The following is a 54,555-nucleotide window of genomic DNA, read 5'->3' as shown; positions in this document are numbered from 1 at the left end:
GGAGGCGGGCCGCACCGCCGCCGACCGCGTCGAGGCGCTGATGGCCGGCGCCCGCGCGCTCTCGGTCGAGCAGGCCACCGACCAGGACGAGGTCGACCGGCTCTTCCTGGCCCGCCGCCTCGCCTACCCGGCGCTCGAGCGCCTCGGTCCGGTGCTCACCGAGGACGTCTGCGTGCCGCGCCGCGCCGTCCCCGAGATGCTCGCCCGCATCCGCTCCGCAGCCGCCGACTACGACGTCGTCATCGCGACCATCGCGCACGCCGGCGACGGCAACCTGCACCCGCTGATCATCGCGCCCGAGGGCGACGAGGCCGCGAAGGCCCGCGCGAAGAGCGCCTTCGACGGCATCGTCGAGGACTGCCTCGACCTCGGCGGCACCGTCACCGGCGAGCACGGCGTGGGGCTGCTGAAGCTGCCGGGAGCGGCCGACGAGCTCGGCCCGCGTGTGCTCGGCATGCACCGCTCGATCAAGGACGCGCTCGATCCGCTCGGCGTGCTCAACCCGGGCAAGGCGTTCCCGGGCTGAGCACTCGGGGCCGCCGACGGTCGCGGATCAGCGCGCCAGGAACTCCAGCAGCGCCTGGGTGAAGGCCTTCGGCTGCTCGATGTTCGCCGCGTGCCCGTCCTTCTCGATCACGAGGGAGTCACCGCGCGGGGCGAGCGAGGCCGCGGCGGCCGCGTGCTCGGCCGGCCAGAACTCGCTCTCGCGCCCGGCGACGAAGAGCACCGGCACGCTCGTCCGCGCGATCACCGGACGCCAGTCCGCCTTCGCGTGGTCGTTCAGCAGCCGCCGCTCGGTCTCCGTCAGCTCCCGGCGCTCGCCGCCGCCGAGCGCCTTCAGCAGCCGCGCAATCCGCACCGGCCCCTTCGAGGCGATGCTCCAGCGCCCGGGATCGGGGATCGTCGTCGCGAAGAGGGTGTCGCGGTTCGCCTCGGTGTAGTCGTAGAAGCCGTAGGGCCAGTCGTCGCCGTTGAGCATGCGCGGCGTCTGGTCGACGATCACCATGCGGTCGACGCGGCTCGCGTCGGTGCTCTCGTCGGCGCTGCCGTCGGTGCTCTCGTCGGCGCTTCCCGCCGTGCCTCCTGCGGAGCCGGCCAGGAACGCCCAGATCGAGTTCCCGCCCATCGACCCGCCGACCAGCGCCGCGCCGCGCAGATCCAGGTGCCGCAGCAGCTGCGCGAGATCCGCGCCGTGCCGGAGCATCGTCGCGCCGGCCTCCGTCCGCTCGGACAGCCCGTGCCCGCGCCGGTCGAACGAGATCACCCGGTAGCCGGCCTCCGCGAGCGGCCCCTGCTGCGGCTTCCAGCTCGTCGCCGGCGCCTTGAACCCGGCGATCAGCACGACCGGCCGACCGGCCGGGTCGCCCTGCTCGGTCCAGCTCAGCCGGACCCCGTCGTCCGTGGTGAAGTCCGGCATCGTGGCCCCTCGTCGCTCTCGTTGCGGCCTGCTCAGGCCGCTCCCCGCCACGCTAGTGCGGCGCGAGTGGCGCGTCGCCCGCCCGCGGGGAGGCACTCGCGATCAGGCCTCCTCGAGCACGCTCCGCACCGCGTCGTTGGCCTCCCGCCACTCCTCCGGGTCGGCCTCCTCCCAGAGCTCGGTGAGCTCGCTGCCGGGGGAGTCGGCGGCGGCCAGCGCGGCGAGGGCGAGCGCGACGAGCTCGTCGTCGGGTCGCCCGGCCCGCTGCACGAAGTGCGCGATCGTCTCGGCGTGCGGACCGCCCTCCCGGCCGAGCCCGCGCGCGACCACCTCGGCGGCGGCGATCGCGAGAGTCGCCGCATCCGCGTCCACCTGCGTCGGCGCGACGGCGGCGTCCAGCGCCTCGCGGACGTACTGCCAGTCGCCGGCCTCGTCGAGCTCGTAGACCCAGTCGCTCGCCGTGTCGTTGCCGAACGGCTCTCCACTCCATGCACCCATGGCCCGACGCTACGCCGACCCGCGCGCGGCCGCACCGCCGAGGCACCGATCGATCAGGCGGAGAAGCACGCGCCCGAGTGCGCGGGAGAGCCGTCCGCGACGGATCGAGGCGGGCGGGACAGCCCTTCGCGACGGATCGATCCGAGCGGAGGAGGGTCGCGCGTCAGGCCAGCCGCTCGCTGAGTGCGACGATGACGCCCTCCGGTCCGCGGACGTACGCCATCCGCCAGACCCCCTCGTACTCGCCGACACCGCCGACCAGCCCGTACCCGTCGGCCGCGAGCCGCTCGAGGACGGCGGCGAGGTCGTCGACGACGAAGGCGAGACTCCGCAGCCCCGGCTCGTCCGCCTCGACGGGGGCGGGAACGGAACGCGGTGCGGGCCGGACGAACCGCGAGAGCTCGACGGCGGTCCCGCCGCCGGGCGGCCGCAGCATCACGATGTCGGTCCGGGCGTCCTGCATGCCGACCACCGTGTCGAGGAACTCGCCCTCCACGGGCGCCCGGCCCTCGAGCACGAGGCCCAGCCCGACGAAGAACGCGGTCGCCGTCTCGAGATCGTGCACCGTCACGCCGACGTGGTCGAATGCGGTGATCCCTGCCATGAGCGCCTCCTCGTGTCGAGCCCAGTCAGGCAGGACGGGGGCCCGCTGTCAATGCGCGGCTGATCCCTGCTCCGGCGCTGCGAGCGGGCTGGTCGGCCCGCCGCATCGAGTTCCCGAGGCGTTCATCACTGGAGTCCCCTCGAGCGTGACCCGGCTCGCCCGCACTGGGTAGGCTGTACTGCTCCGTCGTCGAGGGGGAGCGGTCGCGGAGGAACGATGGGCAAGAAGCGCAATCAGGGACGATCCGGGAACGGGCGCTCCGGCGGCTCCGGCGGCCAGGGCGGCGGCCGCACGGCCGAGACCGCGCTGATGGTGCGGTTCCGCAGCTGGTACCGGTCGCACCTCGCCGACGTCGCCGTCCTGCACGAGCACCTCGACGTCGACGAGGCCGTGGAGGTCCTCACCGACCTCTTCGCCATGACCCGCGACCTCCGCCCGCGCGGCTCGTTCGCCCAGCCGGACGCCGAGCTCCTCGAGGCCGTCTTCGACCAGATCGAGGCCGACCTCTCCGGCGAGGAGAGCGAGGCCGACCTGGACGACACCCTCTTCACCGTCGCCGAGGTCGTCGAGCACTTCCTCGACTTCCTCACCGACGAGGACCTCTGGACCGGCACCGACGAGGAGCTCGACGAGTGCCAGGCCGTGCTCGACGAGGTCCTCGACCTCGCCGGCTCCTTCGTCGAGGCCGTCCTCGACGACCTGCTCGAGGTCGAGGAGATCCCGGACGCCGAGATGCTCTCCGCCGCCCGCGCCACCGCCCTCGTGCACGCCGCCGACGTCGTCGTCGAGCACCTCGCCGCCACCGACGGAGCGACGATCTCCGAGCGCGCCGCCCGCGAGATCGTGGTCGAGGCCGGTGTCGCCTCCGCCGGCTCGTCGCCGAGCGACGACGCCGTCCGCATCCCGGTCTCCGCCTGGTGGGACGCGCTGGTCGCCTCCGACGTGCTCGACGCCGACGGCTCCACCGCGGGCCTCGGTGACGCCGCGCCGGCCTGGCGCAGCTCCGAGGCGCGCGAGGCCACGGTCGAGCGCATCGCCTACATCGCCCGCTTCATCGAGCTCTGGCTCGTCAGCGCGCAGGAGGCGCTCGCCGCCGCCGACACCGAGAACGGCGCCTTCTCGCCGCGCGAGCGCGCGGTCACCACCACCGACGCCGTCCTCGCCCGGATCGCGGTCGCCTGCCAGGCGCAGATCCACGAGGGTCTCGTCGTCGGCGAGCTGGTCGACGAGCTCGCCGCCGAGCTCGACGTCTCGCTCGAGGACGCCCTGGACGAGCGCGAGCGGATGGTCGGCGCGGCCGAGCGGATGCTCGACGACGCCGCCGAGCTCGGCCTGCTGCTGCACTCGCCCGAGTTCGGCTACGTGCTGCCCGAGGGTCTGCAGCCGGTCCTCGCCTCGGTCGTCCGCGCGAGCATCGTGCTGCTCGGCGCCCGCGACGCCACCCGCCTCGAGATCCTCGACGAGGCGACGGAGGACACCGACTCCGCCTACGCCCTGCGCGTCGCGCTGCTGGGCACCAAGCCGGCCGTCTGGCGCCGGCTCGAGCTGTCCTCGGAGTCGTCGCTGCGCGATCTGCACCTCGCGCTGCAGCTCTCGCTCGGCTGGACCGACGCGCAGCCGCACTACTTCAGCGTCGGGGTGCCCGACGAGGAGCAGGCGCCGATCGGCTCGCCGGCCGACGCGGAGGAGCTCGGCTCCGGCCTCGTCGACGAGGGCGGCGTCGCGCTCGCCGAGGTGCTCGAGAGCGTCGGCGACGAGCTGTTCTACGTCTACGACCTCGAGGACGAGTGGCGCCATGTCATCCGCCTCGAGTCGGTGTCGCCGCTGGGCGCCGCCCTGCCGCGCTGCACCGGCGCGCGCGGAGCCGCTCCGCTCGACGCGCCCGGCGGCCCGGCCGCCTGGGCCGACACGGTCCGCGCCGCCACCGATCCGTCGTCCGCCGACCACGCGGAGGCGCTCGATGCCCTCGGACTCGCCCCGGAGGCGGCGTTCGACCCCGCGAGCGTCGACGTCGACGGCATCAACCGCTCGCTCGGCCTGCTCCGCGCGGCGGTCTGACCGGTCCGCACCGCAGAACGTCAGCCGGGAGGCCCCGTCATCGCCGATCACGGCTGACGGGGCCTCTCGGCTGCTGCTGTGTCGTCAGCTCTCCGTCACGGCGTGAGCAGCAGCTTGCCGATGTGCCCGGAGGCGGTCATCCGCTCGTGAGCCCGCTCGGCCTCGGCCAGCGGGATCACCTCGTCGACCACCGGCCGCACCGTCCCGTCCGCGACGAGCGGCCAGACGCTCTCGCGCACCGCGGCGACGATCGCGCGCCGCTCCTCCAGCGGCCGGGCGCGGAGGGTCGTGGCGTGCACCGCCGCGCGCTTGCGCATCAGCGTCCCGATGTCGAGGGAGCCCTGCGCGCCGGACTGGTTGCCGATGAAGACGACGCGGCCGCCGAGCGCGAGCGCCCCGACGTCGCGGGCGAGGTAGTCGCCGCCGACCGGATCGAGGATCACGTCGACCCCACCGTCCGTCTCGGCAGCGATCCGCTCGACGAAGTCCTGCTCGCGGTAGTCGATCAGGATGTCCGCGCCGAGCGCCCGGCAGGCGTCGAGCTTCCGCGGGCTGCCGGCCGTCACGGCGACCCGGGCGCCGATCGCCGCGGCGATCTGGATCGCGGTGGTGCCGATCCCGCTGCCGCCGCCGTGGATCAGCACGGTCTCGCCGGCGCGGAGCCCGGCGACCAGGACGAGGTTCGACCAGACGGTCGCGGTCGTCTCGGGCAGCGCGGCGGCCGAGATCAGGTCGACCCCCTCGGGCACCGGCAGCAGCAGCCCCGCGTCGACGACGACGTGCTCGGCGTAGCCGCCGCCGGAGAGCAGCGCGCAGACCTCGGCGCCGTGGGCGACCGTCGTGACGCCCTCGCCGAGGCCGACGACCGTCCCGGACACCTCCATGCCGAGGATCTGCGACGCTCCGGCCGGCGGCGGGTACACGCCGGCGCGCTGGCCGAGGTCGGCGCGGTTCACGCCCGCGGCGGCCACGCGGAGCAGCACCTCGCCGGGTCCGGGGGAGGGGGTGGCGGTCTCCTCGAGCACGAGGCGGGAGTCGGGGCCGGGGTTCTCGACGCGGATCGCAAGCATCCCGCGATGCTACGCCGCGCGCCTCCACGGGCGGTCCCGTCCGATCTGCAGGTGATCCGGCGCTCCGCCGGCGCCTCCGCGCGGACGAGAGCGCGCTCCCGCCGGGATCACCTGCGGATCGCACGCCGGCGTCAGGCGTGCGCCGCGAGGAACGCCAGCACCGCGTCCTTGAACGCCCGCGCCGGCACCGTGCTCGTGTGATCGCGGCCCGGGACGCTGACGAAGCGCGCGCCCGCCTCCTCCGCCAGCCGCGCCCCGCCCGGCGCGATCGGGTCGGCCCCGCCCGTCACCATCAGCGTCGGCAGCTCGGGATGCGCGCCGAGCTCCGGATGCGCCCCGCCGCGCACCCCGTCGGCCACGGCCACCAGGGCGGCGAGGTCGTTCCCGGCGACGCCCTCCGCCATGCCGATGAACGCGCGGGTGAAGCGGTCGTCGATCTCGCCGCCGTCCGCCACCCGCGCACGCGCCGCCGCCGCATCGAAGTGCCGCAGCGGCTCGCCCACCGTGAGCCCGCCGAGGCTGAGCGTCGCGAGCAGCTCCGGATGCTCCATCCCGAGCACCCAGCCCATCCGCGCGCCGAGCGAGTAGCCGAGGTAGTGCGGAGCGATCAGGTCGTAGGTCTCGATGACCCGCACGATGTCGGCGACCATCAGGTCGACACCGTACGCGCCGGCGCGGTGCGGCTTCTCGCTGGCGCCGTGCCCACGCTGGTCGAGCGCGACCACCCGGTACCCGGCGCGGCTCAGCGTCCGCAGCCAGCCCGCCGTCTCCCAGTTCAGCACCGCGTTCGACGCGAACCCGTGCACGGCCAGCACGGTCGGCGCCCCCTCGTCGCCGAGCGCGTACGTCGCGATCCGCGTCCCGTCGTCGGCGACCACGGACACGGGCGGGGGGAAGGCGATGGGCGTCACCCGACCACCCTGCCATCCCGCGGACGCCTGCTCCTTCGCGCTCCGCGGTGTCCGGACCGGCGAGCCGGTGTCGGACCCTCGGACCGCGACGAGCCCGCGTCCTGCGCCATCCTCCCGCGATCGCTGCCGACAGGTCTCGCCTCGATGACCATGTGCGTATGGTGTGCAGATGACGGAGCCAGAGCACTCGAGTACCCGGCAGAACCGGAGGTCGCTGTACGGGGAGCACACCCCGTGGGGCTTCCTCGCGATCCTGTTCGTCGGAATGACCATCGGCGGCGCCGTCGCCCGGGCCGCCGGTGTGGCCGATCCGATGAACATCGCATCGATCTCCGTCTCCGTCGTGACCACCCTCCTGATCAGCCGGCTGGTGCTCTTCCTCCGGCACCGCCGGCGCTGAGCGCAACGACCGACGGTGACCGCTGCCGAGGTCGCGGATCCGGACGTCGAGTCGCGCTCAGCGCACCGGCCGGGAGGAGCGGACGAACGGCACCGCGATGACGAGGCGCACGCTCCGGCCGCGGCCCGAGCGGATGCCGAGCACGACGCAGAGCACGAGGTGGCTCAGCTGCCGGCCCCGGCGACGACGCCGTTGCGATCGCTCCACCGGTTCGGGCGAGCGGACTCCGAGAGAGGCGTGATCGCGCGCCAACCTCGCGAAATCGGTCCTGAGGCCGGAGTCGTTGTCACCATTTCAGTATGGTTCTCAGATGGGTGAGGCAGAGCAGCCGAAAGACGAGCAGAAGCGAGCCCCGATATGGGGAACACGCACACCGTGGGGATTCTGCGTGATCGCCTTCGTCGGATCGTGGTGCGGCGGCGCCATCTCCCAAGCAACCGGAGCGATCGACCCGTGGACAGTGGTGATCAATACCGCTTCCATCGCGATCTCGTATTTCATCTGCCGTGCAGTGCTCACCCTCTGGCGCAGTCAGCGCCGATGACGAAATCTAGGAAGGCACTCAATGAAGAGCATTCGAATGACACTGACCGTGGCGGCTGTCTGCGTGGCGACCCTCGGCGGAGCCCCCTTCGCCGCGGCAACCGCCGCGGTGGAAGCACCGGCGCAGGTGCAGTCCAGGGGACATGTCGAGCTGACGGTGAAGCGCACGACCGCCTCGACCATCACCTTCGACGTCGGCGGCGGAGCCAGACCGGTGACGTCGAAGGACGGCCGGGTCCGCATCACCGATGGAAGCGTCACCTCGGAGGCCCTGCCCACCAGGATCGGCGCCGGCAACGGGCGGACCGTGAGCGGCAGCTGGACCGTCGACGACGCTGACACGATGACCTTCCACTTCAAGCCGTCAGAGGTTCAGCGAGCCCTTGCTGGAGGCGCGGTGGCTGGGACTCTCTCGAGCGACTGGACCTCGAAGGAGTGGGGTCACTGTGTGGCGAAATCGGGCGTCAATGCCGCCGTGCTCGGGGGCTTGGGCGGTGCGATCACCGGGGCGGGAGCGGTCGTCACGGCGACTGGAGGCTTGATCTTCGGAATCCTGGGCGGCGCGCTCAATTGCTGAAGCCCCGGCGGAGGGCCATGCGCGTCGCGCTCAGCGCACCGGCCGGGAGGAGCGGACGAACGGCACCGCGATGACGAGGCGCACGCTCCGGCCGCGGCCCGAGCGGATGCCGAGCACGACGCAGAGCACGAGATTCAGCACGAAGAGGCCGAGGATCGCCGCGATCGTGAGGGTGGGCCAGCCGCCGCCCCAGGTGTCGCGGACCGAGACGAGCGCAAGGTGCAGGGGCACGAGCATCAGCTGGAGCGCGAGGTAGGTCAGCTGCCAGTTCACGGCGACGACGCCGTTGCGATCGCTCAGAGTGCCGCCGCGACGCCGGGCGCCCCAGGCCAGCACCGTCGCCGTCACCGAGATCAGCGGGGAGAGGATCACGAAGCCCGCGAGCGCCGACAGTCCGGCGAGCCAGACCGCGCGGGCCCCGCGGCCGTCGCGGCGACGGCGCAGCGTCTCGTCGTCGTCCATCCGCGGCCGCTCCCTCGCGATCGTCCCGGCGCACCGCCGGTCGTCCCAGTCTCGCACCGGCCCCCGGGAGTGAGCGGGGGGTTCCCCCTCCCGCCCGGGGGTTAGCCGGATGGGGGAGGATCCGCGCCGTCCGTAGCGTGGAGGCATCGCCGGGCGCACCCGGCACCGCACCCCGCAGAAGGAGCACCGACCTTGTCGAACGCCGAGACCACCCCGTCCGCCACCACCCCGACCGCCGCCACCACGTCCATCCGCACCACCTCCGCCGACGAGCAGCCCACCGAGGTCTACGGCTCGACCGCAGTCCTCACCGACCCGGCCCCGGAGTCGCGGCAGCAGCAGTCCGAGCAGCAGGACCCGCCGTCCGAGCGGCCCTCCGTGCAGCACCCGGCCCCCTACGGCGTCCCGCCCGTCGCCGTCGCCCCGGCGCCGTCCACTCCGTTCTCGCTGACCAGCCTCATCCTCGGCGTCACCTCCGTCTTCTTCGGCCTCACCGTCATCGCCCCCGTCGCCGGCCTCGTCTTCGGCATCCTGGGCCTCCGTCGCGAGCCGACCGGCCGCACGCTCGCGATCTGGGGCATCGTCCTCAACGCGGTGATGATCAGCCTCGTCGTGCTCTTCGTCGTCGCCCTGCTCTTCCTCGGCCTGCTGGTGCCGTTCGTCGCGATCGCCACCGGCACCGACGTCAACTGACCGGGCAGGCGCTCCCGACTCAGGTCAGGAACGCCCGCAGCAGCGCCGCGGAGGCGTGCACGTGCTCGGTCATCAACCGGGCCGCCTCCGCCGCCCGACCGGTGAGGATCGCCGTCACGAGTGCCCGGTGCTGCTCGTCCGCGTGGGCGATGTTCCGCGGCAGCAGCGGGATGTCGTCCAGCAGGGCGTTCACCCGCGTCCGGCTCTCGGCCACGAGCGGCAGCAGCGACGGGACGCCGGCCAGCTCGGCGATGGTCAGGTGCAGCCGCGAGTCGAGCCGCCGGTAGTCCTCGGGGCTCGCGTCCTCGACGTCGGCGAGAGCCCGGAACAGCTGCTCCCGATCGGCGGCCGTCAGGTCCGCTCCGGCCGCGAGCCGCGCGGCCCCCACCTCGAGGATCTCGCGCAGCGCCACCACGTCGTCGATCTCGGCCCGGTCGAAGCCGCGCCGGCCGATCGGCGCCGCCGGCAGCTCCTCCGCCACGAAGGTCCCGCCGTACCGGCCGCGCCGCACCTCCAGGTAGCCCGCGTCCGCGAGCGAGGCGATCGCCTCGCGCAGGGTGTCGCGCCCCACGCCGAGCTGCGCGGCGAGCTCGCGCTCGGAGGGCAGCCGCTCGCCGGGTCCCACGAGCCCGAGACTCACCGTCTGCATCAGCCGCTGCACCGTCTCCTCGAAGGCGTTGCTCCGGAGCAGCCGCCGCAGGATCGCCTCCCTGGCGCTCGCCGCGGGAGCCGCCGGGCGGCCCTCCGCGTCGTCGTCCGTCTCCGTGCCCGCGCTCACGTCGCGCTCACTCGGGGGTCACGTAGGCGGAGGAGATGCCGCCGTCCACGAGGAACGTCGATCCGGTGATGAAGGACGCGTCGTCGCTGGCGAGGAACGCCACCGCGGCGGCGAGCTCCTCCGGCTCGGCGAAGCGCCCGACCGGGATGTGCACGAGCCGGCGCTGAGCCCGCACCGGGTCGGCCGCGAACAGCTCCTGCAGAAGCGGGGTGTTCACCGGACCCGGGCAGAGCGCGTTCACCCGGATGCCCTGGCGCGCGAACTGCACGCCGAGCTCGCGGCTCATCGCGAGCACGCCGCCCTTCGACGCGGTGTAGCTGATCTGCGACGTCGCCGAGCCGAGCACCGCGACGAACGAGGCCGTGTTGATGATCGATCCGCGGCCCTGCTTCGTCATGTGCCGGAGCGCCGCCCGGCAGCAGAGGTAGACCGACTTCAGGTTGACGTCCTGCACGCGCTCCCAGGCAGGCAGCTCGGTGGTCTCGATGGAGTCGTCGTCGGGCGGCGAGATGCCCGCGTTGTTGAAGGCGATGTCCACCGAGCCGTAGGCGTCGACCGCGGCCTGGAAGAGCGCGTCGACCTCCGCCTCGCTGGTGACGTCGACCCGCACGAACATCCCGCCCAATGCCTCGGCGACCTCGGTGCCGCGCGCGACGTCGACGTCGGCGATCACCACGCGCGCCCCCTCGCGGGCGAACCGTGTGGCGGTGGCGAGGCCGATCCCGCTGGCGCCGCCGGTGACGACGGCGACCTTGCCGGCGAGGCGCTGCGTGAGGTCGATCGGGGTGGTGTCGAGGGGAGGGAGAGCCATGGTGCGGCCTTTCACGGGAGGGTGCGGGGGTGGAGCGGGCAGGTCAGTCGGCCGCGAAGAAGATGTTCTTGGTCTCGGTGAAGCCGAGCGCCGCGTCGGGTCCGAGCTCGCGGCCGAGCCCGGACTGCTTGAAGCCGCCGAACGGCGTCGAGTAGCGGACCGAGGAGTGCGAGTTGACGGACAGGTTGCCGCTCTCGACCGCCCGCGACATCCGCAGCGCGCGGCCGAGGTCGCGGGTCCAGATCGAGCCGGAGAGGCCGTAGTCGGTGTCGTTGGCGAGGCGGATCGCGTCGGCCTCGTCCTCGAAGGGGAGAACGGAGACGACCGGGCCGAAGACCTCCTCGCGCCAGACCGGGTCGCCGCTCGAGGGCAGCAGCACGGTCGGCGGGAACCAGAAGCCGGGGCCGGCGGGCGCCGAGCCGCGGAACGCGACGGGTGCCCCCTCCGGGACGAAGGCGGCGACGCGCTCGTGGTGCGCGGCCGAGACCAGCGGGCCCATCTCGGTCGCCTCGTCACGCGGGTCGCCGACGACGACGCCCTGCACGGCCGGCTCGAGCAGCTCGAGGAAGCGGTCGAGGACGCGCCGCTCGACCAAGATCCGGCTGCGGGCGCAGCAGTCCTGACCGGCGTTCTCGAACACTCCGTAGGGGGCGGTGCTCGCGGCGCGCTCCAGATCGGAGTCGGCGAAGACGATGTTCGCGCTCTTGCCGCCGAGCTCGAGCGTGACCCGCTTCACCTGATCGGCGCAGCCCGCCATCACCCGCTTGCCGACGCGCGTCGAGCCGGTGAAGACGACCTTGCGGACCAGCGGATGGCTGACGAAGCGCTCGCCGACGACGTCGCCCCGGCCGGGCAGCACCTGGAAGAGGCCCTCCGGCAGCCCCGACGCGAGGGCCAGCTCGGCGAGGCGAATGCTCGTCAGCGGCGTCCATTCGGCCGGCTTCAGCACGACGGCGTTGCCCGCGGCGAGCGCCGGCGCGAAGCCCCAGGAGGCGATCGTCATCGGGAAGTTCCACGGCGTGATGATGCCGACGACGCCGAGCGGCTCGTGCACCGTCACGTCCAGCCCGCCGGCCACCGGGATCTGCGCGCCGAGCAGGCGCTCCGGGACGGCGGAGGAGTACTCCAGGACGTCGCGGACGTGCCCCGCCTCCCAGCGCGACTGCGTGATCGGGTGGCCGGAGTTCCGGGTCTCGAGCTGCGCCAGCTCCTCGATCGCGCCGTCCACGGCGGCGGCGAACCGGCGGAGGGCGCGGGCCCGGTCGAGCGGGGCCAGCGCCGCCCAACCGCGTTGCGCCAAGGCCGCGCGCTCGATCGCGGCGTCGACGCTCGCGAGGTCGGCGAGGGCGACCTCGTCGAAGGCGGCGCCCGTCGAGGGGTCGACGAGGGTCTGCATCTGCGGGGTCATCGGAGTGCGTCCTTCGGGGTTCTGAGGGAGGAGCCTTCTGCCGTGCCGGTGCCCGCGCGGTGCGCGAGCGCGGCGGCCACCAGGCCGGTGAAGAGGCGGGTGTCGGCGGTGTCCTCCTCCGGGTGCCACTGCACGCCGAGCGCGAAGCGGCGCCCCGGCAGCTCGAGCGCCTCGATGGTGCCGTCGGCGGTCCGCGCGGCGACCTCGAGGCCGTCGGCGACCCGGTCGACCGCCTGGTGGTGGTAGACCTGCGCGACGACGGCGTCCTCGCCGAGCAGTCCGCGCAGTCGTGACTCCGGCTCGACCGCGACGTCCACGTGCGAGAACACGCCGCCGCCCGCCTGGTAGCGGCGGTCGCCGACCACGTCGGGCAGGTGCTGGTGCAGGGTGCCGCCGAGCGAGACGTTGAGCAGCTGCGCGCCGCGGCAGATGCCGAGGAACGGCAGGTCGGCCTCGAGCGCGGCGGTCATCAGGTGGTCCTCCCAGGCGTCGCGCTCGGGGCGGGGCGCGTCGGTCTCCGGGTGCGCCTCCTGGCCGTAGCGTGCGGGGTCGATGTCCTTGCCGCCGCAGACGATCAGCCCGTCGAGGCGCTCGACGACGGCGCGTGCGGTCTCCGCCGAGGCGGGCTGCGGCGGCAGGAGCAGCGCGACGCCGCCTGCCCGCGTCACCGAGTCGATGTAGTTCGCGGGCAGGAAGGACGCCTCGACGTCCCAGACGCCGGAGACGGCGCGCTCGCGGTAGGTGGTGAGCCCGATGATCGGACGCGAGGCGACGGGACCCTGCTCGGAGTCCGTCCGCGGGTCAGAGCCGCTCAAAGCCGCGCACCCTCTCCCAGTCGGTGACCGCGGCGTCGTAGGCGGCGAGCTCCACTCGGGCGTTGTTCACGTAGTGGTCGACGACCTCGTCGCCGAAGGCGGCCCTCGCCAGGGCGGAGGACTCGAACAGGTCGGCGGCCTCGCGCAGGGTCGTCGGGACGCGCGGCGCTCCGGACCCGTAGGCGTTCCCGGTGCAGACGTCCTCGAGCTCCAGCTCGTTCTCGATGCCGTGCAGCCCCGCGGCGACGAGTGCGGCGACGGCCAGGTACTGGTTGACGTCGCCTCCCGGAACCCGGTTCTCGACGCGCATCCCGGCGCCGTGGCCGACGACGCGCAGGGCGCAGGTGCGGTTGTCGAGACCCCAGGCGACGGCGGTCGGCGCGAACGACCCGTCGACGTAGCGCTTGTAGGAGTTGATGTTCGGCGCGAAGAAGAGGGTGAACTCGCGCATCGCGGCGAGCTGACCGGCCAGGTAGTGCCGGAACAGCGGCGACATCCCGTGCTCGCTCTCCGCGTCGGCGAAGACGGGCGTGCCGTCGGTGCCGCGGAGGGAGAGGTGGATGTGGCACGAGTTGCCCTCGCGCTCGTTGAACTTGGCCATGAAGGTCAGGCTCTTGCCGTGCTTGTCGGCGATCTCCTTCGCCCCCGACTTGTAGATCGAGTGGTTGTCGCAGGTGACGAGGGCGGCGTCGTAGCGGAAGCCGATCTCCTGCTGGCCCAGGTTGCACTCGCCCTTGATGCCCTCGCAGTACAGGCCGGCGCCCTCCATCGACACCCGGATGTCCCGCATCAGCGGCTCCATCCGGGTCGAGGCGAGCAGCGCGTAGTCGATGTTGTAGTCGCTGGCGGGCGTGAGGCCGCGGTAGCCCTTCGCGAAGGCCTCGCGGTAGGAGTCGTCGAACACGATGAACTCGAGCTCGGTGGCGACGAACGCCTCGAGGCCGCGCTCGGCCAGGCGGTCCAGCTGCGCGCGGAGGATCTGCCGCGGCGCCTCGCCGACCGGGGCGTCGTCGAGCCAGGTCAGATCGGCCGTGACCAGCGCGGTCCCCGGCAGCCACGGCGCGAGACGCAGCGTCGAGAGGTCCGGGATCATCTTCATGTCGCCGTAGCCGCGCTCCCAGCTCGAGATCGCGTAGCCCTCGACGGTGTTCATCTCGACGTCCACGGCGAGCAGGTAGTTGCAGCACTCGGCCCCGTGCGCGGCGACGTCGTCCTGGAACAGCCGCGCCGAGATCCGCTTGCCGACGAGCCGGCCCTGCATGTCGGTGAAGGCGACGATCACCGTGTCGATCTCACCGGCGTCGATCAGCGCGTCGAGTCGCTCGAGGGTGAGCATGCCCCGCGCGAGGACCGGATCGGCCGCACTGCGTCGATCGGCGGCACTGCTCTCGGCGCTGACAGGTGCCATGGGATGCCTCCGGGGGTCACTCCGCCGGGTGGCCGGACGAGGCCGCATGGTCGGATCGGGGTCCATTGAAGCACAGCCGCTGATCCCGACGGAGTGATGCCGGCACCGACGGCGCGAGATGCGCGTCGATCCACCGGACCTTCGGATCGGGTCGTTCACACCGTCGTAACGCCATCGGTCTTCCCAGCGTCCATTGAGGTCCCTATGCTCGGACCACCCGAGCCGAGGAGACCCGATGGCAGAGCAGACGAAGCAGACTCCGACGAGCAAGGGTGCGAGGCGCCCGGCGGCGTCCGGACCCGACTCCGCGAACGTCACCAGCACCGCGGGGGTGACCTACCGCGAGGCCGAGGCCGGCTACTTCGAGAAGCGCACCCTGCGCCGCTCCGCCGGCGTCTGGGGGCTGTGGGGCCTCGCGGTCGCCGCCGTCATCTCCGGCGACTTCTCCGGCTGGAACTTCGGCATCGACTTCGCCGGCTTCGGCGGGATGCTGATCGCCTTCGCCGTCCTCGTGGTGATGTACTACGGCCTGATCTTCTCGATCGGCGAGATGTCCGCCGCGATGCCGCACACCGGCGGCGCCTACTCCTTCGCCCGCTCGGCCATGGGGCCCTGGGGCGGCCTGGTCACGGGGCTCGCCGAGACCATCGAGTACGTGGCCACCACCGCCGTGGTCGTGTTCTTCTCCGCGCAGTACGCGAACGGGGTGACGAGCGAGCTGCTCGGCTTCGATCTCTCCGGCGCGATGTGGATCTGGTGGCTGGTCCTCTACATCGTCTTCGTCGCGCTGAACTCGGCGGGCGCGGCGATCTCGTTCCGCTTCGCGATCGTCGTCTCGATCGTGTCCATCGCGATCCTCCTGGCCTTCTCCGTGATGGCCCTGCTCTCGCCCGCGCTGGACTGGTCGAGCCTGTGGAACATCGCGCCGGACGCCGGTCAGACCGAGTTCCTCCCGCACGGCGTCCTCCCGATCCTCTTCGCGCTGCCGTTCGCCATGTGGTTCTTCCTCGGCATCGAGGAGCTGCCGCTCGCGGCCGAGGAGGCGCACGACCCGGTCCGCGACATCCCCCGCGCCGGCTTCTGGGCCCGCGGCACCCTGATCGTGACCGGCCTGCTCGTGCTCTTCCTCAACACGGCGCTGATCGGCTCCGAGGACATGGGCGTCTCGACCGAGCCGCTGCTCGACGGCTTCCGCGCGATGGTCGGCGACGGCGCGGCCGCTGTGCTCGCGCTCTTCGCCCTGATCGGGCTGCTCGCGTCGCTGCAGGGCATCATGTTCGCCTACGGGCGCAACATGTACTCGCTCTCCCGGGCCGGCTACTACCCGCGGGTGTTCTCGCTCACCGGGAAGCGCCAGACGCCGTGGATCGCGCTGACCGTGGGGGCCGTGATCGGCTTCGTCGCCCTCGTCGTCGTCGACGTGCTCAGCCGGCTCGACCCGGACAACGCCGGCGCCGTCGCGGGCGCGATCGTGCTGAACATCGCGGTCTGGGGCGCGGTCGTCGCGTACTTCATGCAGATGGTGTCGTTCGTGCTGCTGCGCCGCCGGTTCCCGAACGCGAGCCGGCCGTACCGCAGCCCCTGGGGCGTCCCGGGCGCGGTGATCGCGGCGCTGATCAACGTGCTGATCTTCCTCGGCTTCCTCTTCAACGACGCGTTCCAGCCGGCGATCATCGCCATCGCCGTGGTCTACGTGATCATCCTGATCGGCTTCGCGGTCTGGGGCAGGAAGCGCCTCGTCCTCTCGCCCGAGGAGCGCTACGCGCTGAGCGGCGGACTGCAGGCGGCGCCGAGCATCCCGGAGCCGGACCGCGTCGACTGAGTGCGGGGCGGGCGGGGCGCCGCTGTCTCAGCCCCTGCCGCCCCGGCTGTCGTGGGCGCGGTCGAACGCGACGGGGGAGTAGCCGTCGCGCCGGACCGCGAGTGCGAGCGGAACCGCGACGGCGGCGAGCAGGACGAGGACGAGGAGCAGGGCGAGCATGGGGCATCCGATCTCGAGGTGATGCTCCGAGAGTGGCCCGGTCCACTCGGCTCTGGGGGTGAGAAGAAGGGCCACCTTGCGCGCCACGGTCCTTCGGTGGCCGCTTCGTGCGAGGTGGCCTGACCGACGGTGGATCCGCCCACCCGACCGGCGTCCGGCCGTCCGGCGAGCAGGAGGCGAGCCGGAGCCTGCGCCGGACGCCTCGGACCCGCCCGGAGCGGAGCCCCGGCGTAGGCTGGCGGCGCAGTTCGCGGACCCCCTGCACCCTTCGGGGCCGCACGACGACAGCGACGGAGCTGACGTGACATCCGCCTCGACCACCCTCCCCGAGAGCATCGACCCTGCGAGCAACGACCCCGTGAGCAACGGCCCGCGGGGCACCGCCCCGCAGGCCCCGCCGGAAGGACCCCCCGTGGACGCCGCCACCCGCACCGAGACCGACTCGCTCGGCCCGCTCGACATCCCGGCCGACGCCTACTGGGGCATCCACACCGCCCGGGCGCTCGACAACTTCCCGATCTCCAAGCGCCCGATCTCGATCTATCCCGATCTGGTCCGCGCACTCGCGACCGTCAAGCTCGCCGCCGCGCGTGCGAACACCGAGATCGGCAGCCTCGCCCCGGCGAAGGCCGAGCTGATCGAGCAGGCCTGCCGCCGGATCATCGACGGCGAGTTCCACGACCAGTTCGTGGTCGGCGTGATCCAGGGCGGCGCGGGCACCTCGACCAACATGAACGCGAACGAGGTCGTCGCCAACGTCGCCCTCGAGATCGCCGGGCGGCCCAAGGGCGACTACGCCTTCCTGCACCCGCTCGACGACGTGAACCGCAGCCAGTCGACCAACGACGTCTACCCCACCTCGATCAAGATCGCGATGACCTGGTCGCTGCGCCGCCTGCTCGACGAGCTCGCCCTGCTCCAGGCCGCGTTCTCGCGGAAGGCCGTCGAGTTCGGCAGCGTCCTCAAGGTCGGCCGCACCCAGCTGCAGGACGCCGTCCCGATGACTCTCGGCCAGGAGTTCCACGGCTTCGCGACCACGCTCGGCGAGGACCACGCGCGCCTCTCGGAGACGATCTGGCTGCTCGCCGAGGTCAACATCGGCGCCACGGCGATCGGCACCGGCATCACCGCCGACCCGCGCTACGGCGCCGCCGCCGTCCGGCACCTCAACGAGCTCACCGACCTCGACCTCGAGATGGCGCAGGACCTCGTCGAGGCCACCAGCGACACCGGCGTCTTCATGTCGTTCTCGAGCGCGCTGAAGCGCTCGGCCATCAAGCTGTCGAAGATCTGCAACGACCTGCGTCTGCTCTCCTCCGGCCCGCAGGCCGGGTTCGGCGAGATCAACCTGCCTTCGCGCCAGGCGGGCTCGAGCATCATGCCCGGCAAGGTGAACCCGGTGATCCCCGAGGTGGTCAACCAGGTCGCCTACTCGGTGGCGGGCGCCGACGTCACCGTGACGATGGCCGCCGAGGCGGGTCAGCTGCAGCTGAACGCGTTCGAGCCCGTCATCGCGCACTCGCTCCTGCAGAGCATCACCTGGATGACCCAGGCCTGCCTCACCCTGCGCATCAACTGCATCGACGGCATCACCGCGAACGTCGACCGGCTCGAGGCGATGGTCGCCTCCTCCGTCGGCGTCGTGACCGCGCTGACCCCGAGCATCGGCTACACCGCGTCGGCGGCCATCGCGAAGGCGGCGCTCGCCACCGGCCGCAACGTCGCCGACCTCGTCGTCGAGGCCGGCCTGATGTCCCGCGAGGAGGTCCTGCGCCTCATCTCGCCCGCCCGCCTCTCCGGCATCGAGGCGATGACCGCCGCCCTCCCGATCATCGAGCCCCCCACGGAGTAGCCCGCCCCGCCCCCTCCGCGAGATGCCACTTGTGCGCGCTTTCTGCGGCGTGTCGCGCTCACAAGTGGCATCTCGCGGCGGCGAGGTGCAGGGCGGCGTAGCTGCGCCAGGGGGCCCAGGGGCGAGCGGCCTCGGCGAGGGCTCGGCGAGTCGAGGGAAGGCCGAGTGCGGCGGCGCCGGCGCGGACGGCGCGGTCGCCGGCCGGGAGGACGTCCGGGTCGCCGGTGATCCGCGCGGCGACGGACGCAGCCGTGGCCGGATCGATGCCGTCGACGGCGAGCAGGCGCTCCACCAGGTCCTCGCGGCGGAGGCCCGCGTCCAGGCGCAGAGTGCCGTCAGCCAGGAAGGCCGCGCTCCGCCGGACCGTCTCGTTCCGGTGCTCGGAGCCGCGCAGCACGTCCGCTCCGTTCTCCGCGATCGCCGCGGCGGAAGGGAACGCGTGGGTGACGCCGCCGGCGGTGAGGCCGGCGGGCAGCGGCTCGCCGAGCGCCGCGATCAGCCGGGTCAGCGCCGTGCGCGCGACCGCGGTCGGCGCACCGAGCCCGATCAGCGCGCGCAGCAGGGTCTCGGCCGGGTCGACGGAGCCCGCCAGTCGGATCCCGGGAGTCGCGGAGACCAGCGGCGCCAGCACCGGATCGGCGCCGAGCGCCTCGTCGATCGCGGCGGAGTCGGCGTCGAGGTCGAGCAGCCTGCGCACCCGCGCGACCAGGGGGCCGACATCGGCCACCGAGACCAGGGTCGCGGTGCAGCGGATCGCCTCGCCGTCCGGCTCGAGCCGCACGACCGCCGGGCCGCCGGGCAGCGCGAGCGAGCGCGAGTACCGGCCCTGCCCCGCCTTCTCGAGCCCCGGCACTGCGTCGGCGCCGAGGACGGCGAGCACGCCCGGATCGAACGGAGCCCGCACGGCGAGCCGCAGCTCGAGCGTCGTCGCGTCCGCGTGCACGGCCGCCTCCGACCGGCCTCCCCGGGCCGAGGCCCGCAGCGCGCTCGGGCTCCGCTCGTACACCTCCTGGATCGTCGCGTTGAACTGCCGGATGCTCGCGAACCCCGCGGCGAACGCCACCTCCGAGACCGGCAGCTCCGTGCCGGTGAGCAGGAGCCGTGCAGTCTGCGCCCGCTGCGCCCGGGCGAGGGCGAGCGGCGGCGCGCCCAGCTCGACCCGCAGGATCCGTCCGAGCTGCCGGGCGCCGTAGCCCAGGCGCCCGGCCAGCCCCTCGACCCCCTCGCGATCGACCACACCGTCGCCGATCAGCCGCATCGCGCGCGCCGCGGTGTCGTCGCGCAGGTTCCACTCCGGTGACCCGGGCACCGCGTCCGGCAGGCAGCGCTTGCAGGCGCGCAGCCCCGCCTCGTGCGCGGCCGCCGCGGTCGGATAGAACCGGACGTTCCCGGGCCGGGGCGTCGTGGCGGGACAGCTCGGCCGGCAGTAGATGCCGGTCGAGTGCACCCCGGTGATGAACCGACCGTCGAAGCGGGAGTCGCGCGAGGCGACCGCGCGGTAGCGCTCCTCGAACAGCGGATCCTCGACCATGCTCCGAGACTGGCACGCCATGCGGCCGGGCGACCGCGGAAATCGGACACGGCCCCGCGAGCAGCGCCGCTGCCCCCCGCCCGCACACGGAGCCGCTTCGCGACTCGGTCGTGAGGGGAGGATGCGGCGGCGCCCCTCTTCACGGTGGTGGATCTCGATACGCCCGCTGTGCGGGCTGCTCGATCACCGTGGCGGTCCCGCGGCGCGCCCCACCCGCACCCGCTGTCAACCGCCGGACCGCGCGTCCGCCGGTGCCCTACTCTCGGAGCCCATGAGCGCCTATCCGCCGCCGGCCCCCGCCCGCCCCTCGATCGTCCCGACGGTGCTGGGCGCGATCGGAGTCGCGCTGCTGGGCGTGCTGCTCCTCCTCGTCCTCGCCTACGTCGTCTCCGGGCTCGGCGCGACCGCGGCCGGGATCTGCGCGGTCGTCGCCCTGGTGCCGCTGCTGATCGTGCTGGCCGGCGTCCGCTGGGTCGACCGCTGGGAACCCGAAGCGCCGCTCGGCCTCTGGTTCGCCTTCCTCTGGGGAGCGGCCGGCTCGGTGGCCATCTCGCTGCTGGTCGACCTCGGTGTGCAGATCGCGGTCTACGCCTCCGGTGCGCAGCCGAGCGAGTCGGACTTCGTCGGCGCCGTGATCCAGGCGCCGATCGTCGAGGAGTCGGCGAAGGGCCTCGGCGTCCTGCTGATCCTGCTGATCTGGCGCCGCAGCTTCGACGGACCGGTCGACGGCATCGTCTACGCGGCGGTCGTCGCCTCCGGCTTCGCCTTCGTCGAGAACATCCTGTACTTCGGCAGCGCGCTGGTGGAGGGCGGTCTCGGCTCGCTCGCCGTCACGTTCTTCCTCCGCGGCGTGCTCTCGCCCTTCGCGCACGTGCTCTTCACCTCCTGCTTCGGAGCGGCGCTGGGGTTCGCGATGAGCCGCCCGCCGGCCGCGCGCCTGCCGATCGCGCTCCTGGGACTCGCGCTCGCGGCGTTCCTGCACGCGCTCTGGAACGGCTCGTCCTTCCTCGTCGCCGACTGGTTCGGCTTCTACGGCGTCGTGCAGGTGCCGCTGTTCGTGGTCGCGGTCGTCGTCGTCACGCTGCTGCGACGGCAGGAGCGGCGGATCACGCTCGAGCGTCTGGGCGACTACGCGGCGGCCGGCTGGCTCTCACCGACCGAGGTTCGGATGATCGGCACCGCCGAGGGTCGGCGCACGGCGGCGCGCTGGGCCCGGGTGGCCGGGGGCGACCGGCCCCGGGCGATGCGCGGCTTCATCCGCTCCGCGACGAGGCTCGCGCACGTGCGCCAGCAGCAGCTCGCCGGGCGTGCAGGGCGGGCGGCCGCTCTCGACGAGCGGGTGCTGCTCGACGAGCTGGTCGCTCGCCGTGCGGCGCTGACCGGCGGCTGAGCGGTCCGGACCGAGGGATGAGCGGGCCGCGGGGTCCGCGAGAGGACAGGAGCAGGACATGGCGGACACCATCGAGATCGCGGCCGGCGACGGCAGGACGCTCGTCGTCCACGACAGCGGCGACGACGGGCGGCCGCTGCTCTGGCAGCACGGCTCCCCGCAGACCGGCGCCCTGCTCGCCCCGGTGCTCGAGGCCGCCCGCGCCCGCGGACTCCGCCTCCTCTCCTACGCCCGCCCCGGCTACGGCGGCTCCGCCGCGCGGCCGGGCCGCGACGTCGCCTCCGCGGCGGAGGACGTCCGCGCCGTGCTCGACGCGCTGGGACTCGACGGGATCCTCACCGCGGGCGCCTCAGGCGGCGGCCCGCACGCCCTGGCCTGCGCCGCACTGCTCGGCGACAGGGTCGACGGCGTCGCCGTCCTCGCCTCGCCCGCCCCGGACGACGGCGGCCCCGCCTGGTTGGACGGCATGGCCGCTCCGGGCGGCCTCGCCTCAGCGCGCGACGGCCGCGAGACGCGCGCCCGCTTCGCCGAGACCGACGAGTTCGACCCCGAGTCGTTCGTGGCGGCCGACTACGCGGCCCTCGAGGAGGAGTGGGCGGCCCTCGGCGAGGACGTCGCGCGCTCGGAGCAGTGGGGTGACGGCGGCCTGATCGACGACGACGTCGCCTTCGCCGCGCCGTGGGGAGTCGACCTCGCGGCGATCCGCTGCCCGGTCGTCCTCGTCCAGGGCGGCCTGGACAGGGTGATCCCGGAGCAGCACGCCCGACGGCTCCGGGCGCTGCTCCCGACCGCCGAGCTGATCGAGCACCCCGACGACGGCCACGTCTCCGTGCTGCGCCGGCTGCCGGAGGCGCTCGACCGCCTGATCGCCCCGAGCTGATCGCCCTCAGCTGATCGCCCTGAGCTGATCGTTCAGTGCCGACCGCGCCCGGCTGATCGCCCCGGGTCGACCGCCCGGCCGGCGTCAGCCGGCGCGCAGCACACGGCGCTCGCCGGCGGTCACCGCGACGCCGAGGCGGTTCTGCGCGGGCGGCAGCGGGCAGTTGTAGTGCGGTGAGAACCCGCACGGCGGGATGTAGGCGCGGTTGAAGTCGAGCAGCACCGGGCCGGGCGTGCCGGCGTCCGCCGCTCCTCCCAGGCGCTGCACGACGAGGAACCGGCCGACCGGATAGCTCTTCAGCTCCGGGTCGTCACTGCGGTTGGTCGGGTCGCCGAACGGGACGAGCAGCGTGCCGCCGTCGTCGAACGCGGCGACCGTGTACTCGTGCGCCCGCCCGTCGTCGACGAGCGAGAAGGTGATGTCGCCGGGCACGACGAGGTCGCGCGTCGCCCCGTTGTCGCGGAGGTGCTCGAACGGGACGGTGCGCGCGTCGTCGACCGGCTCGAACCAGGCCTCGAGCACCCAGGCGGCGTCGAAGGGGAAGGTCTCGATCGCGTCGAACGAGCGGATGCCCTCGGAGGCCGCGTCCCAGACGCGGTAGCCGTACTCCTCCTCGCCGGTGTCCAGGCTCGCGCGGCGCATCCGGGTGAGGGTCGCGGTCGGCCCGTAGCCGGCCAGGGCGGCCTCGTCGTCGACGCTCTCGCCCGGCTCCAGCCAGCGGGTCTCGACCAGGGCCAGGTCGCCGCGCGGGCCGGTGACCCGCTCGGCGCGGCGTGCGAGCCACGACTCCCAGCCGGCGCGGGCCGACTCGGTGGTGTCGATCGAGGCGCGGGAGGGGGCGGTGACAGTGCTGCTCGTCGAAGGCATGCATCCTGCAACGCGGGGGCGGCCGCTTCTCTTCCCGAGGGAGTTGAAGGAGCCGAGGGGGACGAGGGACCCGAGGGGATCGAGGGCGCCGCAGATGAGACGGCTCTCATCTTCGTCTCACACCCGGCTTACGCCCCGTCGGGAGGCTGTGAGCACGGGTCGAGGATCCGCCGCGGCCACCGGGCCGCGCTCATCGCCTTCGAGGGGAACGACATGGTCATCCGCATCGCCCTGTACTCGCACGACTCGGTGGGGCTCGGCCACGTGCGGCGCAACGTCGCTCTCGCGCACGCCCTGAACAGCGCGCTGCCCGAGCTGCTCGGCGAGGAGGTGACCGGCCTGCTGGTGACGGGTCAGTCCTCCGCCACGGCGTTCGCCGCGCCCGACGGCTGGGACTGGCTCGCGCTCCCCGGCGTCACCACCGGCGAGCAGGGCTACCGCTCGCGCCACCTCGACGTCGAGCTGCGCACCCTCACGAGCCTGCGCGGCGACGTCGTCCGCGCCGGTCTCGCCGCCTTCGCCCCCGACCTGGTGATCGTCGACCGGCACGCGTTCGGCGTGCACGGCGAGCTCGAGCCCGCGCTGCGCGCCGTCCGCTCCGCGAATCCCGCCGCGGTGGTGGTGCTCGGGCTGCGCGACGTGCTCGACCGCCGCTCCGCGACCTCGGCCGAGTGGAAGGCGATCGGCGGGGCCGGAGCCGTCCGCGAGCTGTACGACGCCGTCTGGGTCTACGGCGACCCGACCGTGCACGACCCGGCGGCCACCGGCGAGATCCCGCGTGGGCTGCACGACCTTGTCGCGCACACCGGCTTCCTCGCGAACGGGCGGCTCGGCGCCGGTCACTCCGTGGTCGAGGAGCCCTTCGTCCTCACCACGGTCGGCGGCGGCTCCGACGGCCGCGCGATCGCCGAGGCGGCGGTGGCGGCCGAGGTGCCGGCCGGCTATCGCCACGTCGTCGTCACCGGACCGCAGATGCCGGCCGAGCACCGGCGGGCGATCCGCGCCGCCGCCGGCCCCGCGACCACGGTGGTCCGCTCGGTCCCGGACGCGCTCGCGCTGCTGCGCCGGGCCTCCGCCGTGGTGAGCATGGGCGGCTACAACAGCGTCTGCGAGGTGATGAGCACCACGGTGCCGGCCCTGATCGTGCCGCGCTCGCACCGCCGCCAGGAGCAGCGGCTGCGGGCGGAGGCGCTCGAGGCCCGCGGCGCCGTCGAGGTCCTCGCGTCCGCCGAGGTCAGCGCCGAGCGGCTCGGCGCCTGGTTCGCGGCGAGGGTCGGCACCGAGGTGCAGCGCACGGGGATCGACCTCGACGGTCTCGCCGCCGTCGGTCCGCTCGCCGCCCGTCTCGTCACCGCCGCCCGCGGCACCGCGGTCGAGGAGGCGGACCGTGCCGTCTGACGCTCCGGCCCCCACCCCGCCCGCCGCCCCTGTCCCGTCCGCCACCGCCCCCGGAGGAGCCCCGATGCCCCGCACCGCCTACGTCCTCAAGGTCTACCCGCGCTTCTCCGAGACCTTCGTCGTCTCCGAGATCCTGGCCCGAGAGGCCGCGGGGGAGGACCTGGTGATCTTCTCGCTGCGCGCGCCCGACGACCCGCGCTTCCACCCCGAGCTCGCCCGGGTGAGCGCTCCGGTGCGCTACCTCGACAAGCCGGTCAAGGCGTCCGCGCTCTGGCAGGGCCTGCGGGCCGCCGAGCAGTCGCCCGAGCTGCTGGCCGCCGTCGGCCGGCTGCTGCCGGAGCTGCTGCGCGCGAGCCCGGAGGACGCGGCGCAGGCCGTGCAGCTCGCCGCCGCCGTCCAGCGCGAGGGCGTGACGCACCTGCACGCGCACTTCGCCTCGAGCGCCACCACGGTCACCCGGCTCGCCTCGCTGCTCACCGGAGTGCCCTACTCCTTCACGGCGCACGCCAAGGACCTCTTCCACGAGTCCGTCGACGCCGCGGACCTGGAGCGCAAGCTCGCCGGCGCCCGGTTCGCCGTCACGGTCAGCGACTACAACGTGCTGCACCTGGCCGCGCGCTTCCCGGCCGCGAGCGCCCGGGTGCACCGGGTCTACAACGGGCTCGAGCTCGAGCGCTTCGCCTTCTCGCCGCGGCCCGAGCGGACCGGCGTGCTCCGGGTCGCCGCGGTCGGCCGGCTGGTCGAGAAGAAGGGCTTCTCGGTGCTCGTCGACGCCGTCGCGATGCTCGCCCTCGGCGGGACCGCCGTCCAGGTCGAGATCGCGGGCGGAGGCGAGCTGCACGACGCGCTCGCCGAGCGGATCCGCGCCGCCGGCCTCGACGGGAGCGTGCGGCTGCTCGGCCCGGTGCCGCAGAACGAGGTCGCGGAGCTGCTGCGCCGCGCCGACGTCTTCGTCGCTCCCTGCGTGGTCGGCGCCGACGGCAACGCCGACGGTCTGCCGACCGTGCTGCTGGAGGCGATGGCGACCGGGGTGCCCTGCATCTCGACCGCCGTCACCGGGATCCCCGAGGTGATCCGCGACGGCGACACCGGCGTCCTCTGCCGCCCGGGCCGAGCGGACGACCTCGCCCGCGCGCTGCAGTGGGTGGCGGATCCCGCCTTCGACACCGCGGGCATCGCCGCCCGTGCCCGCGCGCTGGTCGAACGCGAGTTCGACTCCCGAGGGCAGGCGCGCACGCTCGCCGCGCTGACCCTCGCGGCGACCGCGACCGCGACCGCGCCCGCCCGGCCCGCGGCGGCGGCGGCCTGATGCGCGTCGCGTTCGTCTGCGCCGACCCCGGCGTGCCGGTCTTCGGCAGCAAGGGCTCCTCGGTCCACGCCCAGGAGATCCTCCGGGCCTACCGCGCGCGCGGCGACGAGGTCCGCGTCTACTGCGCCCGGGCTGGCGACAGCGTCCCCGCCGACCTGCAGGACGTCGAGGTGCTGGAGCACCGCACCCGCGTGCAGGACCCGGCCGCGCGCGAGCGTGCCGTGGAGGAGGCCGCCGCCCACCTCGCCGAGGCGGTCGTGCTCGACGGCTGCGACCTCGTGCACGAGCGCTACTCCCTCTTCAGCCGCGCCTCCGCCCTGGTCTCGCGTGCCCTGGGCGTCCCCGCGGTGCTCGAGGTGAACGCGCCGCTGATCGACGAGCAGCGCGAGCACCGCGTCCTCGTCGACGAGGCGCGGGCGGAGCAGGCGACCCGGGCGGTGCTGTCCTCGGCCGCGGTCGTCGCCTGCGTCTCCGAGCCCGTCGCCCGCTGGGCCGCCGAGCACGGCGCCGCCGCGCCGCTGGTCGCGCCCAACGGCGTGAACACCCGCCGCATCCAGCCCGGCCCCGCCCGCTCCGGCGGCCCGCTCGTCGTCGGCTTCGTCGGCACCCTCAAGCCGTGGCACGGCGTCGGCGGCCTGCTCGACGCCGTCGCGCTGCTCGACCCCGAGCGCGTCCGCCTCCTGGTGATCGGCGACGGCCCGGAGGGACCGGCCCTGCGCGAGCAGGCCGGGCGCCTCGGCCTCGACGTCGAGTTCACCGGCGCCGTCGCCCCCGCGGACATGCCGGCGCAGCTCGCCCGCCTCGACGTCGGCGTCGCGCCCTACCCGGCCCGCGAGGGCCAGGACTACTTCTCGCCGCTCAAGGTCTACGAGTACCTGGCCGCCGGTCTGCCCGTGATCGCCACCGCCGTCGGGCAGATCCCCGCGATCCTCCGGCACGGGGTCACCGGCCTCGTCGTCGAGCCGGGGCGGCCGGAGGCGCTCGCCGCGGCCGTCGCGGACCTCGCCGCCGACCCCGCCCGCCGCCGCGCGATGGGCGCCGCCGCCCGAGCCGACGCGGTCACCGAGCACGACTGGTCGCGGGTGCTCGAGCGGATCCTCGCCGCTGTCCCCGTCGATCGTTCCGCGGGCAGGCGCATCGACGACGTGCGCACCGGCACCGGCACCAGCACCGACAGCACCGAGGAGGCCGCCGCATGAGCCGCACGAGCCGCAGCACCCCCGACCCCGGCGCCCTCCGCCGCAGCCTCGGCATCGTCCGCCCGCACCTGCGCGAGCACCGCTTTCTGATGCTCGGCGGCCTCGTCGCGCTGCTGGCCGAGGTGATCCTCCGGGTCCTCGAGCCGTGGCCGCTGAAGATCGTGATCGACAGCGTCAGCGCGAGCCTGGGCGCCACGGCCGGCGCCAACGCCGGCACCCCGCCCGCCACCATCGGCCTCCTCGTCGCCTGCGGCGCGATCCTGCTCGGCCTGGTGGGCCTGCGCGCGATCACCGCCTACCTCTCCACGATCGCCTTCGCGCTGGTCGGCTCGCGGGTCGCGACCGCGCTCCGCGCCCGCGTCTTCGCGCACGTGCAGGCCCTCTCGCTGCGGTACCACACGGTCTCCTCGGCCGGTGACACGGTGCAGCGGCTGGTCGGCGACATCGGCCGGCTGCAGGAGGTCGCGGTCACCGCCGGGCTCCCGCTGGTCGGCAACGTGATCACGCTGGTCGTCCTGACCGTCGTGATGCTGTGGCTGGATCCGCTGCTCACCCTGGTCGTGATCGGCGCGGCGATCGTCTATCTCGTCTCCTCCCGCCGCAGCTCGAGCTCGATCACCAGCGCCTCGCGCTCCACCCGCAAGGGCGAGGGCGCGCTGGCCGACACCGCCGCGCAGACCCTCGGCGCGATCCGCGTCGTCCAGGCCTACGGGCTGGAGAAGGAGGTGGGCGGCGCGTTCGACCGCGGCAACGCGACGGCGCTGCACCAGGGAGTGAAGGCCCGGCGGCTCGCCGCCGCGCTCGAGCGCCGGACCGACGTGATCGTCGGCGCCGCGACCGCCCTCGTGCTGGCCGGCGGCGGCTGGCGGGTGCTCGAGGGGCAGATGACTCCGGGCGATCTCGTGGTCTTCACGATGTACCTCAAGATCGCGATGCGCCCGCTGAAGGACCTCGCGAAGTACACCGGCCGGATCGCGCGCGCCGCCGCCTCGGGCGAGCGGGTCGCCGACCTCCTCGACGAGGAGATCGAGGTGCACGACCGCCCGGGCGCGCGAGCGCTGGTCACGACGGCGGGTGCCGTCTCGTTCGAGGCGATCGGCCTCGACGACGGCTACGGCCGCGCGCTCTTCACCGACCTGTCGCTGCAGCTGCGCGGCGGCGAGAGCGTCTGCCTGCTCGGTGCCTCGGGTGCCGGCAAGTCGACGCTCGTGAGCCTGCTCGTGCGCGCCTCCGACCCGCGCCGCGGCCGCATCGCGATCGACGGGACGGATCTGCGCGACGCGACGCTCGCGAGCCTGCGCTCGAGCATCTCGCTGCTGCTGCAGGACTCGGTCCTCTTCGCCACGACGGTCCGCGAGAACATCCGCTACGGACGCCTCGACGCGAGCGACGCCGACGTGGAGGAGGCCGCCCGCCGCGCGAACGCGCTCGACTTCGTGCTGGCGCTGCCGCACGGCTTCGAGACCGTGCTCGGCGAGCGCGGCGGGACCCTCTCCGGCGGGCAGCGTCAGCGGATCGCCATCGCCCGTGCGCTGCTGCGCGACGCGCCGGTGGTCGTCCTCGACGAGGCGACGACCGGGCTCGATCCGGAGGCGCGCGCCCAGGTCGCGCAGTCGCTCGCCGAGCTCACCCGCGGCCGCACCACGATCTCGATCACCCACGACCCCGCCGCGATCGCGGGCGCCGACCGCCTGCTCTGGCTCGAGGACGGCCGCATCGTCGAGGACGGGACACCCGAGGAGCTGCTCGGCCGCGACTCCCGCGTCGCCGCCTGGTTCCATCGCGCCGCGGCGACCGAGCCCGGAGCGGAGGTGCGCGCATGAGCGCCCGCACCGGCGCCGACAGGTCCGCCGTCACGACCGCCGTCACGGAGGCGGCCGTCGCCGACCTCGCCCGCCGCGACCCGGCGCTGCCCGCGCTCGCCGAGCTCCTCGACCCCCGGCGCCTCGCCGAGGCCCTGGGCCGTCCCGTGCGGGTCACCCGCCGCCGCTGGAAGCGCTCCGCGGACGTCGTGGTCGCCTTCGACTCGGCCGACGGCCCGGGCTGGATCGCCTCCTACGCCGACCCGGCCAAGCTCGACAAGACGCGCGGGCGCGCCGCCCGCGTGGGCGTCGAGCTGCGCGAGCACCCGAGGCTCGCGGCCGTGAGCGGACCGGTGCGCGCCGATCGCGAGCTCTCGCCGACCCTGCGGCGTCTCGCGCTCGCCGAGCCGGGACTCCTCGAGCGCTCGCAGGTGCTCCGGCACAATCCGCACCGCCGGCTGGTCCTGGCGGACGGGTCGCGCGTCGTCAAGATCGTGCCGCGCGGAGCCGCCGCCTCGGTCGCCGAGGTCGCGCGCGTGCAGGCGGAGCTGGCCGCGCAGGGCGTGCCGGTGCTCGTGCCGACGGTGCTCGGCTCCGGAGCGGCGTCGACTCCGTGGTGGGGCGAGGGCGATCTCGCCGAGCACCCCTCGGTCGGCGGCGCCGAGGCCGCCGGCGCGGCACTCGCCCGGCTGCACGAGGTGCGCGGAGTGCGCGTGCCCGGCGGCTCCCGCGACGAGGTCGCGACGGCGGTCCGCGCGCTCGTCGACCTCGCGCCGGGCGTCGCTCCGCGGCTCGAGCGACTCGGCGCGGCCCTGGCCGTCGAGGCTCCCGCCCGCTCGGTCGTCGTGCACGGCGACTTCTCCGCCGACCAGGTCCTCGTCGGCGACGGCGTCCGCCTGATCGACTTCGACCGCGTCCGTCGCGACGAGCCCGAGCGCGATCTCGGCGGGCTGGTCGCGGCCGAGGCCCCCGGCTCCGCCCTCGCGGAGGCGCTGCTCGACGCCTACCGGGCAGCCGGGGGAGTCACCGACGAGGCGGCGCTGCGCCGTCGCACGGCCTCGAGCGTGCTGCTGCGCGCGGTCGAGCCCTTCCGCACCGCGCTGCCGGACTGGCGCGAGCGCCTCGACGACGCCGTCGCCCGCGCCGAGGAGGTGCTCGGATGACGACCGCCCCGGACCTGCTGAGCTTGCCGAGTGCGCTGAGCGCGGCGCCCGCCGTTCCCGCCGAGGTCGTCGAGGACGGCGTGGGGTGGACCGTCTCGCGCGCCTGGCCGTCCCGCGACGGAGCGGATCTCGAGGCCCGCACCGCCGGCTCGCCCGAGGTGCGCGCCGGCCGCTGGACCGCCGAGCGAGGTGTCCGGCTGCTCCCGGTCGGCACCGACCGCCGCCTCCCGGCGCTCGAGCACGCCCGCCGTGAGGGCGCCGTGATCGTGCACCGGCCCGGCCGCCGTGCCGTGGTGCGCGCCGCAGACGGCAGCAGCTTCCTCAAGGTCCTCCGCCCGCAGGCCGCCCCCGCGGTGGTCGCGGCCCACCGGAGCGCCGAGGCGTTCGCCGCGGGCTTCGACCTGCCGCGGCTGCTGCACCGCCCGGACGACCCGGAGGGACTCGTCCGCTTCTCGGCGCTGCCCGGACGCACCGTCCTCGAGGTCGGCTCCGACCCGCGGACCACCGCCGTCCAGTGGCGTGCGCTCTGGGGGCGCTGGGCCGAGGGCTGGGCGCTCCTGCCCGCGGCGCCGGCCGAGCTGCCCGAGCACGGCCCGGAGGCGGAGGCCGCCGTCGTCACGCGCTGGGCGGCCCTCGCCGCGCCACTGCTCCTCCCCGGGCTGCGCGCCGAGGTGCTCGCGGCCGCCGAGCGGGTGGCGGAGTCACTCCTCGCGGGGCCCGTCGAGCCGCTCGTGCTCTCCCATCGCGACCTGCACGACAAGCAGCTGCTGGTCGCGGAGAGCGGGCTCGCCCTGCTCGACCTCGACACCGCCGCACGGGCCGAGGCGGCGCTCGACCTCGGCAACCTGCGGGCCCACCTGCGGCTGCGCACCGCGCAGGGCCTGCTGCCCGCGGATCTCGCGACCCGGGCGGCCGCGGTCGTCGACCGGGCCGCCGCGCATGCGGGCGCCTCGCCCGAGCGCCTCGCCGCCTACGAGACCGCGACCCGGTTCCGCCTCGCCTGCCTCTACCTCTTCCGCCCGGCCTGGCGCTCGTCGGCCGCCCACTCGCTCACCCGCCTCGCTGGAAGGATCATCGCTCCATGAGAAGATCATCAGGAAACCCGTTCCGCCGCCCCGATCCCGACACGACCGATCAGGAGACGCCGATGCCCCGTCGCGGGCCCGTCCTGCTCGCCGCCGCGGCGGCCCTCTGCCTGGCCGCGATCGCCGGGGGAGTCGTCACCGTCGCGAGCGCGCTGCAGCAGCCCCCGCAGGTCACCGAGATCGGCTCGACGCCCGTCGTCGGACCGAGCCGCGCCCCCGGTGCCGGCGAGACCCCGGGCGCCGACCCGTCGAGCACCGATCCGGCCGGCGACCCGGCCGGCGCCGATCCCGCCGCGACCGATCCCGCCGCCGTGGACCCCGCCGCCACGACCGCGCCCGCGGCACCGGCCACACCGGCCCCGCAGAGCCCGGCCGCCGAGCAGGGCGGCGGCACCGCCCCCGTCCCGGTCGTGCCGGTCCCGGCCCCCGCGCCGGCCGACGGGGACGACGACGGCGACGACGAGGACACCGACGACCCGGACGACGACATCGACGACGACACGGACGACTGACGACGGTGCCCGTCCCGGTACCGCTCGGCGCCGGTGGAGGACCGCTCCGCCTCAGCCCACCATCCGGTAGCCCATGCCGCGCACCGTCTCGATCCGCTCGGCCCCGATCTTGCCGCGCAGATACCGCACGTAGACGTCGACGACGTTCGAGCCCGGATCGAAGTCGAACCCCCAGACCCGGCTCAGCAGCTGCTCCCGGCTGAGCACCTGCTCCGGGTGGCGGAGGAACTCCTCCGCCAGCGCGAACTCCCGCGCCGAGAGGTCGAGCGTGCTGCCCTCGACCGTCGCCCGGCGAGAGCGCAGATCGAGGGTCACTCCGCCGTGCACGAGCAGGCCGTCGTCCTCGGCCGAACCCGAGCCCGCCGCTGCGTCGCGCAGCCGCACCCGGATCCGCGCGAGCAGCTCGTCGAAGCGGAACGGCTTGGCGAGGTAGTCGTTCGCGCCGAGGTCGAGCCCCTCGACCGTGTCGGCGACGGAGCTGCGCGCCGTCAGCATGATCACCGGCAGTGTCGCCCCCTCCGCCCGCAGCGTGCGCAGCACGGCGAAGCCGTCCATGCCGGGCAGACCGACGTCCAGCAGCACGAGGTCGAACCCGCCGCTGCGCAGATACGCGAGCGCGTCGTCGCCGCGCGCCGCCCGGGTCGTCGTGTAGCCGGCCGAGCGCAGGCCCTTCTCGACGAAGGCGGCGATGCGCTCCTCGTCCTCGGCGATGAGGATGGTGCTCACTGTGCTCGTCCTCTCGGGGGAACGTCGGTCGATTCGTCGTCGGCAGGGGAGCGCCGCTCGAGGGGGAGCGAGAGCGCGAAGCGGGTGCCGCGGCCGGGGACGGAGTCGAGCTCGACCCGGCCGCCGTGCGCGCGGGTGATCGCGGAGACGATCGCGAGGCCGAGCCCGGAGCCGCGGATGCCGCGACCGTCGTCGACGCGGCCGAAGCGCTCGAAGATCCGCTCGCGCGCCGCGGCCGGGATCCCGGGTCCCTCGTCGGTGACGAACAGCTCGACCCGGTCGCCGCGCCGCTCGCTGCCGAGCACGACCGCCGAGCCCTCCGGGCTGTACTTCGCGGCGTTGTCGGCCAGCTGCAGCCAGGCCTGGGTGAGCCGCGCCGGATCCGCGTCCACTTGCACCTCGGCCACGGGCCCCGCCCGCCAGTCGCGTCCGGGGATCACCGCGACCTTCGCCAGCACCCGCCGGGTGAGCTCGCCGACGTCGACCGGCTGCAGCGGGACGCGGTCCTCGCGCTCGGCCTCCGACAGCTCGGCGATGTCCTCCAGCAGGTGCCCCATCCGGTCCAGCTCGTCGAGCGCTATGGCGCGAGTGGCCTCGACGTCGCCGGGGTCGCGGGCGTCGACGAGCTCGAGGTGGCCCCGGACGATCGTGATCGGCGTGCCCAGCTCGTGGCGCACGTCCGCCAGCAGCCGCCGCTGTGCGTCGAACGAGCCCTCGAGCCGCCCGATCATGTCGTTCACGGTGCGGGTCAGGTCGGAGACGTCGTCGTCTCCGCCGACCGGGATCCGCTCGCCGAGATCGGTCGCGGTGATCCGGGACGCGGTGCGCCGCAGCTCGCGGATCGGGGAGAGCAGGCGACCCGCGACGAACCAGCCCACGAGTCCCGTCGCCGCGAGCGCCAGCGCGGCGATCACGGCGTAGCTCCGCGACACGTCCGCGAGGTCGGAGAGCCGAGCATCGGTGTCGACCGCCGTCACGTACACCCCGGCCGCGTCCGAGCCCTCGACGCGCAGGGGCACGGCGGCGTAGCGGAGCGTCCCGTCCTCCGTCTCGCCCCAGCCGAGCACCGTCGCTCCCGCCGCCGTCTCTTCCGACACGCGGGCGAGGAAGTCGGGGTCGTCGTCGAGCAGGAAGCTGAGGGCGTAGGGCTGCGGCTCCCAGCGGGCGATTCCGTCGACCAGGCCCACGGTGCTCCCGTCCAGCCGCGGCAGCACCTGCCCGAGGACGGTCCGCAGCAGGGCGTCGATGTCGGTGAACCCGGAGCCGTCCGTGGGAGCCGCGGTGAGCGGCGACTCGTCCGGCTCGATCCGAGTCGCCCCGGCGGGCGACTCCACGATCGTGCGCACGCTCTCGACCTGCTGGCGCAGCTCCTCGTCGATCGAGGCGAGGATCCGGTCGCGCTGCAGCAGGAACGACGCGCCCCCCGAGACCAGCAGGCCGAGCGCGGTGACGACCAGGATCGCCGCGAGGATCCGCACCCGGACGGAGCGCAGGCGGCGCACCGGGGCGAGCGCGGGTGTCGGAGTCATGCGGGCTCCCGAGGGCGTGGCCGTGCGTGGGCAGGCGGTCGAGAGCCCTGAGGTTCCCGCACTCATCATCGCAGCAGCTCGCACGGATCACTGAGAAGCTTCTCAGGAGGAGCGGGGGCGGGACCGCGCGAACCTGCCCGTTAAAGACCTCGACGCCCTGCGGCAGCGGCAGGTCCGGCTGCTCTGACGGGGCGTCGAGCTCTTCTTGACCGACAGCATGCGCCTCTCCGCGGCCGTCCGCAAGAGGGCGTCGCCGTTCGCCCACGGCGAGTCGCGAGAAGCCCCGTCGCGCGGGTCGGCGCCCGCGCGGTCGTTAGACTGGACCGCCTGTTTTCGACGGTCCCCGGAGCGCATCCGCCTCCCGCCCGAGACCGCGGAACCGGCAGGGAAGGGCGCACGATGACGGACAGCGACACGATCCTCGAGTCCGAGCTCTCGCGCGAGCGCGCGTACGTGGCGGGGCTCTACGCCCGCCTCGACGAGCTGATCGCGCAGTCCAGGGAGGCGCTCGACTCCGTCCGGATCGAGAGCGTCGGCGGCAACCACCAGAGCCGGTCCGAGCGCGACGCGTTCGCGCGCCTCTACGAGGACCGCATCCGCTCGCTCTCCGGCGCCGACGACCGCCTCGCCTTCGGCCGGCTGACCCTCGCCGACGCCGAGACCGAGCACCGCTACATCGGCCGCATCGGCCTGCGCGACGACGAGCAGGACACCCTGCTGCTCGACTGGCGCGCTCCGCAGTCGGCCGCCTTCTACCAGGCCACCGCCGCCCGCCCGATGGGCACCCGCGCCCGCCGGCACCTGACCCTCCGCGGCCGCGAGGTGATCCGCTTCGAGGACGAGGTCTTCGACGAGGAGCTGCTCCGCGAGGGCACGGCGCTCCAGGGCGAGGGCGCGCTGATGGCGGCTCTCGGCGCCCAGCGCACCGGGCGGATGCACGACATCGTCGCGACCATCCAGAGCGAGCAGGACCGCATCATCCGCTCCGAGCTGCGCGGCGTGCTCGTCGTGCAGGGCGGCCCCGGCACGGGCAAGACCGCCGTGGCGCTGCACCGCGCCGCCTACCTCCTCTACTCGCACCGCGACCGCATCGCCTCCTCCGGGGTGCTCGTCGTCGGGCCGTCGCGCTCCTTCCTGCGCTACATCGAGGCGGTGCTGCCCTCCCTCGGCGAGACCGGCGTCGTGCTCTCCACCCTCGGCCAGCTCTACCCGGGCCTCGACCTCATCGAGGAGGACCGCCCCGCGGTCGCCCGGGTCAAGGGCTCCGCGCGGATGGCCGAGCTGCTCAAGCGCGCCGTCCGCTCCCGCCAGGCCGTCCCGGCCGAGACGCTGGTCCTCGACGTCAACGGCGAGAAGTTGCGGCTCGAGCCGCACGAGGTCGAGCGTGCGATCACCCGCGCCCGCGACTCCCGCAAGCCGCACAACGAGGCCCGCGTCACCTTCGTCAAGGCGATGATCACCCAGCTCACCCGCCAGCTCGCCGACCAGCTGCGCAGCCACGGCAACACGGTCGACGAGGCCGACGAGGCGGTCCTCCGCGAGGACGTCCGCACCGCGTACGACGTCCGCGTCGCCCTCAACACCGCGTGGATCCCGCTCACCCCGGAGAAGCTGCTGCAGGACCTCTACGCCCGGCCGAACTGGTTCGCCTCGCTCACCCCGCGCTGGACTCCCGAGCAGCGCGCCCTGCTGCGCCGTGACCGCGACGCCGCCTTCACCGTCTCCGACGTGCCGCTGCTCGACGAGGCGGCCGAGCTCCTCGGCGCCTACGACGACCACGCCGACGCGCAGAAGAAGGCCGAGAAGGAGCAGCGCCGCCGGGACGTCGAGAACGCCGAGGCCGCGATCCGCAACATGGGCGTCGACGGGATGGTCAACGCCAAGGACCTCGCGGCGGGCTTCGCCGAGCGCACCAGCGTCGGCACCACCGCCGAGCGCGCGGCGGCCGACCGCTCCTGGACCTACGGCCACGTCGTGGTCGACGAGGCGCAGGAGCTCTCGCCGATGCAGTGGCGGGTGCTGCTGCGCCGCTGCCCGATGCGCTCCTTCACCATCGTCGGCGACGTCGCCCAGGCGTCCGGAGCCTCGGCCGCGTCCAGCTGGGACGCCGCGCTCCGCGACACCTTCGGCCGCCAGGGCCGCGACGGCGAGGCCGCGCCGTGGCGCCTCGAGGAGCTGACCGTCAACTACCGCACGCCCGCGCAGATCGTCGCCTACGCCGAGCGCACCGCACGCGAGAACGGGCTCGAGATCACCCCGGGCGAGGCGGTGCGCTCCACGGAGTGGCCGGTCCGCACCGTGCGCGACCGCGGCGACGCCGTGCTCGCCGACCGGGTGCTCGCTGTCGTCCTGGAGGACCGCGCGATCGGGGACGGCACGCTCGCCGTGATCGCGCCCGATGACGAGCTCGACGCGATCACCGCGCGGCTGGAGCAGGAGCTCGGCCGCGAGGTCGGCCGCGGCTCCCGCGGTCTCGACCGTCCGGTCGCCGTGCTCTCGACGGCCGATGCGAAGGGGCTCGAGTTCGACTCCGTCGTGATCGCCCAGCCGCGGCTGATCGCGGCGGAGGAGCGCGGCGCCGCCTCGCTGTACGTCGCGATGACCCGGCCGACCCAGCGCCTCACGCTGGTCGAGTGAGCCGGTCGGAGTGGCGGCCGGCGGGGATCGAGCGTCCAGGGCGTCCCTCCTAGGATGGAGAGCATGAGCAGCGAGAACCTGACCAAGCCCGAGCTCGACGCCCCCGACGGCCCGGCCCCCGACACCCTCGTCGTCGAGGACCTCGTCATCGGCGACGGCGCCGAGGCCCAGCCCGGCTCCACCGTCGACGTGCACTACCTCGGCGTCGAGTACGACACCGGCGAGGAGTTCGACTCCTCCTGGAGCCGCAACCAGTCGATCAACTTCCCCCTCAACAACCTCATCCGCGCCTGGCAGCAGGGCATCCCCGGCATGAAGGTCGGAGGCCGCCGCAAGCTGATCTGCCCGCCCGCCCTCGCCTACGGCCCCGCCGGCGGAGGCCACCCCCTCTCCGGCAAGACCCTGATCTTCGTGATCGACCTCCTCGGCACCAAGTAAGCCGTACGTCGCCGCGTGCTGGTCGAGCAGCCCCGCAGGGGCGTCTCGATTCATGCCGGTCGAGTAGCCCCGAAGGGGCGTATCGAGACCCACCCCGCAAGCACTGAAGGCGCAGCCCCCGGATCACCGGGGTCTGCGCCTTCGCTCGTTCACTACCGAGGCCCTCAGCGCGGCTGCGCCCTCTTCACCCGGTCGACCAGCTCGCGCCAGGCCCCGTCGAGCTCCGTCTCACCGAGCCGCACCGTGTGCGTCTGCACCCGGATCTCGTAGACGAACCGGTCGGGCCGCCCGGCAGGAGCCGCCGCGGCGCGCGGCCGGTCGTCCCAGTCGAGCGAGCCGATCAGAGCGTGCCAGGCGCCCTCGTCCGGCTGCTGATCGACATCGATCCGCCAGACCCGGCGGAGCCCGGCGAAGCCGCCACTGCGCGACACGATCACATCCATGGCCGCGATCGTACGCGCCCGCCCCCACCGCATGCTGGTCGAGCAGCCCGCGCAGCGGGCGACCCTGCCACCCGCGTGGTCCGCGCAGCGGGCGCCCCTGCCACCCGCGTGGTCCGCGCAGTGTTCGCTTCATGCTGATCGAGTAGCCCGCGCAGCGGGCGTATCGAGATCCACCACCGCCGAGAGGCGAGCCTGCAGACGGGACTGCTGACGGTGGTGGGTCTCGATACGCCCCTGCGGGGCTGCTCGACCGGCACGGGGAGGCGGCTACTCCGGCAGCGCGACCCCCACGGTCGTCCAGCCGGTGCGGACCGCCGCCTCGACCTCGGAGCCCACGCCGAAGCGCTCGGCCGCCGCGGCCAGGGTGAGCGCCGCGAAGCCCTCGAAGTCCGCCGTCGCGGTGAGCACGCCGCCGGTCAGCACGTCGTACCAGACCTGACCCGCGCGCTCCCACGAGGGACCGCCGAGCTCGATCGCCGCGACCGCGAAGGCGCGGTTGGGGATGCCGGAGTTGATGTGCACGCCGCCGTTGTCGTCCTCGGTGTCGACGTAGTCGGCCATCGAGCCGGGCTGCGGGTCCTTGCCGAGCACGTCGTCGTCGTAGGCGGTGCCCGGCGCGATCATCGAGCGCAGCGCGGTGCCCTGCACCTCGTCGGTGAAGAGGCCCTCGCCGATCAGCCAGCTCGCGTCCTCCGCGCCCTGGCCGGCGCCGAACTGCTCGAGCATCGCGCCGAACACGTCCGAGATCGACTCGTTGAGCGCCCCCGACTGCCCCCGGTAGACGAGGTTCGCGGTGTACTCCGTGATGCCGTGCGCCAGCTCGTGGCCGATCACGCTCTGCGAGACCGTGAAACGACGGAAGACCTGCCCGTCGCCGTCGCCGAAGACCATGCGCGAGCCGTCCCAGAAGGCGTTGTCGTAGTCCTCTCCGAAGTGCACCGTCGCGTCCAGCGGCAGCCAGGCGTCGTCGATCGAGTCGCGGCCGAAGGCCTGCTGGAGGAAGTCGGACATCGCCCCGAGCCCGTCGTAGGCCTCGTCCGCCGCGGCGTCGCCGGTGGCGGGCGCGCCCTCGGTGCGCACGACGGTGCCGGGCAGGGTCTCGGTCGACTGCGCGTCCGAGATGGTCCGCTGGAGGGCGGCGACCCGCTCCGCGCGGGGGACCGGCGACGCGGTGGCGGTCGAGCGACCGGGGGAGGGCTCTCCCGGCCGGACGCGACGGAAGGGCACGTCCTGCTCGAGGGAGCGGCTGGCCGCCCGCGCGGCCCGGGCGAACGCCGGGTCGTCGAGTCGGGCGATGCGGACGAGGAGATACGGCGGCACGACTGTTCTGCTCATGGCCCGATCCTCGCACCCACCCCCGACACGGTCGCGGGCTCGCCGCTCGCGGCCCGATGCGGTAGCGGGGCGCCGCGCGCTAGCCTGGCGAGCGACGAGCGGCATCCACGGACCGGGGCGCACCCGAGGACTTGAGGCGGACATGGGCATCATCACGCGGGGCTTCTTCGGCAAGCGCGAGCAGAACCCGGACATCCCGCCGGGCCAGTACCTGGAGAAGGGCTTCCCCGTCCTCTCGATCGGGCCGACCCCGAACATCCACGAGTGGGCCTTCTCGATCGACGCCGGCCCCGCCGGGGCGCGCCGCTGGACGGCGGACGAGTTCGCCGCGCTGCCCCGCGAGGACATCCACACCGACCTCCACTGCGTCACGCGCTGGTCCAAGCTCGCGACGAACTGGCGCGGCGTCTCGGTCGACCTCCTGCTCGACGGCATCGAGAGCGACGCCGGCTTCGTGATGGCGCAGAGCTACGGCGGCTACACGACCAACCTGCCGCTCTCCGAGATCCGCGACGGCAAGGCCTGGATCGCGACCGAGTTCGAGGGCGCGCCGCTCGCGGCCGAGCACGGAGGACCCGCGCGGCTGCTCGTGCCGCACCTCTACCTCTGGAAGAGCGCGAAGTGGGTCCGCAGCCTCCGCCTCATGCCCGGCGACGAGCCCGGCTTCTGGGAGCAGAACGGCTACCACATGCACGGCGATCCCTGGAAGGAGGAGCGCTACTGGTGATCTGGACGGAGGCGGTGACCGAGTCGGTCCTGCCGCTCACTCCGACCTCGCGCCTGATCGCGCTCCGCGTCCCGGGCTGGCCCGGGCACCTGGCCGGGCAGCACCTCGACGTGCGGCTGACCGCACCCGACGGCTACCAGGCGAGCCGCTCCTACTCCATCGGGGCGCCCTCCGACGGCGACCGCGTCGAGCTGGCCGTCGAGCGCCTCGACGACGGCGAGGTCTCGCCGTACCTGGTCGAGGGCCTGGAGGCGGCTGACCGCCTCGAGGTGCGCGGTCCGATCGGCGGCTGGTTCGTCTGGCGTCCCGAGCAGACCGAGCCGGTGCAGCTGATCGCCGGCGGCAGCGGGCTGGTCCCGCTGATGGCGATGGCCCGCGAGCACGGCCGCGTCGGGAGCGCCGCCCCGATGCGCCTGCTCTACTCCGTGCGCTCCAGCGTCTTCGCCTACTACGGCGACGACCTGCGCGCGCTCGGCGACCTGCCCGCCGACCGCGGCGGCGTCGAGACCGAGCTCGTCTACACGCGCGTCGCCCCGCCCGGCGCCGCTCGGCCCGCGGGCCGGCTCACCCCCGAGCTGCTCGCCGCGACGGCGATCCCCGCCTCCGAGGAGCCGACGGTCTACGTCTGCGGCCCCACCGCCTTCGTCGAGGCCGTCGCCACGGCCCTGGTCGCCCAGGGCCACGACCCCGCCCGCGTCCGCACCGAGCGCTTCGGCGGCCCGTAACCCCTGCCCCCCGTCCGCGAGATGCCACTTGTGCACGCGACACGCCGCGAAAAGCGTGCACAAGTGGCATCTCGCGGAGCGAAGAGGTGCACAGGACGGGGAGCGCGCACGCCGTCGTACGGCGATCCGAGGCAGCCATGGAGATGACTTTTTGCGCCACGGGAAGGTCGTTAGGCGACACCGACACCCCCGTCCGGGTGTCTGAACTCATCGGAACCCCCGAATATCCGCGGCATTCTCACACGGGAATGAGGAAATCTCGAATGAGCATGGACCGCTCGTTGTCCGGCTGTTACGTTCAAAGAGCGGCGCTAGAGAGCGTCGCGTTTCTCGATGAGGAGAACCCATGAAACGTCGTACCGTGCTCGCCGCTTTCGGAGCCACTGTCGTCACCGCGTCCGTCGTCTCGGCGACTCCTGCTCTCGCAGTGGACTACGTCGGAGAAGTCGCCGCTCCGGCCGATCTCCGCAATGGAGATCAGATCGTCTCGCCGAACGGCCGCACTCGTCTCGTGATGCAGTCGGACGGCAATGCCGTCATCTACGCCAAGGACAATTCAGCGCTCTGGAAGAGCGATACGGGCGGCAACAGCGGAGCGAGGCTGGCGGTCCAGGCCGACGGCGGGCTGGTCATCTACCGGGCGACCGACAACAGTGTCGTCAAGGTGCTGCGGGCGGGCGGATCCGGCGCTGCGGCGCGCAAGCTCGTCATGCAGAACGACGGCAATCTCGTGCTGCTGTCGACGTCCAACTCGGCCCTCTGGTTCAGCGGAACGGAGACGAAGCCGATCTTCTACACGGATTCCGTTCCGGTCGGGACCGAGATGGCGTACGGCGATACTCTCCGATCCCCTTCGGGGCAGTTCCGACTCGTCATGCAGCGCGACGGCAATCTCGCCGTCTACACGCCCGGCAATCAGATCGTCTTCCAGTCGTACACGAGCGGCGCGGACTGCCGATTCGTCCCGCAGGCGGACGGCAATCTCGTCATCTATCGGGGATCCGGTCCTTCCATCTGGCAGACGTATTCCACGGGAACGGCGGCGAAGCTCTCGCTTCAGGACGACGGGAACATCGTCCTCTACCGTTCTGACGGCACTGCGGGATATCGCTCGAACACCTTCTCTGCGGCTCTCATCGCCGGAGAGGCTCTCCAGCCCGGACATTACCTGTCCAATAACGGATACAAAGCGGTCATGCAGGCCGACGGCAATTTCGTGATCTACAGCCGGTCCAACGCTGTGCAGTGGCAGACCCGCACGTCGGTCCCCGGCTCCGTCGCGTCGATGCAGAGCGATGGCAACTTCGTCATTCAGAACGGCGCCAATGTGCGGTGGCAGGCGTCGACCGCCGGCCGTCAGGGCAAGAGGGTCGTTCTCGAGACGGACGGCCGACTGCTGATGACCCGCGACGACGGAGTGAGCGTCTGGAACAACGTGACCGGAACGGCCGTGCCCGCGACGTGGCAGCTCCCGTTCGAGGGCACGTGGCGAGTGACGACGGAGTTCCAGGTCAAGGACAGCGCCCACCCCAACGGCCACCGCGGTCTCGACTGGGGGCTGCCGCAGAACTGGCCGCAGCGCGCCATGAGCGACGGCACGGTGATCCTCGCCACCACGTCCGACCCTGTCTACGGACACAGGGTCGACATCCGGCACGCGGACGGGGTCGTCTCACTGCTCGGCCACCTGATCGCCGGATCGCCGATCGTCTCGGTCGGCGATCGGGTCACGAAGGGGCAGGTCGTCGGATACACGGGGAACACCGGCGTCAGCTTCGGCAACCACTGCCACCTGACGATCACGCAGAACGGGAACCTCCTCGACCCGCGGATCTTCTTTGAGTCCCGCGGCATCGCCGTCGACTAGCGCTGATCTCCCGCGAGATGCCACTTGTGCACGCGACACGCCGTGAAAGGTGTGCACAAGTGGCATCTCGCGGAGGGGAGGGAGCCGCGGCTACTCGAAGGAGACGGTGCGGTTCTCGCCGATGTCGGGCTGGCCGCCGGTGACGGCCGCCTTCGCGACCTTGAAGAGCACGACGGGCGCGGGGGAGTCGGTCACCCAGAGCTCGACGGTCTCGGCCGAGACACGCAGCAGCGCGACGCTCGGGTCGTCCTTGCCGTCGGGGAACCAGGCCGAGACGGAGGGCGACCAGAGCTCGTCCACCTTGGCGGGGTCGTGCACGACGGTCGCCGAGCCGGCCACCGAGAGGTAGCCCTTCTTCGACTCGAAGGCGACGTTGACGCTCGGGTTGGCGCGGATGTCGTCGACCTTCGCCGACGGGTCCTGGGTGAAGAACCAGAGGTCGCCGTCGAAGTCGACGTCCTGCGCGGCGAGCGGCCGGCTGACGAGCTGCCCGGTCTCGTTGACGGTGGTGAGGAGTCCGATCTTCGCGCTCTTCACGATCTCGGTGATCTGAGCGCGGTCGTCGTCGGTGGCGGGAGTGATGGTGGTGTCGGTCATGGCCCCGACGCTACGCGGATGCTCGGAGGGCGCAAGGGGTGGCGAGCCCGCGCGCGGCCTGGCTAGCGTCGAGGAATGGACACCACCACGTACACGGCCATGCTCGACAGCGGCGCGGAGCAGGAGAGCATCCGCCTCGAACTCATCGACGGCTCCCCGCAGCGCTCCCTCACCCGCGTCGCCGACATCGACGGCGAGGAGGTCGAGGTCGTCTGGGAGCTCGACGGCGAGATCGACGGCTTCCACGTCTACCGCCCCGTCCGCGTCGAGGGACGCGACGACGACAGCGGCGAGGTCTCCGACGACCTCACCGACGGCAACGCCGCAGGCGCCTACGCGGGCGAGTAGCCCCTCGACCGCGTCGCACGCCCGTCCAGCGGGGTGCGGCGCGGTCGCCCCGGGCCTCAGGCCACCGGGTGCAGCGCGTCGTAGCGCCGGAACCCCGGGCTGAGCCGCAGCACCGCCGCCAGGATCAGGACGATCGCGAGGCCACCGGCCAGCGGCGGCAGCCACAGCAGCGCGAGCGAGGCGAGGAGCCCCGTGTAGAGGTCGCCGACCCGCGGGCCGCCCGTCACCACCACGATGAAGACGCCCTGCAGCCGCCCGCGCATGTTGTCGGGCACCGCGGTCTGCAGCATCGTCTGCCGGAAGATCGAGCTGACGTTGTCGGCCGCACCGGCTCCCGCGAGCGCGACCGAGGCCGCCGCGATCAGGCCGAGGTTCGGCTCCGAGGCGTCGTGCGCCGTCAGCTCCGCCACCAGCAGCACCGCGCCGAAGCCGACGATCAGCGCTCCGTAGGCCTGGATCGACCGGCCGATCGCGAGCCCCTGGCTCCGCACCCCGGTCAGCCGCCCCGAGAAGACGCTGCTCAGCAGCGCCCCGACCGCGTACGCCGCGGTGAGGAAGCCGACGGTCACCGCCCCGCCGCCGAGCAGCAGCGCGGCCGCCGCCGGGAAGACGACCCGCGGCTGCCCGAACGTCATCGCCACGATGTCGACGAGGAAGGACAGCCGGATGTTCGGCGCCCCGCGGAGGAACCGCAGCCCGTAGCGCAGCGATTCCAGCCCCGGCCGCTGCCGCTCGCCCTCCGGCACCAGCGCGGGCAGCCCGGCGATGCCGAGGAACGCCGCGAGGAAGAGCACCACGTCGATCGTGTAGGTCACCGCGAAGCCGGAGGAGGCGACCAGCACGCCCGCGAGAGCCGGCCCCACCGTCACTTCGACTCCGCCGGCGATCCCGCCGAGGGCCGCCGCGGCCGGCACCAGCTCGAGCCGGAGCAGCCGCGGCGCCACGGTCATCCGGGTCGCGCCGATGATGGTCGTCGCCACCGCGTTGACCGCCGTCAGCGCGTAGAGCGTCAGCGGAGTCTCCGCCCCGAACCAGGCGAGCGCCGCGATCGCCGCGGTCGAGCCCCAGGCGACGATCGCGGAGAGCAGGAGCACCAGCCGCCGGTCGAAGGCGTCCGCGAGCATCCCGCCGTACAGCCCGGCGATCACGGTCGGCACCAGCGCCACCACGCCGACCATCGCGACGGCGAGCGTCGATCCGGTCAGCTCGTAGATGTGCAGGCCGACGGCGACGATCGTCATCTGCCCGCCGATGCCGGAGATCACGTTGCCCGCCCAGAGTCGGGCGAAGGCGGGGGACTCGCGGAGCGGGGAGAGGTCGACGACGTGGCTGCGCCGCGGCGCGGAGGGGGGCTGGCTCACCCGCTCCATTCTCGTGCCTGCCCGCAGGGGCCGTGCGGAGGCGACGTCGGTGGTGCTGCGCGGTGGTGCTGCGCGGTGGTGCTGCGCGGCGATCGGCCGCACGGGGCCGTCAGGACGGAGCCCGTAGGGTGGGGAGCATGAGCACGTCATCCGACGGCGCGCCCCGACGCCCGCGCACCACCGCGTCGCGCGTCGCCGGCACCGCCCCCGCGCGCCGCGCCGCCGCCCCCGCTCCGCGCACCCGGACCCGCACCGCGAGCCCGAGCGCCGCGTCCTCGGGGGGCCGCTTCGCCGCGCTCCGTCGTCGCTACGGGACCGCGACGGCCTCGATCCTCCTCGCGATCGTCGTCGTCCCGATCGCGTTCTTCGTCTGGTACGCGATCATCTCCCTCGGCGCCTACCCGGGCGACCAGGCCGTCAGCGACCTGCTCGTCGGCGTCCTCTACACGGCGATCATCCACGCGCTCCTGCTCGCCGGCGTGCTGCTGGGCGTCTCCTCGATCCGTGCGCGGCGCCGCGAGGGCCGTCCGGCGGTCGCCGGCTGGATCGGCGTCGTGCTGAACGTGCTCGTCGTCCTCTTCTGGGAGCTGCTCGTCTCGCCGTGGCTCGTCGAGCTCTGGAACCGGGCCGTCGGCACCTGACCCACCGGTCCCCGGCGGCCGGCTCCCGATCCGCTCGACCACCGGCCCCTGCGCTCTGGTAAGCTCCTCAGGTTGCCGTCCAACGGCCGCGGATCAAGAGAGCCCACGCATCAGGCGCCGGGCACCGCGCAACGAGAGAGAGGGGATCCCATCCATGGCACTCGAAGCAGACGTCAAGAAGGCGATCATCGAAGAGTACGCGACCCACCCCGGTGACACCGGATCCCCCGAGGTGCAGGTGGCCGTCCTGACCAAGCGGATCAAGGACCTCACCGAGCACCTCAAGGAGCACAAGCACGACCACCACTCGCGTCGTGGTCTGCTGCTGCTGGTGGGTCAGCGCCGTCGACTCCTCGGCTACCTGTCGGACGTGGACATCAGCCGCTACCGCTCGCTGATCGAGCGTCTCGGCCTGCGTCGATAGTCCCCTCCGCTCCTCCCCTCACAGGGTCGAGCGCGGGGTCTCGATGACACCGCGATCTTCTTCAGAACGGGCCGCTCTCCTCCGGGAGGGCGGCCCTTTCCGCGTTCCCGGGGTCGGAGCACCGAGGGGCTCCGCTCAGTCCAGCCGCTCCGGGCGGTCCACGACGCCCCAGGAGAAGCCGGCCGACGCCGCGAACCAATCGGACGATGACCGCGCGAGCGCCGCGTCCTCCTCCGGCCGTCCGGGCAGCGCCAGGGCCTCGGCGAGACCGGGGAGACTCCACCGGTCGTCGAGTGCCTTCGCCTGCGCCCGCTGCCAGGCGTCGGCGCAGGCGGGCTCGCCGGCTGCCCGGGTGATCGAGTGGGCCCCGGGGGCGGCACCGTCCCGCACGAGCGCGAGCGCGCAGGTCAGCGCCGCCGTCCGCACGACGCTCCGTGGCGCCCGCGGCGGCTCGGAGGCGCGCACCTGGTCCTGCGCGCCGACGATCGCGGTCAGTGCGAGGAAGAGCCGCGTCGTCTCCTCGTCCGGCCGCGGCGCGAGCCGGCCCGGTCCTGCCGAGATCGCGGCGGACGCTCCCGGGGCGAGCACCAGTCCGCGCCCGATCCGCGCGGAGTAGGAGCTCAGCAGGCCGGTGACGCCGGCGTCCCGGCGGGGTTCGTCCTGGCCGACGACTCCGCGCACCGACGGATCGCTCAGCACCCACACCACGGGGGTGCCGTTGTGGATCGTCAGACTCCGATGGTCGTCGTCGACGCAGGCGAGCAGGTGCCCGGCCAGCGCCTCGCCCTCGCGGTCGAGCACCGAGGAGGAGGCGAGCAGCTCGCGAGGCTCGTCGCACGGTCCCGAGGCCGCTCCCGCCGAGGAGGGCAGGGCGGCGAGGGGAGCGAGCGCGTCGAGTGCGAGAGCGAGCACCGCGATCGCGACGACGGAGGCCGCGCCTGCGCCGAGGAGCCGGCCGGGGGAGTCGCCGCGGACAGTGGTCCCGGGACGGCCGCCCGGCCGCACTCGACCCCGCCGCACCCGATCGAGCGCGGACGCCACCGTGTCTCGACGGACCATGCGGGACTCCCTCTGCTCGGAGGCTAGACCCGGAACAGCCACCTGACCAGGCCCTGAGTGCGACCGAGCTGGGAGGGTCGGGAATTCCTTCGAGAATTCTCCGGTCCGGTGCATCCGCGGAGGCCACTCGGCCGGAAGTAGTGGTGAAGGCCCTTCTCGAGAACCCACCGACCCGTCCGCGGGTCCCATCGTGAAAGAGGAACACCGTGACCACCTCCCGCCTCACCCACCGCCTGCTCGCCGGAGCCTGCCTCGGCACCCTCGCCGTCGCCGGACTCGCCGCCGCTCCCGCGAGCGCGGCCGACGCCGACTCGGCCGACCTCTACGTGCTGCACGCGGTCCCCGACACCCCGGTCGACGTGTACGTCAACGGAGCACTGACGCTCGACGACTTCACGCCGGGCTCGCTGGCCGGCCCGCTCGACCTGCCCACCGGCACCTACACCGTCGCGATCACCGCCGCGGACGCCGCCGACGCGAGCGCCCCGGTCATCGGCCCGGTCGACCTCGCGCTCGAGGCAGGCAAGAGCTACACCGTCGCCGCGCACCTCAAGCCCGACAACACCCCCACCGCCACGCTGTTCCCGAACGACATTTCGGCCACTGCGGCCGGGGAGGGACGCCTCACGGTCCGCCACATCGCCGCGGCGCCCGCCGTGGACATCCTCGCGGGCGGCTCGCCGGTGCTGACGAACGTGACCAACCCGAACGAGGGCATCCTCAACCTCGCTCCGGCCACGATCTCGACCGTGGTCGCCGCGACCGGGACCACCACTCCGGTCATCGGCCCGGCGGACGTCCAGGTCCAGGAGGGCGTCAACACGATCGTCTACGCCTGGGGCAGCCTGGAGAAGGGCAACCTCGCCCTCGCGACGCAGACCATCGGCGGTCTGCACTCGTCGCCGTCCGGTGTCCCCGCCGGTGAGGCCGGCCTCGCCGCCGACAACCGCACCGACGCCGCCGCCGGCTGGTGGGGCGCTGCCGCGCTCGCCTCGCTCGCGCTGATCGGCGCCGCGCTGGTCGGCCGCCGCAAGGCCGTCGCCGGTCGCTGACCGACGGGAACGACCGCCGGTCCCCGACCGGCACCGAAGACCGCCGGCCCGGTGTGCCCCCGCACCCGGGCCGGCCGCCGACCACGACGAGAGGAGGACGTGATGAGCAGGATCCCCACCCGGCCGCGCGCTCTCCTCGTGGTCGGCGCGATCGCGGTCGGCCTCGGCCTCGGCGGCTGCTCTGCACAGGCGGTCGGGGTCGTGCCCGCCCCTGACGCGAGTGCGCCGCTCCCGACGTCGACGCCGGCCGCGATCCCCTCCAGCACGCCCGGTCCGTCCGCCGCCGCGGTGCCGGACGTCCCGGTCGCCGACGCCCGCCTCGGTGCGACACCCGCGCCGGTGGTGCTCGCGCCGACGCGCCTGGTCGTCGACGGCCTGCCGATCGACATGCCCGTCCAGCCGGTCGGCGTCGCCGATGACGGCACGATGGAGCTGGTCCCCGACACCGACGTGGCCGGCTGGTACCGCTACGGCCGCGGCCTCGACGCCGCCGAGGGGACGACCGTGATCGCCGCCCACGTCGACTCCCTCACCTACGGGCTCGGCCCGTTCGCCGAGCTGAAGAAGGCGCAGCCCGGCCAGCGCATCGGCCTGACGGGCGAGGACGGCGTCCAGCGCGTCTACACGGTGGACACCGTCGAGACCACGGAGAAGACCACGGTCGACCTCTCGAGCGTCTTCGTCCAGGGCGGCGCCGCCCGCCTGGTCCTGATCACCTGCGGCGGCGACTTCGACTACGACACCCGCCACTACCTCAGCAACGTGGTCGTCACCGCGACCCCCTCGCCCTGACCGCCCGACGATGACCCCCGCCGGCCGCTTCCGTGCTCCCGCCGTGAGCGAGCCGTAGCATGAGCATCGCCGCAGCGCTGCCGAGCCCTCCGCCTCGGCACCGCCCCCAGTCCAGGAGGACCCCCCTGAGCGACGCCCAGACCCGCGAGCCCGACGACGAGGCCGCCGACGAGCGCGCCCTCGTCCAGCGCCTCGGCCTCCGGTTCGCCGCGGGGGAGGAGTCGGCGCTCGCCGAGGCCTACTCCCGCTGGTCCCCGCTCGTCTTCACCCTCGCTCTGCGCTCGCTCGGCGACCGCGGCGACGCCGAGGACGTGGTCCAGCGCGTCTTCGTCTCCGCCTGGACGGGGCGCGGCAGCTTCGACCCCGGCCGCGCGGCGCTCGGCGCCTGGCTGGTCGGGATCTCGCGCAAGCGCATCGCGGACGCCCACGAGAACCGCTCGCGGGAGCGTCGGCTCACCGCCGCGCTGGTCGCGGTCGCCCCCGTGGACGAGGGCGAGCCGGCGGTCGACCTCGAGGAGCGGGTCCTGGTGGCCGACGAGCTCGCCCGCCTCGACCCGGTCCCGCGGCGGGTGATGAGCCTCGCCTTCTACGACGACCTGACCCACACCGAGATCGCCGAGCGGACCGGGCTTCCGCTCGGCACCGTCAAGAGCCACATCCGCCGCAGTCTCGACAGACTCCGCTCCCGATTGGAGGTGAGCAGCCCATGACGCATCTCGATCCCGACGAGCTCGCCCTCCTCGCCCTCGGCGAGGACTCCTCCGCCGACGCCGCCGCCCACCTCGAGGCGTGCCCCGAGTGCGCCCAGCAGCTGGTCGAGCTCGGCCACGCCGCCGGTCTCGGCCGGCAGAGCCGCTCGCTGACCCTCGAGGCGCCGCCGGCGGAGGTCTGGGATCGGATCCGCGGCGAGCTCGCGCTGGGGACCGCGGATGCGCCGATCGCCCCGGTCACCGCGCTCCCGGTGGGTCGCCACACGCCCTCGCATCGCCGACCGCGCGCTCGTCGACTGCTCCCCGCGGCGCTCGCCGCCCTCGCGGCCCTGGCGATCGGCGTCGTCGGCGGCTTCTGGCTGCAGGCCTCGCGGAGCACCGACGCGGTCGTCGTCGCGCGCGCCGACCTCGCGGCCTTCCCCGATTGGCAGGGGGCGAGCGGCAGCGCCGAGCTCGAGGACGCCGACGGCGAGCGGCAGCTGGTCGTGCACCTCGACGCGGCCGGCGCGGCCGACTCCTACCGCGAGGTCTGGCTGATCGCCGCCGACGCCACCGGACTGGTGGGGCTCGGGGTGCTGGACGGCACGGACGGCCGCTTCACGATCCCCGCCGACCTCGACCTCGCCGAGTACTCGCTCGTCGACATCTCCGAGGAGCCCGACGACGGCGACCCGCAGCACTCGGGCGACTCGATCGTCCGCGGGCCCCTTCTCGAGGGCTGAGCGCCCGCCGGGCCGGACCGGCCGAGGCGTCAGACCGCTCCGGTCCGCTCCGCCAGCAGCGCGGTGAGGGCCTGCACGGCCGCGGAGGGACGCTGCGCACTGCAGACCGAGACCTCCCAGACCAGTCCGGGCCAGTCGAGCTCGATCGCGGTCACCCCCTCCAGCGGCGCGATGCCCGATCGGGGGACCACCGCGGGTCCCAGACCGGCCTGCACGAAGAGCGGGATCGCGGGCAGGTCGGCGACCTCGGTCGCGACCCGTCGCGTCGCTCCCGCCGCGCGGAAGACCCGGTCCACGCTGACGCGGTTGCCGAAGCCGGACGGGGTGTCGATGAACGCCGCGCCCTCCAGGTCCGCGGGGGAGGGCCGCACCAGCCCCGCCAGCGGGTCCGCGCTGTCGACCAGCAGCACGTAGCGGTCGCGGACGACGGTCGTCACGGCGAGATCGTCCAGCTCGGCGACCGGCAGCGCGAGCAGCGCCACATCGAGACGGCCACGGCGCAGGTCCTCCGCCAGCCCGGTCGATCCGCTCGGCGAGGTGCGCAGGAGCAGGTCCACCAGCGGATGCCGGCGCCGGAACGCGCCGAGGACACCCGGCAGGTCGAGGATGTCGAGCGCCGAGAAGGTGCCGACCCGGACCCGGCCGCGGAGCCCCGCCGCGTCCTCCGCCGCGAGCGAGCGCATCCGGTCGACGCTGTCGATCGCCGCGCGGGCCGAGGGCAGCAGTGCTTCGCCGACGGCCGTCAGCGCCACGCGCCGCGTGGAGCGGGTGAACAGCGGCGCCCCCAGGTCCTGCTCGAGCGCGCGGATCGTCGCCGACAGCGTGGACTGCACCACGTAGAGACGCGCCGCCGCGCGGGTGAAGCTGAGCTCCTCCGCGACAGCGACGAAGGCGGCGAGCTGACGATCGTCCATCCGTGAATCATGCAGGATCGTCGATCAATGCGTCCACGATCCTCCGTTGGACGTGGACGATCGGGAGGAGCAGTCTGGGCGCATGCCGACCACCGGAACCCCCGCCGAGCGCACGACCGCCCGCACCGCCTCCTCCGCCTCACGCCGCCCCGAGCTCGGGCACCACCTCGCCTTCTGGGTGATCGCGGTCGCCTTCCTCTCCGTGATGGCCTTCTCGACGGTGCCGACTCCGCTCTACGCGATCTACCAGCAGCGCGACGGCTTCCCCGCCTTCGTCGTGACGGTGATCTTCGCGGCCTACGCCGTCGGAGTGGTGGCCAGCCTCTTCCTCGCCGGTCACGTCAGCGACTGGCTCGGCCGGCGCCGCATCGTGCTCGCCGCGATCCTCGTCGAGGTGCTGGCGAGCATCGTCTTCCTGCTCTGGCCGGACGTGCCGGGTCTGATCGTCGCCCGTCTGCTGACCGGCATCGGCGTCGGCGCGCTCACCGCGACCGCGACCGCCCACCTCTCCGAGCTCCGCGCGATCGCCCGGCCGGAGGAGGGACCCGGTGCCTCGCGCGCCGTCTCGACCCTCGTCAACGTCGGCGGCCTCGCCCTCGGCCCGCTGATCGGCGGCGTTCTCGCGGTGACCGTCGACCGCCCCCTCGTCGTGCCCTACGAGGTCTTCCTGGTGCTGCTCGTCGTGCTCGGCATCGCGGTCGCCCTCGTCCCCGAGACCGTCGAGCGCCGCGAGGAGCTGCCCGCCTACCGGCCGCAGCGGCTCGCCGTGCCCGCGGCCTCGCGCGGCACCTTCCTCTCGGCCGCCGTCGGCGCGTTCGCCGGCTTCGCCGTCTTCGGCCTCTTCACCTCGCTCGCGCCGACCTTCCTGGCCGGCCGCTTCGGCGAGACCTCGCACCTGCTGGCGGGCGTCGTCTCGTTCGGCGTCTTCGCGGCCGGCGCCGTCGCCCAGCTGACCGCCGCGCGGCTGCCCGTCCGCCGCGCGCTGCTCCTCTCCGCCGCGGCCCTCACCGTCGGGCTCGTGCTCGTCGCCTGGGGCGCGGTCGCCGTGGTGCTGCCCGCCTTCATCGGCGGCGGCGTGATCGCCGGGGCCGGCGTCGGCCTGATCTTCCGCCTGGCGCTCGGGGTCGCCGGCTCGCTCGCCTCGGACGAGACCCGCGGCGAGGTCCTCGCCGGGATGTTCCTCGCCTCCTACGTCGGTCTCGCGGTCCCGGTCCTCCTGATCGGCGCGGCGCTCGCCGTCCTCCCCGCGGTCCCGGTGCTGGTCGGCTTCGTGGCGATCGTGCTCGCGCTCGTACTGGTGGCGATCGCGCGGATGCTGCGCTCGGCCGTCTGAGGACGCCCGCCGCGGGAGGCGGGCGCGGCCCGCGACAGAGGCGGTCCCGGCGCTCCATGATGGAGGCATGAAGCTCTTCTCGTTCGGCCGCTCCGACTCCGACCCCCTGCCCGCCGGCGACCGCGGCTCGGGCAAGCTCGACGACTACGACTACGAGCTGCGGCCCAAGTCCAAGCGCGGCGACACCCTCCTCGGCATCGCCGACTCCCTGCCGCACCAGGACGAGCTGGCCCGCGTGCACGCCCTCGGCGAGGAGGAGATCACGGCGGTCATCCCGCGCCGCACGATCGAGGAGGAGCGCACCGACGCCCCGATGCCGGTCCGGCTCTTCGCGAACCACCGGCCGACCGACCTCGTCGGCTACGTCCCCCGCGGGCTCGAGAACGTCGTCGAGGCCGCGCTCGCCCGGCTCACCGAGGCGGGCAAGCAGCCGCGGATCCCCGCCCGGATCGTGAAGGGCAAGGGCGGCCTGCGGGTCCAGCTGCTGATGCACGAGACCCGTGGCTGACGACCGGGGGCCGCAGGGATCGTCGTCCCCGGCGGAGTTCTGGGGCAGCCCCGCCCCCGCCGGTCCGCCGCCCGGCTGGTATCCGGACCCGGGCATGCCCGGCACGCAGCGCTACTGGGACGGCCGGGCCTGGACCGGCCACCTCGCACCGCTCGCGCCCGCGGCACCCGCCGTCGGCAACGCGGCCGCGACCGCGTCTCTCGTCCTCGGGATCCTCGGGCTGCTCCTCACGCCGATCCCGCTGTTCATCGGCCTGCTGCTCGGCGGCCCGCTCGACGTGCTCGCCGTCGTCTTCGGAGTCGTCGGCCTCGTCAAGGGCGGCGCGCGCCGGGGCGCGGGCGTCACCCGCGCGGTGGTCGGACTCGTCCTCGGGGCGCTGATGCTCGCGGCGATCACCGTCGGCGCCGGCACGATCTGGTAGCCGTGCGGCGGTGCTCCCGGGCCGGAGCCGCGCGGCGGATCCGCGGTTCCTGGTCGATCGGGGCCCGCACTGATAGCATGAACCGGTTCCGAATCCGGAAGCGACCGCCGGTCGCCGTCGGGTTCGAACCACGGAGCAGGCCGGCAGGAAGCTGGTCCTCGGTGGTGGAGTCCCGGTTCGCGACATCACGCGCTGCTGCAGCGCAGTGGACGATGTCGGGCAGACCCGGAGCCCTTCTACTGGTGGCCAGCACGAACGCCCTCCACACGACGGCACGGCGCGAAGCCCTGCCGTGGGATCGCGTGCGATTCCTGACCGTCATGCCGCTCCGACGAACGCCGGCGCCCAGAGGGGTGCCGCTGCAGACGTTAAGGAGACAGACCTCTTGGAAGGTCCTGAAATCACATTCGCCGAAGCCGTTCTCGACAACGGCTCGTACGGCACCCGCACCGTCCGCTTCGAGACCGGCCGCCTCGCGCAGCAGGCTCAGGGCGCGGTCGCCGCGTACCTCGACGAGGACACCATGCTCCTCTCCGCCACCTCGGCGTCGAAGAACCCGAAGGACAACTTCGACTTCTTCCCGCTGACCGTCGACGTCGAGGAGCGCTCCTACGCCGCCGGCAAGATCCCCGGCTCGTTCTTCCGCCGCGAGGGCCGCCCCTCCACCGAGGCGATCCTGGTCTGCCGTCTGATCGACCGGCCGCTGCGCCCCTCGTTCGTCGAGGGCCTGCGCAACGAGGTCCAGATCGTCATCACGGTCCTCAGCATCGCCCCGGACGAGTTCTACGACGCCCTCGCGATCAACGCCGCGAGCGCCTCGACCCAGATCTCCGGCCTGCCCTTCTCGGGCCCGGTCGCCGGTGTGCGCCTCGCGCTCATGTCCGACGGCTCCGGCAACGACCAGTGGGTCGCCTTCCCCAAGGCCTCGCAGCTCGAGAACGCCGTCTTCGACCTCACCGTCGCGGGCCGCGTCGTCACCAACGAGGACGGCTCCTCGGACGTCGCCATCATGATGGTCGAGGCCGAGGCCACCGACGTCTCGTGGAACCTCATCAAGGCGGGCGCCACCAAGCCCGACGAGGCCGTCGTCGCCCAGGGCCTCGAGGCCGCCAAGCCCTTCCTCCGCGCGCTCGTCGAGGCGCAGTCGAAGCTGGCCGCCGAGACCGCGAAGCCGGTCAAGGACTACCCGGTCTTCCTGCCCTACGCGCAGGAGACCTACGACAACGTCGCCGAGCTCAGCTACGACGAGCTCGTCCGCGTCTACCAGATCGCCGACAAGGTCGAGCGTCAGGACGCCGACGACGCCCTCAAGGCGAAGGTCAAGGAGCAGATCGCCGAGCGCATCGCCTCCGGCCGCCTCTCCGCCGAGGCCTACGCGCAGGTCGGCGCCGCGTACAAGTCCGTCACGAAGGTGGTCGTCCGCGGCCGCATCCTCCGCGACGGCGTCCGCATCGACGGCCGCGGCCTGGCCGACATCCGTCCGCTCGACGCCGAGGTGCAGGTCATCCCGCGCGTCCACGGCTCGGCGATCTTCCAGCGCGGCGAGACCCAGATCCTGGGCGTCACCACGCTGAACATGCTCAAGATGGAGCAGCAGATCGACTCGCTGTCGCCCGTCACGAAGAAGCGCTACCTGCACCACTACAACTTCCCGCCCTACTCGACCGGTGAGACCGGCCGCGTCGGGTCGCCGAAGCGTCGCGAGATCGGGCACGGCTTCCTCGCCGAGCGCGCCCTCGTGCCGGTGCTGCCGAGCCGCGAGGAGTTCCCCTACGCGATCCGCCAGGTGTCCGAGGCGCTCAGCTCCAACGGCTCCACCTCGAT

General features: G+C 73.7%; 56 protein-coding genes (2 of these 56 running past the window's edge). 33 read left to right on the top strand and 23 right to left on the bottom strand.

From position 1 onward, the window contains the following. Positions 1–526, top strand: partial view of an FAD-binding oxidoreductase gene (locus tag EDF22_RS11055; RefSeq protein ID WP_260303420.1) — the end only. It extends 893 nt beyond the left edge of the window; the window shows 526 of its 1,419 coding nt (coding positions 894–1,419); its start codon lies beyond the left edge, outside the window; it ends in the stop codon at positions 524–526. 27 nt (positions 527–553) lie between these two features. Here the strand turns inward: EDF22_RS11055 and EDF22_RS11050 are convergent, their stop codons facing one another. The 3 genes from EDF22_RS11050 to EDF22_RS11040 all read right to left on the bottom strand — a co-directional run bounded on the left by EDF22_RS11050 (position 554) and on the right by EDF22_RS11040 (position 2,519). After that, the gene (locus tag EDF22_RS11050) at positions 554–1,417 is read right to left on the bottom strand and encodes an alpha/beta fold hydrolase (RefSeq protein WP_123705017.1); all 864 of its coding nucleotides are present in this window, start codon (positions 1,415–1,417) and stop codon (positions 554–556) included. 102 nt (positions 1,418–1,519) lie between these two features. After that, positions 1,520–1,915: a DUF4259 domain-containing protein gene (locus tag EDF22_RS11045; RefSeq protein WP_123705016.1), complete on the bottom strand. Its 396-nt coding sequence runs from the start codon at positions 1,913–1,915 to the stop codon at positions 1,520–1,522. A gap of 163 nt (positions 1,916–2,078) precedes the next feature. Further along, on the bottom strand, positions 2,079–2,519 hold the full coding sequence (locus EDF22_RS11040; protein ID WP_123705015.1) for a VOC family protein: 441 nt from the start codon (positions 2,517–2,519) through the stop codon (positions 2,079–2,081). A 216-nt stretch (positions 2,520–2,735) separates the two neighbouring features. Here EDF22_RS11040 and EDF22_RS11035 point away from each other — a divergent pair, with 216 nt between their 5' ends. Next, positions 2,736–4,577 (top strand): plasmid pRiA4b ORF-3 family protein, encoded by a 1,842-nt coding sequence (locus tag EDF22_RS11035; RefSeq protein ID WP_123705014.1) that lies wholly within the window; start codon positions 2,736–2,738, stop codon positions 4,575–4,577. Between the two features lie 95 nt (positions 4,578–4,672). Here EDF22_RS11035 and EDF22_RS11030 read toward each other — a convergent pair whose 3' ends face one another. Both EDF22_RS11030 and EDF22_RS11025 read right to left on the bottom strand, forming a co-directional pair. Continuing rightward, positions 4,673–5,647, bottom strand: coding sequence for an NAD(P)H-quinone oxidoreductase (locus tag EDF22_RS11030; RefSeq protein ID WP_123705013.1), 975 nt, complete (start codon positions 5,645–5,647; stop codon positions 4,673–4,675). Between the two features lie 131 nt (positions 5,648–5,778). After that, positions 5,779–6,558: an alpha/beta fold hydrolase gene (locus EDF22_RS11025; protein ID WP_260303417.1), complete on the bottom strand. Its 780-nt coding sequence runs from the start codon at positions 6,556–6,558 to the stop codon at positions 5,779–5,781. Between the two features lie 169 nt (positions 6,559–6,727). Between EDF22_RS11025 and EDF22_RS20815 the strand changes: the two genes are divergently transcribed. After that, the gene (locus EDF22_RS20815; RefSeq protein ID WP_185038956.1) at positions 6,728–6,958 is read left to right on the top strand and encodes a hypothetical protein; all 231 of its coding nucleotides are present in this window, start codon (positions 6,728–6,730) and stop codon (positions 6,956–6,958) included. A gap of 57 nt (positions 6,959–7,015) precedes the next feature. Here EDF22_RS20815 and EDF22_RS20810 read toward each other — a convergent pair whose 3' ends face one another. After that, positions 7,016–7,165, bottom strand: coding sequence for a hypothetical protein (locus EDF22_RS20810; RefSeq protein ID WP_185038870.1), 150 nt, complete (start codon positions 7,163–7,165; stop codon positions 7,016–7,018). A 103-nt stretch (positions 7,166–7,268) separates the two neighbouring features. On the opposite strand from EDF22_RS20810, the gene EDF22_RS20505 reads away from it, so the two are divergent. After that, complete coding sequence (locus tag EDF22_RS20505) at positions 7,269–7,502, top strand: hypothetical protein (RefSeq protein ID WP_148059179.1); 234 nt, start codon at positions 7,269–7,271, stop codon at positions 7,500–7,502. Positions 7,503–7,523: 21 nt separating this feature from the next. Beyond that, positions 7,524–8,078 (top strand): hypothetical protein, encoded by a 555-nt coding sequence (locus EDF22_RS11020; RefSeq protein WP_123705011.1) that lies wholly within the window; start codon positions 7,524–7,526, stop codon positions 8,076–8,078. Positions 8,079–8,108: 30 nt separating this feature from the next. Here EDF22_RS11020 and EDF22_RS11015 read toward each other — a convergent pair whose 3' ends face one another. After that, positions 8,109–8,540: a DUF4870 domain-containing protein gene (locus EDF22_RS11015; RefSeq protein WP_166649734.1), complete on the bottom strand. Its 432-nt coding sequence runs from the start codon at positions 8,538–8,540 to the stop codon at positions 8,109–8,111. A gap of 192 nt (positions 8,541–8,732) precedes the next feature. Here EDF22_RS11015 and EDF22_RS21295 point away from each other — a divergent pair, with 192 nt between their 5' ends. Further along, on the top strand, positions 8,733–9,233 hold the full coding sequence (locus EDF22_RS21295; RefSeq protein ID WP_260303414.1) for a DUF4190 domain-containing protein: 501 nt from the start codon (positions 8,733–8,735) through the stop codon (positions 9,231–9,233). A gap of 19 nt (positions 9,234–9,252) precedes the next feature. Here EDF22_RS21295 and EDF22_RS11005 read toward each other — a convergent pair whose 3' ends face one another. The 5 genes from EDF22_RS11005 to EDF22_RS10985 are packed head-to-tail and all read right to left on the bottom strand — an operon-like array spanning position 9,253 to position 14,381. Continuing rightward, a complete protein-coding gene (locus EDF22_RS11005; protein WP_260303413.1) occupies positions 9,253–10,011 on the bottom strand; it encodes a FadR/GntR family transcriptional regulator in 759 nt (252 codons plus the stop codon). 7 nt (positions 10,012–10,018) lie between these two features. After that, the gene (locus tag EDF22_RS11000; RefSeq protein ID WP_123447921.1) at positions 10,019–10,822 is read right to left on the bottom strand and encodes a 3-oxoacyl-ACP reductase; all 804 of its coding nucleotides are present in this window, start codon (positions 10,820–10,822) and stop codon (positions 10,019–10,021) included. A 43-nt stretch (positions 10,823–10,865) separates the two neighbouring features. Beyond that, positions 10,866–12,230 carry an aldehyde dehydrogenase gene (locus EDF22_RS10995; protein ID WP_123705009.1) on the bottom strand — a complete coding sequence of 455 codons (1,365 nt, stop codon included), beginning with the start codon at positions 12,228–12,230 and terminating at the stop codon, positions 10,866–10,868. Further along, on the bottom strand, positions 12,227–13,045 hold the full coding sequence (locus EDF22_RS10990) for a gamma-glutamyl-gamma-aminobutyrate hydrolase family protein (protein WP_123705008.1): 819 nt from the start codon (positions 13,043–13,045) through the stop codon (positions 12,227–12,229). The genes EDF22_RS10995 and EDF22_RS10990 overlap by 4 nt, the downstream gene beginning before the upstream one ends. Next, a complete protein-coding gene (locus EDF22_RS10985) occupies positions 13,032–14,381 on the bottom strand; it encodes a glutamine synthetase family protein (protein WP_123705570.1) in 1,350 nt (449 codons plus the stop codon). Before EDF22_RS10985 ends, EDF22_RS10990 begins: the two co-directional genes overlap by 14 nt. A 307-nt stretch (positions 14,382–14,688) precedes the next feature. On the opposite strand from EDF22_RS10985, the gene EDF22_RS10980 reads away from it, so the two are divergent. Continuing rightward, positions 14,689–16,275, top strand: a complete 1,587-nt coding sequence (locus EDF22_RS10980; protein ID WP_123705007.1) for an amino acid permease — start codon at positions 14,689–14,691, stop codon at positions 16,273–16,275. A gap of 27 nt (positions 16,276–16,302) precedes the next feature. Here the strand turns inward: EDF22_RS10980 and EDF22_RS21290 are convergent, their stop codons facing one another. Next, positions 16,303–16,434: a hypothetical protein gene (locus EDF22_RS21290; protein WP_260300772.1), complete on the bottom strand. Its 132-nt coding sequence runs from the start codon at positions 16,432–16,434 to the stop codon at positions 16,303–16,305. A 412-nt stretch (positions 16,435–16,846) separates the two neighbouring features. Between EDF22_RS21290 and EDF22_RS10975 the strand changes: the two genes are divergently transcribed. Next, on the top strand, positions 16,847–18,286 hold the full coding sequence (locus EDF22_RS10975; protein ID WP_208645113.1) for an aspartate ammonia-lyase: 1,440 nt from the start codon (positions 16,847–16,849) through the stop codon (positions 18,284–18,286). Positions 18,287–18,344: 58 nt separating this feature from the next. Here the strand turns inward: EDF22_RS10975 and EDF22_RS10970 are convergent, their stop codons facing one another. After that, positions 18,345–19,817, bottom strand: a complete 1,473-nt coding sequence (locus EDF22_RS10970; RefSeq protein WP_123705006.1) for an Ada metal-binding domain-containing protein — start codon at positions 19,815–19,817, stop codon at positions 18,345–18,347. A gap of 271 nt (positions 19,818–20,088) precedes the next feature. On the opposite strand from EDF22_RS10970, the gene EDF22_RS10965 reads away from it, so the two are divergent. Beyond that, the gene (locus EDF22_RS10965) at positions 20,089–21,207 is read left to right on the top strand and encodes a PrsW family intramembrane metalloprotease (protein ID WP_123705005.1); all 1,119 of its coding nucleotides are present in this window, start codon (positions 20,089–20,091) and stop codon (positions 21,205–21,207) included. Positions 21,208–21,265: 58 nt separating this feature from the next. Beyond that, positions 21,266–22,087, top strand: a complete 822-nt coding sequence (locus EDF22_RS10960; protein ID WP_123705004.1) for an alpha/beta fold hydrolase — start codon at positions 21,266–21,268, stop codon at positions 22,085–22,087. Positions 22,088–22,171: 84 nt separating this feature from the next. Here EDF22_RS10960 and EDF22_RS10955 read toward each other — a convergent pair whose 3' ends face one another. After that, positions 22,172–22,954, bottom strand: coding sequence for a DUF1684 domain-containing protein (locus tag EDF22_RS10955; RefSeq protein WP_123705003.1), 783 nt, complete (start codon positions 22,952–22,954; stop codon positions 22,172–22,174). 213 nt (positions 22,955–23,167) lie between these two features. Between EDF22_RS10955 and EDF22_RS10950 the strand changes: the two genes are divergently transcribed. The 7 genes from EDF22_RS10950 to EDF22_RS10920 all read left to right on the top strand — a co-directional run bounded on the left by EDF22_RS10950 (position 23,168) and on the right by EDF22_RS10920 (position 31,422). After that, a complete protein-coding gene (locus EDF22_RS10950) occupies positions 23,168–24,352 on the top strand; it encodes a glycosyltransferase family protein (protein WP_123705002.1) in 1,185 nt (394 codons plus the stop codon). A gap of 64 nt (positions 24,353–24,416) precedes the next feature. Then, the gene (locus EDF22_RS10945; protein ID WP_123705001.1) at positions 24,417–25,661 is read left to right on the top strand and encodes a glycosyltransferase; all 1,245 of its coding nucleotides are present in this window, start codon (positions 24,417–24,419) and stop codon (positions 25,659–25,661) included. Next, positions 25,661–26,860 (top strand): glycosyltransferase family 4 protein, encoded by a 1,200-nt coding sequence (locus EDF22_RS10940; RefSeq protein WP_123705000.1) that lies wholly within the window; start codon positions 25,661–25,663, stop codon positions 26,858–26,860. The genes EDF22_RS10945 and EDF22_RS10940 overlap by 1 nt, the downstream gene beginning before the upstream one ends. Continuing rightward, the gene (locus EDF22_RS10935; RefSeq protein ID WP_123704999.1) at positions 26,857–28,683 is read left to right on the top strand and encodes an ABC transporter ATP-binding protein; all 1,827 of its coding nucleotides are present in this window, start codon (positions 26,857–26,859) and stop codon (positions 28,681–28,683) included. Before EDF22_RS10940 ends, EDF22_RS10935 begins: the two co-directional genes overlap by 4 nt. Then, positions 28,680–29,825 carry a hypothetical protein gene (locus tag EDF22_RS10930; protein ID WP_123704998.1) on the top strand — a complete coding sequence of 382 codons (1,146 nt, stop codon included), beginning with the start codon at positions 28,680–28,682 and terminating at the stop codon, positions 29,823–29,825. The genes EDF22_RS10935 and EDF22_RS10930 overlap by 4 nt, the downstream gene beginning before the upstream one ends. Beyond that, positions 29,822–30,910, top strand: coding sequence for a hypothetical protein (locus tag EDF22_RS10925; RefSeq protein WP_123704997.1), 1,089 nt, complete (start codon positions 29,822–29,824; stop codon positions 30,908–30,910). The genes EDF22_RS10930 and EDF22_RS10925 overlap by 4 nt, the downstream gene beginning before the upstream one ends. Next, positions 30,907–31,422, top strand: coding sequence for a hypothetical protein (locus EDF22_RS10920; protein WP_148059177.1), 516 nt, complete (start codon positions 30,907–30,909; stop codon positions 31,420–31,422). The genes EDF22_RS10925 and EDF22_RS10920 overlap by 4 nt, the downstream gene beginning before the upstream one ends. A 51-nt stretch (positions 31,423–31,473) precedes the next feature. Here the strand turns inward: EDF22_RS10920 and EDF22_RS10915 are convergent, their stop codons facing one another. Both EDF22_RS10915 and EDF22_RS10910 read right to left on the bottom strand, forming a co-directional pair. After that, entirely contained in the window at positions 31,474–32,148 is a 675-nt protein-coding gene (locus EDF22_RS10915) for a response regulator transcription factor (protein WP_123704995.1), read from the bottom strand. Then, positions 32,145–33,677: a HAMP domain-containing sensor histidine kinase gene (locus EDF22_RS10910; protein WP_123704994.1), complete on the bottom strand. Its 1,533-nt coding sequence runs from the start codon at positions 33,675–33,677 to the stop codon at positions 32,145–32,147. Before EDF22_RS10910 ends, EDF22_RS10915 begins: the two co-directional genes overlap by 4 nt. A gap of 399 nt (positions 33,678–34,076) precedes the next feature. Between EDF22_RS10910 and EDF22_RS10905 the strand changes: the two genes are divergently transcribed. Both EDF22_RS10905 and EDF22_RS10900 read left to right on the top strand, forming a co-directional pair. Next, entirely contained in the window at positions 34,077–36,314 is a 2,238-nt protein-coding gene (locus tag EDF22_RS10905) for a UvrD-helicase domain-containing protein (RefSeq protein ID WP_123704993.1), read from the top strand. 63 nt (positions 36,315–36,377) lie between these two features. Further along, the gene (locus EDF22_RS10900) at positions 36,378–36,752 is read left to right on the top strand and encodes an FKBP-type peptidyl-prolyl cis-trans isomerase (RefSeq protein ID WP_123447904.1); all 375 of its coding nucleotides are present in this window, start codon (positions 36,378–36,380) and stop codon (positions 36,750–36,752) included. Between the two features lie 164 nt (positions 36,753–36,916). On the opposite strand, the gene EDF22_RS10895 is transcribed toward EDF22_RS10900, so the two are convergent. Next, positions 36,917–37,195: a protealysin inhibitor emfourin gene (locus tag EDF22_RS10895; protein ID WP_123704992.1), complete on the bottom strand. Its 279-nt coding sequence runs from the start codon at positions 37,193–37,195 to the stop codon at positions 36,917–36,919. A 267-nt stretch (positions 37,196–37,462) separates the two neighbouring features. Continuing rightward, a complete protein-coding gene (locus EDF22_RS10890) occupies positions 37,463–38,530 on the bottom strand; it encodes a M4 family metallopeptidase (protein ID WP_123704991.1) in 1,068 nt (355 codons plus the stop codon). Positions 38,531–38,672: 142 nt separating this feature from the next. On the opposite strand from EDF22_RS10890, the gene EDF22_RS10885 reads away from it, so the two are divergent. The 3 genes from EDF22_RS10885 (at position 38,673) to EDF22_RS10875 (ending at position 41,849) form a co-directional block, all read left to right on the top strand. Next, positions 38,673–39,257, top strand: a complete 585-nt coding sequence (locus EDF22_RS10885) for a molybdopterin-dependent oxidoreductase (RefSeq protein WP_123704990.1) — start codon at positions 38,673–38,675, stop codon at positions 39,255–39,257. Continuing rightward, positions 39,254–39,982 (top strand): ferredoxin reductase, encoded by a 729-nt coding sequence (locus EDF22_RS10880; protein WP_260303410.1) that lies wholly within the window; start codon positions 39,254–39,256, stop codon positions 39,980–39,982. Before EDF22_RS10885 ends, EDF22_RS10880 begins: the two co-directional genes overlap by 4 nt. Positions 39,983–40,409: 427 nt before the next feature. Next, positions 40,410–41,849: a peptidoglycan DD-metalloendopeptidase family protein gene (locus EDF22_RS10875; RefSeq protein ID WP_185038869.1), complete on the top strand. Its 1,440-nt coding sequence runs from the start codon at positions 40,410–40,412 to the stop codon at positions 41,847–41,849. A 90-nt stretch (positions 41,850–41,939) separates the two neighbouring features. Here the strand turns inward: EDF22_RS10875 and EDF22_RS10870 are convergent, their stop codons facing one another. Next, a complete protein-coding gene (locus EDF22_RS10870) occupies positions 41,940–42,446 on the bottom strand; it encodes a pyridoxamine 5'-phosphate oxidase family protein (protein WP_123704988.1) in 507 nt (168 codons plus the stop codon). Positions 42,447–42,521: 75 nt separating this feature from the next. Between EDF22_RS10870 and EDF22_RS10865 the strand changes: the two genes are divergently transcribed. Next, positions 42,522–42,794 (top strand): hypothetical protein, encoded by a 273-nt coding sequence (locus EDF22_RS10865; protein ID WP_123704987.1) that lies wholly within the window; start codon positions 42,522–42,524, stop codon positions 42,792–42,794. Positions 42,795–42,850: 56 nt separating this feature from the next. On the opposite strand, the gene EDF22_RS10860 is transcribed toward EDF22_RS10865, so the two are convergent. Next, entirely contained in the window at positions 42,851–44,164 is a 1,314-nt protein-coding gene (locus EDF22_RS10860) for an MFS transporter (RefSeq protein WP_123447898.1), read from the bottom strand. A gap of 128 nt (positions 44,165–44,292) precedes the next feature. On the opposite strand from EDF22_RS10860, the gene EDF22_RS20805 reads away from it, so the two are divergent. Together EDF22_RS20805 and rpsO are read left to right on the top strand one after the other, a co-directional pair. Beyond that, entirely contained in the window at positions 44,293–44,796 is a 504-nt protein-coding gene (locus tag EDF22_RS20805) for a hypothetical protein (RefSeq protein WP_185020531.1), read from the top strand. Positions 44,797–44,950: 154 nt separating this feature from the next. Then, positions 44,951–45,220 carry a 30S ribosomal protein S15 gene (gene rpsO / locus EDF22_RS10850; protein ID WP_123447896.1) on the top strand — a complete coding sequence of 90 codons (270 nt, stop codon included), beginning with the start codon at positions 44,951–44,953 and terminating at the stop codon, positions 45,218–45,220. A gap of 135 nt (positions 45,221–45,355) precedes the next feature. Here rpsO and EDF22_RS10845 read toward each other — a convergent pair whose 3' ends face one another. Beyond that, positions 45,356–46,279, bottom strand: a complete 924-nt coding sequence (locus EDF22_RS10845) for a hypothetical protein (protein ID WP_148059176.1) — start codon at positions 46,277–46,279, stop codon at positions 45,356–45,358. Positions 46,280–46,485: 206 nt separating this feature from the next. Here EDF22_RS10845 and EDF22_RS10840 point away from each other — a divergent pair, with 206 nt between their 5' ends. The 4 genes from EDF22_RS10840 to EDF22_RS10825 all read left to right on the top strand — a co-directional run bounded on the left by EDF22_RS10840 (position 46,486) and on the right by EDF22_RS10825 (position 49,555). Next, entirely contained in the window at positions 46,486–47,331 is an 846-nt protein-coding gene (locus EDF22_RS10840; RefSeq protein ID WP_123704985.1) for a DUF4397 domain-containing protein, read from the top strand. A 102-nt stretch (positions 47,332–47,433) separates the two neighbouring features. Next, positions 47,434–48,123 (top strand): class F sortase, encoded by a 690-nt coding sequence (locus EDF22_RS21285; RefSeq protein WP_123704984.1) that lies wholly within the window; start codon positions 47,434–47,436, stop codon positions 48,121–48,123. Between the two features lie 59 nt (positions 48,124–48,182). Next, positions 48,183–48,833 carry an RNA polymerase sigma factor gene (locus EDF22_RS10830; protein ID WP_123704983.1) on the top strand — a complete coding sequence of 217 codons (651 nt, stop codon included), beginning with the start codon at positions 48,183–48,185 and terminating at the stop codon, positions 48,831–48,833. Continuing rightward, entirely contained in the window at positions 48,830–49,555 is a 726-nt protein-coding gene (locus tag EDF22_RS10825) for an anti-sigma factor (protein ID WP_123704982.1), read from the top strand. The genes EDF22_RS10830 and EDF22_RS10825 overlap by 4 nt, the downstream gene beginning before the upstream one ends. A gap of 29 nt (positions 49,556–49,584) precedes the next feature. On the opposite strand, the gene EDF22_RS10820 is transcribed toward EDF22_RS10825, so the two are convergent. Continuing rightward, positions 49,585–50,469, bottom strand: coding sequence for a LysR family transcriptional regulator (locus EDF22_RS10820; protein ID WP_123704981.1), 885 nt, complete (start codon positions 50,467–50,469; stop codon positions 49,585–49,587). A gap of 82 nt (positions 50,470–50,551) precedes the next feature. Between EDF22_RS10820 and EDF22_RS10815 the strand changes: the two genes are divergently transcribed. The 4 genes from EDF22_RS10815 to EDF22_RS10800 all read left to right on the top strand — a co-directional run. Continuing rightward, entirely contained in the window at positions 50,552–51,802 is a 1,251-nt protein-coding gene (locus EDF22_RS10815; RefSeq protein WP_123704980.1) for an MFS transporter, read from the top strand. Positions 51,803–51,869: 67 nt separating this feature from the next. Next, complete coding sequence (locus EDF22_RS10810) at positions 51,870–52,310, top strand: hypothetical protein (RefSeq protein ID WP_123447888.1); 441 nt, start codon at positions 51,870–51,872, stop codon at positions 52,308–52,310. Further along, complete coding sequence (locus EDF22_RS10805) at positions 52,303–52,731, top strand: DUF2510 domain-containing protein (protein ID WP_208323114.1); 429 nt, start codon at positions 52,303–52,305, stop codon at positions 52,729–52,731. The genes EDF22_RS10810 and EDF22_RS10805 overlap by 8 nt, the downstream gene beginning before the upstream one ends. 385 nt (positions 52,732–53,116) lie before the next feature. Further along, positions 53,117–54,555, top strand: the 5' portion of a protein-coding gene (locus tag EDF22_RS10800; protein ID WP_123704979.1) for a polyribonucleotide nucleotidyltransferase. The gene runs 826 nt beyond the window's last position; 1,439 of the gene's 2,265 nt are visible here — the first part of the coding sequence; its start codon is at positions 53,117–53,119; its stop codon lies off the right edge, out of view.

The organism is Rathayibacter sp. PhB127 (assembly GCF_003751665.1).
Classification (GTDB): Bacteria; Actinomycetota; Actinomycetes; order Actinomycetales; family Microbacteriaceae; genus Rathayibacter; species Rathayibacter festucae.
Note: the sequence above shows the minus strand (reverse complement) of the source record. Positions and strands in the feature narration are given on the sequence as shown.

Excerpts from the sequence above, each read along its gene's own strand:
- EDF22_RS11050 (WP_123705017.1), bottom strand. The coding sequence starts at position 1,417 with ATGCCGGACTTCACCACGGACGACGGGGTCCGGCTGAGCTGGACCGAG.
- EDF22_RS11045 (WP_123705016.1), bottom strand. The coding sequence starts at position 1,915 with ATGGGTGCATGGAGTGGAGAGCCGTTCGGCAACGACACGGCGAGCGAC.
- EDF22_RS11040 (WP_123705015.1), bottom strand. The coding sequence starts at position 2,519 with ATGGCAGGGATCACCGCATTCGACCACGTCGGCGTGACGGTGCACGAT.
- EDF22_RS11035 (WP_123705014.1), top strand. The coding sequence starts at position 2,736 with ATGGGCAAGAAGCGCAATCAGGGACGATCCGGGAACGGGCGCTCCGGC.
- EDF22_RS11030 (WP_123705013.1), bottom strand. The coding sequence starts at position 5,647 with ATGCTTGCGATCCGCGTCGAGAACCCCGGCCCCGACTCCCGCCTCGTG.
- EDF22_RS20815 (WP_185038956.1), top strand. The coding sequence starts at position 6,728 with ATGACGGAGCCAGAGCACTCGAGTACCCGGCAGAACCGGAGGTCGCTG.
- EDF22_RS20505 (WP_148059179.1), top strand. The coding sequence starts at position 7,269 with ATGGGTGAGGCAGAGCAGCCGAAAGACGAGCAGAAGCGAGCCCCGATA.
- EDF22_RS11020 (WP_123705011.1), top strand. The coding sequence starts at position 7,524 with ATGAAGAGCATTCGAATGACACTGACCGTGGCGGCTGTCTGCGTGGCG.
- EDF22_RS11015 (WP_166649734.1), bottom strand. The coding sequence starts at position 8,540 with ATGGACGACGACGAGACGCTGCGCCGTCGCCGCGACGGCCGCGGGGCC.
- EDF22_RS11000 (WP_123447921.1), bottom strand. The coding sequence starts at position 10,822 with ATGGCTCTCCCTCCCCTCGACACCACCCCGATCGACCTCACGCAGCGC.
- EDF22_RS10995 (WP_123705009.1), bottom strand. The coding sequence starts at position 12,230 with ATGACCCCGCAGATGCAGACCCTCGTCGACCCCTCGACGGGCGCCGCC.
- EDF22_RS10985 (WP_123705570.1), bottom strand. The coding sequence starts at position 14,381 with ATGCTCACCCTCGAGCGACTCGACGCGCTGATCGACGCCGGTGAGATC.
- EDF22_RS10980 (WP_123705007.1), top strand. The coding sequence starts at position 14,689 with ATGGCAGAGCAGACGAAGCAGACTCCGACGAGCAAGGGTGCGAGGCGC.
- EDF22_RS21290 (WP_260300772.1), bottom strand. The coding sequence starts at position 16,434 with ATGCTCGCCCTGCTCCTCGTCCTCGTCCTGCTCGCCGCCGTCGCGGTT.
- EDF22_RS10970 (WP_123705006.1), bottom strand. The coding sequence starts at position 19,817 with ATGGTCGAGGATCCGCTGTTCGAGGAGCGCTACCGCGCGGTCGCCTCG.
- EDF22_RS10965 (WP_123705005.1), top strand. The coding sequence starts at position 20,089 with ATGAGCGCCTATCCGCCGCCGGCCCCCGCCCGCCCCTCGATCGTCCCG.
- EDF22_RS10960 (WP_123705004.1), top strand. The coding sequence starts at position 21,266 with ATGGCGGACACCATCGAGATCGCGGCCGGCGACGGCAGGACGCTCGTC.
- EDF22_RS10955 (WP_123705003.1), bottom strand. The coding sequence starts at position 22,954 with ATGCCTTCGACGAGCAGCACTGTCACCGCCCCCTCCCGCGCCTCGATC.
- EDF22_RS10950 (WP_123705002.1), top strand. The coding sequence starts at position 23,168 with ATGGTCATCCGCATCGCCCTGTACTCGCACGACTCGGTGGGGCTCGGC.
- EDF22_RS10945 (WP_123705001.1), top strand. The coding sequence starts at position 24,417 with ATGCCCCGCACCGCCTACGTCCTCAAGGTCTACCCGCGCTTCTCCGAG.
- EDF22_RS10940 (WP_123705000.1), top strand. The coding sequence starts at position 25,661 with ATGCGCGTCGCGTTCGTCTGCGCCGACCCCGGCGTGCCGGTCTTCGGC.
- EDF22_RS10935 (WP_123704999.1), top strand. The coding sequence starts at position 26,857 with ATGAGCCGCACGAGCCGCAGCACCCCCGACCCCGGCGCCCTCCGCCGC.
- EDF22_RS10930 (WP_123704998.1), top strand. The coding sequence starts at position 28,680 with ATGAGCGCCCGCACCGGCGCCGACAGGTCCGCCGTCACGACCGCCGTC.
- EDF22_RS10925 (WP_123704997.1), top strand. The coding sequence starts at position 29,822 with ATGACGACCGCCCCGGACCTGCTGAGCTTGCCGAGTGCGCTGAGCGCG.
- EDF22_RS10920 (WP_148059177.1), top strand. The coding sequence starts at position 30,907 with ATGAGAAGATCATCAGGAAACCCGTTCCGCCGCCCCGATCCCGACACG.
- EDF22_RS10910 (WP_123704994.1), bottom strand. The coding sequence starts at position 33,677 with ATGACTCCGACACCCGCGCTCGCCCCGGTGCGCCGCCTGCGCTCCGTC.
- EDF22_RS10905 (WP_123704993.1), top strand. The coding sequence starts at position 34,077 with ATGACGGACAGCGACACGATCCTCGAGTCCGAGCTCTCGCGCGAGCGC.
- EDF22_RS10900 (WP_123447904.1), top strand. The coding sequence starts at position 36,378 with ATGAGCAGCGAGAACCTGACCAAGCCCGAGCTCGACGCCCCCGACGGC.
- EDF22_RS10895 (WP_123704992.1), bottom strand. The coding sequence starts at position 37,195 with ATGGATGTGATCGTGTCGCGCAGTGGCGGCTTCGCCGGGCTCCGCCGG.
- EDF22_RS10890 (WP_123704991.1), bottom strand. The coding sequence starts at position 38,530 with ATGAGCAGAACAGTCGTGCCGCCGTATCTCCTCGTCCGCATCGCCCGA.
- EDF22_RS10885 (WP_123704990.1), top strand. The coding sequence starts at position 38,673 with ATGGGCATCATCACGCGGGGCTTCTTCGGCAAGCGCGAGCAGAACCCG.
- EDF22_RS10870 (WP_123704988.1), bottom strand. The coding sequence starts at position 42,446 with ATGACCGACACCACCATCACTCCCGCCACCGACGACGACCGCGCTCAG.
- EDF22_RS10865 (WP_123704987.1), top strand. The coding sequence starts at position 42,522 with ATGGACACCACCACGTACACGGCCATGCTCGACAGCGGCGCGGAGCAG.
- EDF22_RS10860 (WP_123447898.1), bottom strand. The coding sequence starts at position 44,164 with ATGGAGCGGGTGAGCCAGCCCCCCTCCGCGCCGCGGCGCAGCCACGTC.
- EDF22_RS20805 (WP_185020531.1), top strand. The coding sequence starts at position 44,293 with ATGAGCACGTCATCCGACGGCGCGCCCCGACGCCCGCGCACCACCGCG.
- rpsO (WP_123447896.1), top strand. The coding sequence starts at position 44,951 with ATGGCACTCGAAGCAGACGTCAAGAAGGCGATCATCGAAGAGTACGCG.
- EDF22_RS10845 (WP_148059176.1), bottom strand. The coding sequence starts at position 46,279 with ATGGTCCGTCGAGACACGGTGGCGTCCGCGCTCGATCGGGTGCGGCGG.
- EDF22_RS21285 (WP_123704984.1), top strand. The coding sequence starts at position 47,434 with ATGAGCAGGATCCCCACCCGGCCGCGCGCTCTCCTCGTGGTCGGCGCG.
- EDF22_RS10830 (WP_123704983.1), top strand. The coding sequence starts at position 48,183 with ATGAGCATCGCCGCAGCGCTGCCGAGCCCTCCGCCTCGGCACCGCCCC.
- EDF22_RS10825 (WP_123704982.1), top strand. The coding sequence starts at position 48,830 with ATGACGCATCTCGATCCCGACGAGCTCGCCCTCCTCGCCCTCGGCGAG.
- EDF22_RS10820 (WP_123704981.1), bottom strand. The coding sequence starts at position 50,469 with ATGGACGATCGTCAGCTCGCCGCCTTCGTCGCTGTCGCGGAGGAGCTC.
- EDF22_RS10815 (WP_123704980.1), top strand. The coding sequence starts at position 50,552 with ATGCCGACCACCGGAACCCCCGCCGAGCGCACGACCGCCCGCACCGCC.
- EDF22_RS10810 (WP_123447888.1), top strand. The coding sequence starts at position 51,870 with ATGAAGCTCTTCTCGTTCGGCCGCTCCGACTCCGACCCCCTGCCCGCC.